The organism is Azospirillum sp. TSO5, assembly GCF_003116065.1.
Taxonomy (GTDB): Bacteria; Pseudomonadota; Alphaproteobacteria; order Azospirillales; family Azospirillaceae; genus Azospirillum.
In genome coordinates this window covers 1-43,097 of record NZ_LGQY01000091.1, presented here as the reverse complement: position 1 = coordinate 43,097, position 43,097 = coordinate 1, and the positions used below count along the sequence as shown (strand labels likewise).

The following is a 43,097-nucleotide window of genomic DNA, read 5'->3' as shown; positions in this document are numbered from 1 at the left end:
CGGTTCGGCGGCGCCGGCGTCGTTCGCGTCGGGAGGCGCTTTATAGGCGAGCCCTCCCGAACCGCGCAAGAGCTTTTTTCGCCCCTCATGACGTTTTTTTGCCAGATGGCTTCCGACAGGGCGGCCTCAGAAGGCAGCCGACGGGATTTCGTCGTCGTGCCAGGTACGGCCGTCACGCTCGATCAGAGCGATGGATTGCGAGGGCCCCCAGGTGCCGGCAATGTAGGGCTTCGGCATCTCATGCCGGGCCGTCCAGCCGTCGATGATCGGCTCCGCCCACTGCCAGGCCGCTTCGACCTCGTCGCGGCGCATGAACAGGGTGGAGTTGCCGCGCACCACGTCCATCAGCAGGCGCTCGTAAGCATCCGGGAATCGCCCACCAAAGGTCTGGGCGAAGCTGAGATTCAGGGCCGCCGGGCGCAGGCGCATTCCGCCCGGTCCCGGCTCCTTGGTCATCAGGTGCAGGCGGATGCTCTCGTCGGGCTGGAGCCGGACGATCAGGCGATTGGCCTGCAACTCGCCGGCCGCCTGGGGGAAGATCGAATGGCGGATCGGCCGGAACTGGATGACAATCTCCGACATCTTGGCCGGCAACCGCTTGCCGCTGCGCAGGTAGAAGGGCACGCCGGCCCAGCGCCAATTGTCGATCTCCAGCTTCAGCGCGACGAAGGTCTCGGTGCCGCTGCCGGCCGGAATGCCGGGTTCGTCGAGATAGCCAGGCACCGCACCGCCGGCCACCGCGCCGGCGCGATACTGGCCGCGAACGGTGCAGCCGCCGATCTCGTCCGGCCCGATTGGCTTCAGCGAGCGCAGGACCTTCAGTTTCTCGTCGCGCACCGATTCCTGGGCGAGCGAGATTGGGCATTCCATGCCGACCAGACAGACGAGCTGGAGCAAATGGTTCTGCACCATGTCCCGCAACGCGCCGGACTGATCGTAATAGCCGCCGCGTTCCTCCACCCCGACCGTTTCGGCGACGGTGATCTGGACATGGTCGATGTGGTCGGCGTTCCACAGCGGCTCGAACAGGGAGTTGCCGAAGCGCAGGGCCAGCAGGTTCTGCACCGTCTCCTTACCGAGGTAATGGTCGATGCGGTAGATCTGCGGCTCGGTGAAGACGGCGCCGACGCGGTCGTTGATGTCCTGCGCCGAGGCGAGGTCGCGGCCGATCGGCTTTTCCAGCACAACGCGTGAATCCGGGGTGGCGAGACCGAAGGCGCGCAGCTGGTCGCTGACCGGGCCGAACAGACTGGGAGAGGTGGCGAGATAGAAGATGCGGACCGCATCGTTGCTGCGCGGCGGCGGATTGGTCAGCCGGTCCGCCAGCTCGACCCAGCCATCGTCGGAGGTAACGTCGACCGGCACATAATCCAGCCGCTCAAGAAAACGGGCGATGACCGCCGTGTCGCGTTCGTCCGCCGGCACATGCTCGCGGATCGCCTCCTCCGCCTTGGTGCGGTAGTCCGACGGGGCGAGCGGGCTGCGTGAGACGCCGATGATGCGGCTGCCGTCGGCCACCTGCCCCGCCTTGTCGCGCAGATAGAGCGCCGGCAGCAGCTTGCGCAGAGCCAGATCGCCGGTGCCGCCGAACACCGTATAGTCGAAGGGAGGCAGTACGGGAGCTGCGACGGTGGAGCGCGGGGGCATCTTCGGACCTCTCGACGTCGATGGCACGGTGCGTTGGATCAGCCCGTGCGTCATGGTGCCACAGGGATGGGCCGGTCACAATGCGGGCCGGCATGGCCCGATCCCGGCCCAAGGTTCCAGGGTTTTCCTCTGCCGGATCAGCCCGGCAGGTTTCAGCCCAGCAGGTTGAGGACGGACGCGCCGCTCTCCGCCGGGCCGGCGTTGTTGCGGAACAGGGAGAACAGGTCCCGTCCGCAGCCGTGGGAGGCATCCTCGCTCGGCGGCGGGGGAGCGCCGCGGCTCTCCCACTCGGCAGCATCGACCAGGGCGTTCAAGGTCCCGGCCTCCGCATCCAGCCGCAGGATGTCGCCGTCGCGCACACGGCCGAGCGGACCGCCGCCCTTCACCTCCGGCGTGACGTGGATCGCGGCCGGCACCTTGCCCGATGCGCCGGACATGCGGCCGTCGGTCACCAGCGCGACCTTGAAGCCCTTGTCCTGCAATACGCCCAGCGGCGGGGTCAGCTTGTGCAGTTCCGGCATGCCGTTGGCGCCGGGCCCCTGGTAGCGGACGACGACGATCACGTCGCGGTCGAGTTCGCCGGCGCGGAAGGCGGCCTGAACGGCCTCCTGGTTGTCGAAGACGCGGGCCGGGGCCTCCACCAAGCGATGCTCCGGCTTGACCGCCGAGATCTTGATGACGCCGCGGCCGAGATTGCCGGTCAGCACGCGCAGGCCGCCTTCGGCCGCGAAGGGGGCCGCGGTGGTGGCGACGACCGCCGGGTCGCCGCTCTGGTCGGCGGCCGAACGGGTCCAGGTCAGGGCGCCGCCTTCGTCCAGTTCCGGCATGCTGCGATAGGGCTCCAGACCGCCCTCGCCATAGATGGTCGAGATGTCGGTGTGGACGAGCCCGGCATCGATCAGCTGGCCGATGATGAAGGGCATGCCGCCGGCCTGATGGAAGCGGTTCACGTCGGCGGTGCCGTTGGGATAGACACGGGCCAGCAGCGGGACGACCGCAGACAGTTCCGCGAAATCCTCCCAGTTCAACTCGATGCCGGCGGCGGCGGCGATGGCCGGGATGTGCAGGGTGTGGTTGGTCGAGCCGCCGGTGGCGAGCAGCCCGACGATGCCGTTGACCAGCGCGCGCTCATCGACGATGCGGCCGATGGGGGTGCCGGCGCCGGGCGTGGTCATCTCCACCACACGGCGGGCCGCCGCATCGGTCAGCAAGTCGCGCAACTGCGTGTTGGGATTGACGAAGCTGGCGCCCGGCAAATGCAGGCCCATGATCTCCATCAGCATCTGGTTGGTGTTGGCGGTGCCGTAGAAGGTGCAGGTGCCGGGCGCGTGGTAGGACTTGGACTCGGCCTCCAGCAATTCCTCGCGGCCGACCTTGCCCTGGGCGTAGAGCTGGCGCGCCTTGGCCTTGTCGGCGTTCGACAGGCCGGACGGCATCGGGCCGGCGGGCACGAAGATCGTCGGCAGATGACCGAAGGCGAGCGAGCCGATCATCAGGCCGGGGACGATCTTATCGCAGATGCCCAGGCACAGCACGCCGTCGAAGGTGGCATGGGACAGCGCGACGCCGGTCGCCAGCGCGATGACGTCGCGGCTGAACAGCGACAGTTCCATCCCCTCATAGCCCTGGGTGACGCCGTCGCACATGGCGGGCACGCCGCCGGCGACCTGCGCCACGCCGCCGGCCGCGCGCACCGACTCGCGGATCATGGCGGGATAGCGCTCGTAGGGCTGATGGGCCGAGAGCATGTCGTTGTAGGCGGTGACGATGCCGATCGACGGCTGGGTCTCGCCGCGCAGCGCCGCCTTGTCGTTCGCCCCGCAGGCGGCGAAGGCGTGGGCGAGGTTGGCGCAGCCAAGGCGGTGGCGGCGCGGCTTCCCGCCGGCGCTCTCCAGCCGCGCCAGATAGGCGGCACGGCGGTCGCGGCTGCGCTCGGCGATACGCTCCGTCACGCGGGCGACGACAGAATTCAGGGGGGCGGGCTTGCTCATGATCGCGTCTCGACCGTTTGTGGGAGGCGATGATTTCCGGAACGGACCATACGCCTGAGGGGACGGGCTGTGAAGAAAATTTTTTTCATATATGGAGTGGTGCAGCGGGTTTTCTCGCCATGCACGGCAAAATTCTTCATACTGACAAGAGCGCCCCTTGCAGCACCGCGCCTGTCCGGCCACCAGCAGGTCCGCCCTATCCAGGGAGTTAACTTTACGTCATGGCACCCCCGGTCAACAGCGCAGCCGCCAATCCTGCACCAATGGACATATTGGAAGAGGTTCGCCGGCTGCGGGGCGACCTGAAGCGGTCGGAAGGGCAGATCGCCGATCTGGTTCTCAGCGACCCGCGGCGGGTGCTCGACCTCAATGTCACCTCGCTAGCTCAGGCGGCCGAGGTCAGCGAGGCGACGGTCGTCCGCTTCTGCCGCAGCGTCGGTTGCGGCGGCTTCCCGGACTTCAAGCTGCGGCTGGCCGAATCGCAGGCGCGCGATGCATTGCGCGACGAGGTGCGCGGCGGCACCCCCTATGTCAGCCAGCATGTGGCGCCGGACGATGATGTCGGCACTCTGGCGCGAAAAATTTTTTCATCGAGTGCCGCCGCCCTGACCGCCGCGTCCGCCGCGCTCGACAACGGGGCGCTGGAGCGGGCCATCGCGCTGCTGGCGGATGCGCCACGCGTGCTGTGCGTCGGCACCGGCGGATCGAGCGCGCTGGCCCAGGACGCGGCGCACAAGCTGCTGCGCTTCGGCGCCGACGCCCAACCCTGTGCCGATCCGGTGCTGGCACGCATGCTGCTGGTCAATATGGCGGCCGGCGGTGTGCTGCTGGCGCTGTCCAACACCGGGCGCAGCGGGACGATCAACGAGCTGGCGGCGGCGGCGCGGGCGCAGGGCACTGCCGTGGTGGCGATCACAGCACCGCGTTCTCCGCTGGCGGCGATGGCGAGCGTGGTCATCGCCAGCCAGCCGGTGGAGGACACCGAGATGTATACGCCTATGGCCTCGCGGCTGGTGCATCTGACGTTGATCGACGTGCTGTCGACCGGCGTGGCTCTGCGGCTGGGCGACCCGGCGGTGCGACAGCTGGCCAAGGTGAAGGCGGCGATCAATGCCGGACGATTGCCTCCCTTAATCTGACGACACTGTCCCTGATGACCGCCGGCCGGCGGCATGCCGCATGCGTCATCCGACCATCGACCAAGACGGGCTGGCGTGAGCGTGGCCGCGCGGGTCGCTCTTGTACCATCGTCGAATAATTACGCGAACGAACGATTGCTATCCTCGGCCGCAATCAGAATCGGCAACCGTCCTGCGCACCCGCGAAGCCGGGATCGGCGGCAGGACGGCAAGCGGGATCCCGAAAGACGGATGCAGGAAGAGGACGCACAGATGACGCACAGGTCCGCCACGCCGCCCAATCGCCTCCGCCGTCTGGCGCCTTTCGCTCTCGCCGGGTTGATGGCGGCGGGCCTCGCCGGTCCGGTCTTCGCCCATGGCGATGTCACCCCGCAGCCGGTCGACACCACCGGGCTGGAGAAGCTGGGCGAGACCTGGCGGGACAGCAATCCCTATCGCGGCAACGAGCGCGCCATCGAGATCGGCGCATCGGCCTTCAACCAGAATTGCGCGCGCTGCCATGGGCTGGGCGCCGTGTCCGGCGGCATCGCTCCCGACCTGCGCTATCTCGAAAAGGGCGACGCCGGCGACGAGTGGTTCAAGGAGCGCGTCACCAACGGCTCGATCCGCAACGGCGTGACCTATATGCCGAAGTTCGGCGAGGCGCTGGGGCAGGAGGCTCTGTGGGCAATCCGCTCCTGGCTGGAGACCGTCCACGAGGAATGACGGCAGGGTCCAGCTGAAGGAGGTCCATGCGATGGCACTGCGGCATGATCGCACACAAAACAATTGATGCCATTCGCGGTATTGCACCTCCCCATTTCGGTCTGACACAATGGATGCGGGAAGTTGTCCCGCAGTTCGTTCCATCTTCCGCTGCGCAGGGAACCGCAGGCCATGACCCGGATCCTGATTGCCGACGATCACCCGATGGTGCGCGATGCGTTGCGCAGCGCGGTGCTCTATTCCTGCCAAGCCACCGACGTGATGGAGGCGGACCGGCTCGACAGCGTCATGCAGGCGCTGGAGGAGCGGGGCGACCTCGACCTCGTTCTGCTGGACGTCAACATGCCGGGCATGAACGGTCTGGGCGGGCTGCGTACCTTGCGCCAGCGTTTTCCGGCCACCCCGGTCGTCGTCGTTTCCGCCCATGAGGAGCGCCGCTGGGTGCGCGAGGCGATGGAGAGCGGGGCCGCCGGCTTCATCCCCAAATCGACCCCGCGCGACGCCATCGCCGCGGCGCTGCGGCAGGTGCTGAACGGCGAACTCTATGTTCCGCCCTCCGCCACCGACGAGGACGGCGCCGAGGATCCGGAAGATGCGGAGACCGCGGAGATCGCGCGCCGCATCGCCACGCTGACGGCGCAGCAGTTGCGGGTGCTGGAATTGCTGGGCACCGGCAAGTTGAACAAGGAGATCGCCTTCGACCTCAGCATCACCGAGACGACGGTGAAGGCCCATGTCTCCGCGATCCTGCAGAAGCTGAAGGTCTACAGCCGCACCCAGGCGGTGGTGATCGCCAACCGCGTGCTGGCCGACCGGCGATGAGGGGCTTGTGCTACTGACAGTCTGGATTGGGTCAGTGCTGCCCCCTCCCCGACCCTCCCCCGCTTTGCGGGAGAGGGAGTTAGGTGGCAAAGCTGCGGAGTTCCCTCTCCCGCGTAGCGGGGGAGGGTCGGGGAGGGGGCCAAGCCGGAGGGGGCGAAACCTCCCAAAAATCGCCACTCTCCTCCTCGCCCTCACGCTCCTCACAACCCCTGCCCTCGCCGCCGGTGTGCCGCAGCCCGACGGCTATCGCCTGTCCGACTATCGCTCCCCCACGCCGGACGGCGTCGCCGGAGCCGAAACGGTCGATACCCCCGCCGTCCAGTCCCTGCTGTCACGAGGCCACGTCGTCCCGATCTTCGTCCAGCGGCTGGAGCGCAGCACGCTGCCCGGCGGTCCCTGGCTGCAATCGAAGCCCTACCGGCAGATCCCCGGCAGCGTCTGGCTGCCCAATGTCGGCGTCGGCACACCGGACGCGGCGACGCTCGGCTGGTTCGAATCCCATCTGAACCGCCTGACCGGCGGCGACCGGGCGCGTGATCTATTGTTCTACTGCCTGTCCGATTGCTGGCTGTCGTGGAACGCGGCCAAGCGGGCGGTGTTGCTTGGATATGCCCGGGTCCATTGGTACCCGACGGGCATCGACGGCTGGATGGAGGCCGGTCTTCCAACGGAGGAGGCGCATCCGCTGCCGCCGCCGGCTACCGGCGCGCCCTGACGGCCGGAAGAGGTCCGGCGCCGAAAGAGGTGGCGGATTACACCATGGTAGCATGGCGGTCGGCCGCCCCGGACCGCTACTCTTCATCTTGCCAACCATCATGGTCAGCAACAGTCAGCAAGCAGGAGTATCACGCGATGAAGACCTGGCGCAAACCCAAGACCACCGAGATCGCCGTCGGCACCGAGATCAACGCCTACGCCTGCGCCGGCCTGTAAGCCGGACGATATGGGACCGGGGAAGCCACGGCGTGACATCCTCTTCCCCGGCCCTTCTCTTTCAAGACCGTGCATAAGACGGTGGCCATGAAGATTCTCGTACTCGGTTCGGCGGCCGGCGGGGGCTTCCCGCAATGGAACTGCGCCTGCGAGGGATGCCGCCGTGCCCGTTCCGGCGACCCGGCGGCCAAGCCGCGCACCCAATCGTCGCTCGCGGTCACCGCCGACGGCGAACGCTGGCTGCTGCTGAACGCCTCGCCCGACCTCGGCGCGCAGTTGCTCGCCAGCCCGCAGCTTCATCCCCAAGGGGCCTTGCGCGGCAATCCGATCAGCGCGGCCCTGCTGACCAACGCCGACATCGACCATGTCGCCGGGCTGCTGACCCTGCGAGAATCCCACCCCTTCGCCGTCTATGCCACGCCGCGCGTCCATGGCGTGCTGGCCGCCAACAGCGTCTTCAACGTGCTGAACCCGGAACTGGTCGCCCGCCGGCCGATGGCACTGGGTCAGCCCTTCCAGCCCGCCGGCGCCGACGGCCGCCCGCTGGGGCTGGAGGTCGAGGCGTTCGCGGTGCCGGGCAAGGTGGCGCTCTATCTGGAGGATGCATCGGCCGGCCCCGGCTTCGGTTCCGTCGCCGAGGACACGGTGGCGCTGCGCATCCGTCCGACCGACGGTTCCAGCGACGGCTTCTTCTACATCCCCGGCTGCGCCGGGATGCCGGACTGGCTGGCCGACCGGCTGTTCGGTGCGCCGCTGGTGCTGTTCGACGGCACCACCTGGACCGACGACGAGATGATCCGCAGCGGCACCGGCATCAAGACGGCGGCGCGGATGGGCCATATGCCGATGTCGGGGCATGCTGGCAGCATGGCCGCCTTCGCGCCGCTGAACGTCGGCCGCAAGATTTACATCCACATCAACAACACGAACCCCGCCCTGCTGGAGGATTCGCCCGAACGGGCGGAGGCCGAGGCGGCCGGCTGGCGCATCGCCCATGATGGGCTGGAGCTGACCCTATGACTGAAGTGATGTCCCGCGAGGAGTTCCGCGCCGCCCTCTATGCCATCGGCGAGCGGCAGTATCACGACCTTCACCCGTTCCATCAGCTGCTCCACGGCGGCAAGCTGCAGAAGGGGCAGATCCAGGCCTGGGCGCTGAACCGCTTCTATTACCAAGTGTCGATCCCGCGCAAGGATCTGACCATCATGTCGCGGATGGACGACCCGGCGCTGCGCCGCGCCTGGATGCAGCGCGTGCTGGATCATGACGGGCTGACCCAGACCGGCGAACTGGACGAGACCAAGGTCGGCGGCATCGAACGCTGGCTGCGGCTGACCGACGGGCTGGGGCTGGATCGCGACTATGTGAAGTCGCTGGAAGGCATCCTGCCCGCCACCCGCTTCGCGGTGGACGCCTATGTCAATTTCGTCCGGGACCATTCGCTGCTGGAGGCGGTGGCGTCCTCGCTGACCGAGCTGTTCGCGCCGTCGATCCACCGCGAGCGCATCGCCGGCTTCGAGCAGAACTATGCCTTCGCCAACGACAGCACGCTGTCCTACTTCCGCAAGCGTCTGGACGAGGCGCCGCGCGACGTGGAGTTCGGGCTGGACTATGTGCTGACCAATGCCCATACAGCAGAACAGCAGCGGCAGTGCCTGCGCGCCCTGCGCTTCAAGACGGAGCTGCTGTGGGCGCAGCTGGACGCCCTGCACCATGCCTATGTCACCCCCAACCTGATCCCGCCCGGCGCCTTCGTGCCGGCGGACATGGAACCGACGCGGTACAGCCGGTGAACGCGATCGCCCCCCACGTTGCCGAGACCGACCGGCTGCGGCTGGCCCCCGGCGTCATGCTGCGCAACGACCGCCGCCGCGACCAGTGGATGCTGATGGGGCCGGAGCGGCTTCTGGTGCTGGACGAAATGGCGCTGGCGATTGTCCGCGCCTGCGTCGGGCCGGAGATCGCCGACGTGGCGGCCGGCATCGACCAGCTGACCGTGGAATATGATGCCCCGCGCACCGAGGTCGCCGCAGACGTGCTGGAGATGCTGACCGACCTGCGCAACAAGGGCTATGTCGTCGCATGAGAGGCGTCCCCAGGAGGACCGTTCAATGAGCTGCGCCCTGCCCGCCTTCGCCACCGCGTCCAATGCCGAACCGGCCCCGCCCTTCGCCGTGCTGATGGAGCTGACGCACCGCTGCCCGCTGCGCTGCCCCTACTGCTCCAACCCGGTGGCGCTCGACCCCGCCAGCGCCGAGCTGGACACCGCCACCTGGAAGCGCGTGCTGGACGAGGCGGCCGACGTCGGCGCGCTGCAGGTCCATTTCTCCGGCGGAGAACCCTGCGTCCGCAAGGATCTGGAGGAGCTGGTCGCCCACGCGACGGAGATCGGGCTCTACAGCAATCTCATCACCTCGGCCGTGCTGCTCGACCAACCGCGGCTGGAGCGGTTGCAGCAGGCCGGGCTTCAGCATGTGCAGATCAGCCTGCAGGACTCCGAAGCCATCGGGGCCGACCGCGTCGGCGGCTTCAAGGGCGGCCATGCGAAGAAGCTGGAGGTCGCACGGGCGGTTGTCCGCCAGGGTCTGGCGCTGACCATCAATGCGGTGCTGCATCGCCACAACATCGACCGGGTGAACGATGTCATCGATCTGGCGATGGACCTCGGCGCCGGGCGGATCGAGATCGCCAACGTGCAGTATTACGGCTGGGCGCTCGCCAACCGCGCAGCGCTGATGCCGTCGCGCGAGCAACTGCTGGCGATGGACGCCGCGGTGCGTGCCCGGCTGCCTGAACTGGCCGGCCGGATCGTGGTCGATTACGTCGTGCCCGACTATTACGCCCGCCGGCCGAAAAGCTGCATGGGTGGCTGGGCGCGCCGCTTCATGAACGTGAACCCGCGCGGCCGGGTCCTGCCCTGCCATGCGGCGGAAACGATTCCGGGGATGGAGTTCGAGACGGTGCACGACCGCAGCCTGTCCGAGATCTGGCGCGACGGCCCGGCCTTCACCCGCTACCGCGGCACCGACTGGATGCCGGAGCCCTGCCAATCCTGCGACCACAAGGAAGAGGATTGGGGCGGTTGCCGTTGTCAGGCACTGGCGCTTGCCGGTAGCGCCGATGCGACCGACCCGGTGTGCGAGCTGTCACCGGCCCATGCCGACGTGGCGGTGCTGCGCGACCGCGATGCCGCCGCTCTGGACAGCGATTGGACCTATCGCGGCGCCTGACCTCCCGTCTCTATAGGAACCGTTCGAGCACCATCTGCGTCGTCACGTCGGCCACGCCGGGCAGCCCGGCGATGGCGGCGCGGATCGCCTCGATTCCGCGAATGTCGGGCGCTTCCGCCCGGATGACCAGATCGATGGCCCCGGCCACCGCATCCATCGCGACGATGCCGGGGATCCGCCGCAGCTTGGGAACCAGCTGGGCACAGCTCCGCCCGGCCTCGTGGCGCAGCAGGAAATAGGCAGCGACACCGTCGGCGGCCGGGCCGTCCTCTACGGTCGTGAAGCCCCGGATGACGCCCGACTTCAGCAGCCGGTCCAGACGTTCCTGGGTGGCGCTGCGCGACAGCCCGACATCGCGGGCCAGCGCCACCAGCGTGCGGCGGGCGTCCCTGCGCAAGGCCGTCAGCAGAAGCCTGTCCTTCTCGTCCATCCCCGACCCCACACCCCCACACCCGCGCCCGGCGGCGAAATGCCGGTCGGCCGGCATCTTGCCGGGCTGCAACCGGCAGCCTTTCGGCGGAACTTAGCGGACAGGGACCATGGACGATTTGCACGGAGTATCCAATGACCTTGCTACCGGACGCCTCGCTTCTGCTGCTGGTGGATATGCAGCGCGCCTTTGACGAGCCCTCCTGGCCGCGGCGCTGGAACCGCGCGGCCGATCACAACGGCCTGCGCCTTCTTCAAGCCTGGCGGCGCAGTGGCCGACCGGTCATCCATGTGCGTCACGATTCGGCGGAGCCGGCCTCCACCCTTCGCGTTGGCCAGCCCGGCAACCGCTTCCGCGAGGGATTCGAGCCGCTGGGCACTGAGGCGGTGGTCAGCAAGAGCGTCAATTCGGCCTTCATCGGCACCGATCTGGATTTGCGGCTGCGCCGGCTCGGCATCGAACGGCTGGTGGTGCTCGGCATCTCGACCGACATGTGCGTTTCGACCACGATCCGCACCGGCGCCAACATGGGCTGGCCGATCACGCTGGTCAGCGACGCCTGCGACTGTTTCGAACTGCCGGACGGCCAGGGCGGGACGATCCCGGCGGAGCAGGTCCACGCCGTCCATGTCGCCACGCTGCGCTATGAATTCTGCGAGGTGACCACCACCGCCGCAATCATCGAAAGCCTGTAGCTTAGGGCGTGTCGGGCGACGACCGTTCAGGCCTTGTCGCCCGATCCCCCTTTCTTGCCGCCGCCGTCCTGCTTGTTGACGGTCGCCCAGGCCCGCCGTTCGGCCTCGTCGTGGGAGACACCGCGCTTTTCGTAACCTTCCTCGATATGCTCGGCCTTGCGCTTCTGCTTGTCGGTGTATTTGTCCTTGTCGCCTTGGGACATCGGGTCCTCCTGTCGCAGTTTCCCGCTCAACAGTCCCCGGCAATGGGAAGTTCCTCCGGGGAATAGGCTGAATCGCATATCCGGGATCGGACAGACGAAAAGCGCGGCTTGCCGTAAGCGGCGCCGTCACCCATCCTTTCCCCAATACTTTCAGGGGGAGGTTCAGGGGTGTTCACGATCTTCAACAAGGGCCGCGCCATCATGGGGGCGGCGGTGCTGGCATTCGGGCTGGTCGCCGGTACGGCGCAGGCGGCGGACGCCGTTCGCGTCGGGTCGAAGCTGGACGCGGAAAGCGGACTGCTCGGCACCATGATCCTCCAGGTGCTGCAGGCCAACGGCATCCCGACGGAGAACAAGATCCAGCTGGGTCCGACCAAGATCGTACGCGGCGCGTTGCTGTCCGGTGAGATCGACATCTATCCCGAATACACCGGCAACGGCGCCTTCTTCTTCAACATCGACAGCGATCCGGTCTGGAAAAAGGCCGGCGCCGGCTATGACAAGGTCCGCCAGCTCGACAAGGAGAAGAACGACATCGTCTGGCTGAAGCCGGCCCCCGCCAACAACACCTGGGCGCTGGCCGTCCGCCATGACGTGGCCGACGCCAACAAGCTGAAGACGATGGAGGATTTCGCAAAATGGGTCGGCGGCGGCGGCAAGGCGAAGGTCGCCGCATCGGCCGAGTTCGTGGAAAGCCCGGCCGCCCTGCCCTCTTTCCAGCAGACCTACGGCTTCACGCTGAAGCCCGACCAGATGCTCGTGCTGGCCGGCGGCGACACCGCCGCGACCATCCGTGCGGCGGCGGAACAGACCTCCGGCGTCAACACCGCCATGGTCTACGGCACCGACGGCGCCATCGCGGCCCTCGACCTCGTCGTGCTAGCCGACACCAAGGGCGCGCAGATGGTGTATGAGCCGGCGCCGACCGTCCGTGCCTCGGTGCTGACCGCCAACCCGAAGATCGCCGACCTGCTGAACCCGGTCTTCGCCAGCCTGGATGCCGAGACGCTGCGCGGTCTGAACGCCAAGATTTCGGTGGACGGGCAGGACCAGAAGCAGGTCGCCACCGACTATCTGAAGTCCAAGGGCTTCCTGAAGTAAGCCGACGACGTGACCAGCCGCCTGCGCCTGCACAACCGCGTCGCCTTGCTAATGGCTCTGGCCGCTCTGGTCGGCGCCGTCACCTTGCCGTTCCTCGGCTTCGCGCCCAACCGGCTGTTGTCCGGCCGGCCGGTTCCGCTGTGGAATGCGGTGCAGGGACTTGGCGGAATGGCGGCCCTGCTGCCGGGGCTGGTCCTGCTGGCAACGCCCTTCCTGCGGCCCAGCCGCTTCGGCCTCGGGCTGACCGTCGCGGCCGGCGGGCTGTTCACGGCCGGACTGGTCTGGCTGGCGGGCGCCCAGGCGGCGGCGCTGGCGCAGGGGGCATCGGCGGCGGCGCGAACCTCCTTCGCGTCTGGCTTCTGGGTGATGGCGGCAGCGGGTCTGCTGGCGGCGGTCGATGCCGCGCGTCGGATGGGGTTGGGTGCCGTCGGCCGGATGGCGGTGGGCGCGGCGATCGCGGGGCTGGTGGCGCTGCAACTGGTCTCCGGCCATCTCGATGCGCTGTCGATCCTCAAGGAATACGCCAACCGGCGTGAGGTGTTCGCCGACGCCGTGCTGCGCCATGCCATGCTGGTAGTGGCGGCGCTGGTCCCGACGCTGCTGATCGGCATACCGCTGGGCGTCGCCGCGCACCGGGTGCAGGCGGTCGGGCGTGCGGTGTTCCCGATCCTGAATGTGGTGCAGACGGTGCCGTCCATCGCCCTGTTCGGGCTGCTGATGGCGCCGCTGGCCGCGCTCGGCACTATGCTGCCGGGTTCGGGGATCAGCGGGGTCGGTCCGCTGCCGGCGGTGATCGCGCTGACGCTCTATTCACTGCTGCCGATCGTGCGCAACACCGCGGTCGGGCTCGACGGCGTACCCGCCCCGGTGCGGGAGGCCGCGAGAGGCATGGGGTTGACGCCGCGCCAGATCTTCCTGCGCGTCGACCTGCCGCTGGCTCTGCCGGTCTTCCTGTCGGGATTGCGCATCACTGTGGTCCAGGCGGTCGGGCTGGCGGCGGTGGCGGCGCTGATCGGCGCCGGCGGGCTGGGTGCCATCATGTTCCAGGGGCTTTTCGCCAACGCGCTGGACCTCGTGCTGCTGGGGGCCGTTCCCGTCATTCTGCTGGCGGTGGCTGCCGACGCCCTGTTGTCTATCGGCATCGCCGCCGCCACCCACCGTATCGGCGTTCTGCCGGGAAGGAGTGCGCCATGATCGACTTCGAGCGCGTGACCAAGCGCTTCGGCTCCTGGACGGCAGTGGATGCCGTATCCTTCACCGTGGCGGAGGGGGAGTTCCGCGTGCTGATCGGGCCGTCCGGCTCCGGCAAATCGACGGTGCTGCGGATGATCAACCGGCTGATCCCGGCCGACGAGGGCGCCATCCGCATCGACGGTGAGGACATCGCCTCCCTGAAGCCGGAGGAGCTTCGCCGGCGCATGGGCTACGTCATCCAGTCGGTCGGGCTGTTCCCGCACTGGACGGTGGAGCGCAACATCGCCACCGTCCCCGGACTGCTCGGCTGGCCCAAGGCGCGCATCCGCGACCGCGTGACCGAGCTGCTGGAACTGCTGAACCTCGACCCCCGGCGTTACCGCGGCGCCTATCCACACCAGCTCTCCGGCGGGCAGCAGCAGCGCGTCGGCGTCGCCCGCGCGCTGGCGGCGGAACCGCGCATCCTGCTGATGGACGAGCCGTTCAGCGCGCTCGACCCCATCACCCGCGCCAGCCTGCAGACGGAGCTGTCGGCCATCCATCGCCGCACCGGCACCACCGTGGTCTTCGTCACCCACGACATGGACGAGGCCTTGCGGCTGGGCGACAGCATCGCAGTGATGGACCACGGCCGGCTGATCCAATGCGCCACACCGCTCGACATCCTGACCCGCCCGGCCAGCCCGCTGGTGCGCGACCTCGTCGGGCGCGAGGAATGGGGCTTGAAGCGGCTGGCGGTGGAGACGGTCGGCGACCGCGCCCGCCGGCAGGAAAGCGCGGCCGGCGAACCGCTGGCTGCCGAGACCCCGCTGCACCGCGCCCTGTCGGAGATGGTCGCCCGCGGCACCGAACGGCTGCCGGTGGTGGATGGCGACGGCCGGCCGGCCGGCGTGCTGCACCTGTCCGACCTCGTGCGTCCCGACGCGGGTGGAACGGCATGACCGTCGCCGGCATGGCCCCGCGCGAGCTTCTGACCGACCGCCTGATGCTGGCTCTGGTGGCGCTGGTGGCGCTGGTGCTGGGCATGCCCTCGCTGAAGCCGCTGTTCGCCACGCTCTATCCCGGCTTGGACCGCCCGCTGTACGAGGCGGAGAGCTTCGTCCGCCTGACGCTCGACCACATGGCGCTGGTCGGCATCTCCAGCCTCGCCGCGATCCTGCTCGGCGGCGGGGCCGGCATCGCTGTCACCCGCCCGTGGGGGCGGGAGTTCCGCGGCCTGCTGGAAACCGTCGCCACCATGGGCCAGACCTTTCCGCCGGTGGCGGTGCTGGCGCTGGCCGTGCCGGTGATGGGCTTCGGGGCGGAGCCGGCGCTGATCGCGCTGACGCTCTACGCCCTGCTGCCGGTGGTGGAGAACACGGTGGCCGGGCTGGACGGCGTTCCGGCCGCGGTGCTGGACTCCGCCCGCGGCCTTGGCATGGGACCGGCGGAGGTGCTGTTCAGGGTGGAGTTGCCGCTGGCCGCCCCGGTGATCCTGGCCGGCGTGCGCACCGCCGTCATCATCAATGTCGGCACCGCCGCCATCGCGTCGACCGTCGGCGCCAAGACCCTCGGCCTGCCCATCATCGTCGGATTGAACGGATCCAATCAGGCCTACGTCATCCAGGGCGCCCTGATCGTTGCCGCGCTTGCCGTGGTGATCGATGCCGGATTCGACCGTCTGGCCGGATGGCTGGCACGCTGGTCGCAACGCTGAAAAAGCCGCGATATTTCAGATAGTTATCTTGCGTGAGACACTTAATATTCTTTTAGCATTCCGGTAAGAAACAGTTAGTACCCGAAAGCCGATTAGCGCGCTTATGGTCGCTTCCGAACACAGGCCGTTCGGAATGCAACATCGCCGCTTCCCCCCTCCCTAACCCTCCCCCGCTTTGCGGGAGAGGGAACTCCGCCGCTCTTGGACTTAACTCCCTCTCCCGCGAAGCGGGGGAGGGTTGGGGAGGGGGCACCGGGATAAGGCAAATTGGCAAGCACGCATCCGGACGGCCCCCAATTCAGGGAGACCGCCACCATGACCATTCGTCCACTGGACCCCGTCCAGGCCTTGGAACGCATGATGCTGATCCGGGCCTATGAAGAAACGCTGATCGACCTGCACGGCCGCGGGCGCGCCGCCGGGACCTGCACTTCGGTCGGGCAGGAGGCGCCGGCCGTCGGCGTCGTCTCGGCCCTGACCGCCGACGACCTGATCCTGACCAACCACCGCAGCGCCGGCCATCTGCTGGCCCGCGGCGCCGATCCCGGCCGCATGCTGGCCGAGGTGATGGGCAAGCAGGACGGTTATTGCGGCGGCAAGAGCGGGTCGCTGCACATCTCCGCCAAGGAACTGGGCGTCGTGCTGACCTCCACCATCGTCGGCGGCGAATTGGCGCTGGCGACCGGCGTCGGGCTGTCGCGGACGATGTTGAGCAAGCCGGGCATCGTCGCCTGCTTCTTCGGCGACGGGGCCGCCACCGAAGGGCGCTTCCAGGAATCGCTGAACCTCGCCGCGGTGTGGAAGCTGCCGATCCTCTATGTCTGCGAGAACAACCAGTGGCAGGCCTTCGTCCACCGCAAGGAGACGATGCTGGCCGACGGCATCGCCGGTCAGGCGGCGGCGCTGGGGGTGGAGAGCGCGGTGGTCGACGGCAACGACCCGCTGGGGGTGTTCGATGCCGCCAGCACCGCCATCAACACCATCCGCCGCACCGGCAAGCCCTTCCTGCTGGAGGCGATGACCTACCGCCTGCGCGGCCATTTCGAGCCGGACGACCAGGGCTATGTCGACAAGGCCGAGCTGGCCCACTGGCGCGACCGTGACCCGATCCTGTGCCTGCGCGCCCGGCTGGAACGCGAAGGCCGCCTGACCGCCGACGGTGTCGCCGCCATCGAAGCCCGCGTCCGCGCAGCGATGGAGGCCGCGACCGCCTTCGCCGACGCCAGCCCCTATCCGGGCCTCGATGCCCTGACCACCGACGTCTACGCCTGAGCGGAGGCCCACCATCATGACCACCATGACCGTCAACGACGCGATCTCCGCCGCCCTGGCCGAAGAGATGCAGCTCGATCCCACCGTGATGATCTTCGGCGAGGGCGTCGCCACCAAGCGCCACGACCTGCTGGCGGAATTCGGCGCCGCCCGCGTCCGCAACACCCCGCTGGCGGAGGGCATCATCGCCGGCACCGCCGCCGGGGCCGCCGCCACCGGCCTGCGCCCGGTGGTGGACCTGCTGTTCGCCCCCTTCCTCTGCTATGCGATGGACGAGATCGTCAACAGCGCCGGCAAGCTTCGCTACATCTCCGGCGGACAGTTCAAGTTTCCGATGGTGGTGCTGGCGATGACCGGCGCCGGATGGGGTGTCGGCGCCCAGCACAACCACAATGTCGAAAGCTGGTTCGTCCACAGCCCCGGCCTGAAGATCGTCATGCCCTCCACCCCCGCCGACTTCAAGGGACTGATGAAATCGGCGATCCGCGACGACAACCCGGTTCTGGTCTTCGCCGATATTGCGCTCGGCTACAGCGCCGGCGAGGTGCCGGAGGATGCCGACGCCATCCCGCTGGGCAAGGCGGCGGTACGGCGCGAGGGCCGCGACGTGACGCTGGTCTCCTACGCCAAGACGGTCGGCACCTGCATGGCCGCCGCCGACACGCTGGCCGCCGCCGGCGTCAATGCGGAGGTGATCGACCTTCGCAGCCTGAAGCCGCTGGATGAGGACGCCATCCTGCGCTCCGTCGCCAAGACCGGCCGCTTGGTGGTGGTGCATGAGGCGAGCCGCCTGTGCGGCGTCGGTGCGGAAATCGCCGCCCTGGTGGCGGAAAAGGCGTTCGCCAGCCTGCGGGCACCGGTCCTGCGCCTGACCGGCCCGGACGCGCCGGCCCCGGCCAGCTTCCCGCTGGAGCAGGCCTTCGTGCCGCAGGCCGATGCGGTGGTCGCCGCGGTCCGCTCGCTGATGGCCGAACCGGCGACCGCCTGATTGCGCGGACCGGGTGCGGGATGTGGCGCCGGCCGTAAGGTCAGCGCCGCACCCCGGCGGCGATGCGGTCGGCCAGCGTGCCCACGGCCTGGCTCATCGCCCGGACCTGGGCATCGGGTCCGGTACCGGCGGACGGCACCTCAACGGTCTCGCGCGTCGGGCCGCTCCTGCGTCCGCCGGAACCGCTGCCCGGCGACAGGCTCCATTGCGCATCCAGAACCACCCGGCCGGTGGCGTCGGCGTCGAAGCGCAGCACGGTGACGGCGAGCACCGCCGTGCCCTCCGCCACACTGCTTCCGGCCATAGGCAGCACCGTCGTGCCCGGCAGACGCGCCGACAGGTCGCCGGCCAGCGTGGAGCGCAGCCCATCGGCCAGCGGTTCGGCCCAGCGGTCGAACTCCAGCGCCTCCACCCGGTTGCCGTCGATCCGGCGGACGATCTGCGGCCGGTCGATCAGCATCGGCAGATCCAGCGACCCCAACGCCAGGATTTGCGGCGCGGACCGGGCGGGCTGCGCCGTGCCGGCGGGCGGCACCACCGCCAGCGTGTAGAGCCGGCTCTCCGGCGTCGACTGGCAGGCCGCCAGCACGAGAAGCGGCATCGCCAGCGCGGCGTTCCGCAATCCGCGCACCCAATCCATCACCCCTTCCTCCCCATTCCGTTACCTCTTGCCCCGAAGCAGCGCCTCCGGGTGGCGTTCCAGATAGTCGGCCAGCACGCGGAAGGACCGCGCGGCGTCGTTCAGCTGCCGCATCACGCCGGCCAGATCGGCCTGCCCGCCCCCGCCGCCCAGCAGCCCGTTGGCGCTGTTCAACGTGCCCTGGGCCGCGGTCGCCACGCCGCGCAGACTCTTCACCAACTGCGGCAGTTGCCGGTCGGCGTCGCGCATCAACGCATCGGCGCTGCCCAGCGCCTTGGCGAGTGCCGCCAGCGAGCGCGCGAGGTCCGGCGAGCCGGCGACACCGCTGATCGACTGCAAGGTGCCGCGCAGATCGGCCAGCAGCGCGTCGAGCGGCAGCGCCGCCACCTTGTCCATCACCTGCCCGGCCGACCGGGTCAGGGAGTCGATGTCGCTGGAGGCGACGGTGGGCAGGTCCGACCGCTCGGTCCCCGGCGCCGTCGGCGGGTTGCCGGGCTCGTAGTCGAAGGACACCAGCTTCTGCCCGGTCAGCAAATTGCCGGACGCCAGCCGGCCACGCAGCCCCTTGGTCACCTGGGTGGCGACCAGCTTGCGCACCGCCGCCTCGTCCATCGGCTTGCCGTCGATCACGGCATAGGTCCGGGCGACCAGATCGGGTTCGATGTCGATGTCGACGGGAATGTGCAGTTCCTGCTTTTTCTCGTCATACTCCAGCCGAACGGCGGCGACGTGACCGACGGTCAGGCCGCGCATCAGCACCGGCGCGCCGGCCTGCAGCCCCTGCACCGAGCCCGCGAATTCCAGCCGGTAGCGCACGCGCAGCCGATCGCGCGCAGCCGCAGCCGACGCCTGATCCTCGTAGAGCGTGAAGGTGTCCCAGTCCTTGGCCTGCTCCCCGGCCTCCGGATCGGGCGGGGTTTCCAGAACGACGCCGCCCAGCGCCAGCGACTTCAGCGATTCGGTCTGGAACTTGATGCCGTCGGCCCCAGCGGAGAACTGGATCCCCGACGATCGCCAGAAGCGGCTTCCCTCATGCACCAGCTCCTCGTAAGGCGCGCGGACGAAGACCGACACCGACACCGTGCGGTCCTGCGGCGACAGGTTGTAGCCCATCACCTCGCCGATCTGGACGCCGCGGAAATAGACGGGGGAGCCCTGGGCCAGCGACCCCAGCTGTTCTGTCTTCAGGTTGAAGCTGCGCCCCGGCACGTCGGCGCGGATGACCGGCGGCTCGTCCAGCGCGTCGAACTCCCGCCGATCGTCGCCGCCGCCCGGTTCCATCTCCACATAGGTGCCGGACACCACGGTGCTGAGCCCCGACACCCCGCCCAGGCTGAGGCGCGGCGCCACCATCCAGAATCGGGTGCCCTCCTTGAGGTGGCGGGTGGCGGTGCGGTCCATGCGGGCGGTGGCGATCACCTGCGACAGGTCGTCGGACAGCCGCACCGATTCGATCACGCCCAGATCGACGTTCTTGTGCTTGATGCGGGTGCGTCCGGCCTCAAGCCCGTCGCCGGACTGGAAGGTGATGACGATCTGCGGCCCGCGCTCCTCGTACCAGCGCCAGCCGAGCCAGCCGGCGATCAGCACCGCCACCAGCGGCAGGATCCATAAGGGCGACAGCCGCCGACGCGTCGGCGTCGCGACCTCTGGCGGATGGCCGCCCGGAGTCTCGTCAGCCATGCCGCGCCACCCCCGCCCGTTCGTCGGGAGCCGGATCGGGTGCGCCCTCCTCCGCCCGGTCCCACATCACGCGCGGGTCGAAGACATGGCTCGCCAGCATGGTCAGCACGACCACGGAGGCGAAGGCGACAGCACCGGGGTCGGCGCGGACGGAGGCGACGGCGCCGAACTGCACCAGGGCCGTGAGGATGGCGATCATGAACACATCGATGTTGGACCAGCGCCCGATGGCGTCGATGATACGGTACAGCCGCGTCCGCGCATGCAGCCTCGCGGCCGAACGCCGCCACGCGGCCAGAAGGAACCAGCCGAGCCCCGCCAGCTTCAACACCGGCACGGCGACGCTGGCGACGAAGACCAGAATGGCCAGCGGCCACAACCCGGCTTCCGCCAACTCGTGCACGCCGCTGAGGATGGTGCTGGGGGCGCCCTGGCCGAAATTGATGACGGTCATCACCGGCAGCAGGTTGGCCGGGATGTAAAGGACCGCGCCGGCCGTCACCAGGGCGGCGGTGCGCTCCAGGCTGTTCGGCTCGCGCGGATGCAGGCGGCTGTGGCAACGGGTGCAGCGCTCCGGCGCCGGACCATGGTCGCAGCCATGGATCCGCTGGCAGACGGTGCAGGCGACCCAGCGCGCCGGCGCCGGAGCGCCGGACGGCGGCACATGGTCGATGGCCTGCCAGATCCGGCGGCTGTCGAGCGACAGGTCCATCAGCGTGCGGACCAGCACGAAGCCGCCCAGCGCCAGCCCGCCGGACAGGAATTCGGCATTGGCGAAGCCCTTCAGCCGCGAATAGCCGACCAGGAGCCCCAGCAGGAACACGTCCAGCATCGCCCAGGGCCGCAGCCGCTCGGCCCAGGCGAACAGGCGCGCCGTCTCCCGCACATGGGTGGGCGGGCGCCCTTCGTGCAGGCGCTGCAGAACGGCGATCACCGCCATGTTGCGGGCGAAGGGGGCGGCCAGCACCAATGCACCGACCAGCAGCGCCAGCGGCCACATGCCCTGGTCCGCCAGCGTTTCGACCCCGGTGACGACCAGGCTGGTCCGGTCGTTGCCCTGGATGTTCACGCCCATCAGCGGGTTGGCGACGATCAGCAGCAGCAGCAGGGCGCCGGCGACCGCCACCGGCAGAGCATGGTGCAGCCCGCCCCTGGTGTGCCGGAACAGCACCGCCCCGCAGCGGGTGCATTCGGCCCGGCGGCCCGGTGCCGGCAGGCGGATGCGGTGCAGGCGTCCGCAGTCGTGGCAGGCGACGAGATCGTCACGCACCTCCGCCACCGGCCCCCTCAACCCTTCCTTGCCCAATCCGACCGACATGCACGCACTCGAACCTTCAACACAGCGAAACCCGCTCTCCAATTGGCTTTTTTGAGCGGATGCGCAAGCCCTTGCGAAGCGGATAAGCAGAAATCCGCCGCATCGCAGCATGGTGGACAACAGGCCAGGACCAAGTCCGGGAATTCGCGATTGACCGAAAGATTATGTACATACATTATCGCCGAAACGTCACATCGCAACGCGGCGCGGAGAGCGGGGTGCAGGGGTTGGTACGGCAAGGCCTGACCGGACAGGACCGCGGTGACGGACCGGCTTCCCAGCCGGGCGATCCGGTGCAGGACGGCCTGACCCTGGACAGCAGCCCCGGCGGCTCGCTGGATGGTGCCCTGGACGGCCGCGGCCCCCTGTTCGACCAGATCAAGCGCGCCGTCGCCGGCCAGATCCTGCGCGGACGCTGGCAGGCCGGCCAGCGGCTTCCCAACGAGGCGGAACTGTCGAGCCTCTATGGCGTCTCCCGCCAGACCGTGCACAAGGCCATTGCCCTGCTGGCGCGGGAGGGATTCCTGGTCCGCCGCCGCCGCGCCGGCACCTTCGTCGCCACCAGCCGCCGCGACCGCTTCGCCCTGCCCATCGAGGACATCGGCGATGTGGTTGCGCGGGAGGGGCGTGTCTACGAATTCCGCATCCGCGACCGCAGGAGCCTTCGCAACGGCGAAGGCATCCGCTGGCCGGACCTGCCCGACGGAACGCCGATCCTGACGCTTGAATGCCTGCATTTCAGCGATGGGACGCCGATCCAGCACGAACGCCGCCTCGTCAACCTCGACGTCGTGCCGGAGGTGATTGACGAACCGTTCGACGTCGTGGCACCCAGCCGTTGGCTGGTCGACCGGGTTCCCTGGTCGTCGGCCGACCATACCGTGCGGGCGGTCAACGCCACGGCGGAGATGGCGGCACTGCTGGGGGTGGAGGCCGGCACGGCCTGCCTGTCGATCAGGCGGCAGACCATGCATCTCAGCCGGCCGGTGACGCTGGTGCATTTCCTGTCGGTGGGCGACCGGTTCAGCCTCAGCGGGTCGTCGATCACGGACAGCGCGACAGAGTTGAATTTGTAAACACAAAAGGACCGGCGACAGCCGCCGGCCGCAACAGGGGGTCTGTTCATGATGGAGAGCAAGGCTATGGTTCGGACGATGGTCAAGGCGGCGCTGCTGGGCGCCACGATGCTGGTCGCCGGTGCCGCCGCCGGCACGGCGATGGCCGACACGCTGGCCGACGTGAAGAAGGCGGGCGTCCTGACCGTCGCCACCGAGATGCAGTTCCCGCCCTTCGATTTCCTCGAGAACAACGAATACAAGGGCGTCGACCGCGACCTGATCGACGAGGTGGCGAAGGAGCTGGGCGTCAAGGCCAAGTACATGGACCTGCCCTGGACCAGCGTGCTGCCCGGCCTGGAAGCCAAGAAGTTCGATCTGGTCATCGCCCCGGTCACCATCACGAAGGAGCGCATGAAGCGTTATGCCTTTACCGTTCCGATTTCGGAAGCGACCGCCGCCCTGATGAAGCGCGCCGATGACAAGACCATTAACAAGCCGGAGGACATCGCCGGCAAGAAGGTCGGCGGCGGCAAGGGCACCTCGCAGCTGGCCCAGTTGAAGGAATACGGCCAGACCCTGCCGACCCCGCCGGACGTGCGTGAGTATGTCGACAGCAACCAGTCCTACGCCGATCTGGCCGCCGGCCGCGTCGACGCCTCGGTCAACTCGCTGCCGAACCTGAACTTCGCAGCATCCAAGCGCAAGGACACCTTCGCGGTCGTCCTGCCGCCCTTCGGCAAGCCCTCTTACTTCTCCTGGGTCGGCCGCCTGGACGAGAACGACAAGAGCCTGATTGAGGCGGTCAACGCCGCGCTCGTGAAGATCCAGAAGGACGGCCGCATGGCGACCATCCAGAAGAAGTGGTTCGCCGTCTCGCAGGAACTGCCGACCACCGTTCCGGAACCGCAGCTGTAAGACAGGATGCGGAATACCCCCTCTCCCCCCCGGGGAGAGGGGATAGGTCGCGGCTCCGCCGTAATCAAAGGCCCACTCGATGAAGTTCAGCGTCATCATCGACGCCCTTCCCTATCTGCTGGGGGCGGCCGTCACGACCATCTGGGTCTCGCTGCTCGGCGTGCTGCTGGGGCAGGTGATCGGTGTCGTCGTCTGCGTCGCGCGCCAGTCCGGCGGCCGGGCGGCCGACATGGCCGGCGGCGTCTATGTCAGCTTTTTCCGCGGCGTGCCGCTGCTGATCCAACTGCTGCTGATCTACTACATGCTGCCGCTGATCGGCATCGACGTGCCGCCGCTGGTCGCCTCCGTCGCCGCGCTCGGTCTCGCGTCCGGCGCCTATGTGTCGGAGATCTACCGCGGCGCCCTGAACGCCGTCCCGCACGGCCAATCGGAAGCGGCGCTGGCGCTGGGTTTCCCCGCCCAGTCGATCTGGACGCGCATCCTGTTGCCGCAGGCCTTCCGCATCTCGGTTCCCGCCCTGGTCAACGAGTTGATCCTGCTGCTGAAGGCGTCCTCGCTGATCTCTGTCGTCGGGGTGGCGGAGTTGACGCGGACCAGCCAGACCATTTCGGCCAGCAACTACCGCCCGCTGGAGATCTATCTGGCGGCCGGCCTCATCTATCTGGCGATCAACGGCGCGCTGGCCCTGTTCGGCACGCTGGTCGAACGCCGCCTGCAACAGGCCTGACCCGATGTTGGACCTTTCCCTTCTCGTCCAGTACGGCCCGGCGCTGCTGCGCGGCTTCGGCGTCACCATCCTGTGCTGGGGCGCCGGCTGCCTCATCGGCATGGTGCTGGGCTTCGTGCTGATGCTGCTGCGGCAAGTGCCGGTGAAGCCGCTACGCTGGGTCATCCGCGCCTATATCGAGGTGATCCGCGGCACGCCCTTCCTGATCCAGCTGTTCCTGCTCTACAGCGGCGGCCCGTCCATCGGCCTGCGGCTGGAGGCGACGACCGCCGGCATCCTCGGCCTCGGCATCTACGGCAGCGCCTACTTCGCCGAGATCTTCCGCGCCGGCTATCAGGCGGTGCCGAAAGGACAGGTGGAGGCGGCGCTCAGCCTCGGCATGTCCTACGGCTCCATCCTGCGCCGGGTGATCGTACCGGCGATGCTGGTTTCGACCATCCCGGCCATCGTCAACATGATGGCGATCCTGACCAAGGAGACGGTGGTGCTGTCGATCATCACCGTTCCGGAACTGATGTACGAGATGCAGACGATGGCGGCGGAGACCTTCGCCACCTTCGAGACCATCGTTGGGATGGCGCTGTTCTACTGGCTGCTGGTGGAGGTGGTGTCGCGCCTGGGCCGCCGGCTGGAGGCGCGCGTCACCCGTTTCCTGACCCATGCCTCGCCGCAGGGGTCGTCGACCGAGACCGCAACCGCGAGGGCGTGATGACCGCCGTTTCCCAAACCGCCACCCCGTCGCGCACCCCGACCGCCGGCGATGCCGTGCCGATGGTCTCGATCCGCGGCGTCGGCAAGAGCTTCGGCACCAACGAGGTGCTGCGCGACATCGACTTGACGGTCAACAAGTCGGAGGTCGTCTGCCTGATCGGCCCCAGCGGATCGGGCAAGAGCACGCTTCTGCGCTGCGTCAACTTCCTGGAGGTCTACGACCGCGGCGAGATCCGCATCGAAGGCACGCTGGTCGGTTATACCGAGGACACGCCGCGCCGCCGCCAGTCAAACCGTGACCTGCGCAGCCTGCGCCGCAACGTCGGCATGGTGTTCCAGCAGTTCAACCTGTGGCCCCACATGACCGCCTTGGAGAATGTGGCGGAGGCGCTGGTGCAGGTCCGCGGCATGGACAAGGCGTCGGCTGCGGCGCATGCCGGCAGGATGCTGGACCGCGTGGGTCTGGCCGCCAAGGCCGACAGCTACCCTGCCCGCCTGTCCGGCGGCCAGCAGCAGCGCGTCGCCATCGCCCGCGTCATCGCGATGGAACCCCACCTGATGCTGTTCGACGAGCCAACCTCGGCGCTCGACCCCGAACTGGTGGGCGAGGTGCTGCAGGTGATGCGCGATCTGGCGGCCGACGGCATGACCATGGTGGTGGTGACCCACGAAATGGGATTCGCCGCCAACGTCGCCGACAAGGTCGCCTTCCTCGACCGTGGCCGCATCGCCGCCTTCGGCACCCCGCGCGAGGTCTTCCACGAATCCACGGAACCGCGGGTGCAGCAGTTTTTGCAGACCTACCACGAGCGGAACAGCTTCTGATCCCCGCTCGCCGATGAAGAAAGGCCGCCCACAGGGGGCGGCCTTCATGGCGGCTCAATAATGATACCGGCAGGCGAGGATTTCGAGTGCCTGGGTGTCGCCGCTTCCGGTCACCCGATAGACCAGCCGATGTTCGCCCGTGATGCGGCGCGACCACCAGCCGGAAAGCCCCTCCTTCAATGGTTCAGGCTTGCCCAACCCTGAAAAAGGGTTTCGTTCCGTGTCGCGGATCAGGTCGTTGACCTTCTTCAACACGGCCCGGTCGTTTTTCTGCCAGTATAAGTAATCCTCCCAAGCGCCGTCAGTCCAAACCTTCTTCATTCAGAATGTCTCGCTCGATACCTTTGCCAGCATCAAGTTGGGCGATGCCCTTGAGCAGCCGTTCCGCGTTCTTGGGGCTTTTCAGGAGATGAAGCGTCTCCATCAACCCTTCGAACTCTTCCTCGGAAATCATCACCACCGACCGTCCCTTCTGACGGGTGACGGTCAACGGTGCGCGGCTGTCACAGACCTCGTCCATCACACTGGCAAGATTGTTTCTGAGGTCGGTGTAGCTGATGTGTCCCATATCGAAGTACTTGGCCGTATGCGGGTGGGGTATCACACTATGTACAGAAATATGGACAGACGTCAAGTCGGAGCTGCCGTAGCACGCTCCCCTATGGCACCCCGCCCGCAAACCCGCTAAGAACCTTTCGCACGCGCAACAGAACTGCAACGCGAAAGCTCGCCCCCCCGTCGATGATCGAACTCCGGTCCGTCACTCACGCCTATGGCGACCGTCCCGTCCTGCACGACCTGTCGTTGCGGCTGGGGGAGCGGCGCATCGCCATCCTCGGCGGCAACGGCTCGGGCAAGAGCACGCTGGCCCGCCTGCTGAACGGCCTGATCCTGCCGACTGACGGCACCGTCGCCGTCGACGGTCTCGACACCCGCAGCGACGGGCGCGCCGTGCGCCAGCGGGTCGGCTTCGTCTTCCAGAATCCCGACACCCAGATCGTCTATCCGACAGTCGAAGAGGACATCGCTTTCGGGCTGAAGGCGCGCAAGCTGCCGAAGGACGAGATCGCCCGCCGTGTCGCCGGGGCGCTGGAACGTTACGGCCTCGACCGCTACCGCCACCAGCCGGCCCACCAGATGAGCGGCGGCGAGAAGCAACTGCTCGCCATCGCCGGTGTGCTGGTGCTGGAACCGGCCTATGTGATCTTCGACGAGCCGACCACCCTGCTCGACCTGCGCAACCGCCGCAAGGTGATCGAGTTGCTGCGCGGGCTGCCGCAGACGGTGATCGTCGTCACCCACGACCTCGACATGGTCAGGGATTTCGACCGGGCGCTGGTGCTGGAGGATGGCCGCATCGTCGCCGACGGCCTCCCGGCGGTCACCGTGCCGGCCTATATCGAGCGGCTCGGCTGATGCTGGGACTCTACCTGCATCGGGAGTCGGTCATCCACCGCCTGCCGGCGGGAGCGAAGCTGGGCGGGCTGCTGCTGGTGACGGTGGCGGTGCTGGCTCTGCCCGGTGCCTGGGGAGCAGTCGCCGCCGGACTGATCGGCACCGCCGTGCTTGTCGCGGCGAAGCTGCCCGCCGGCCGGGTGCTGGCGGAGCTGCGGGCGCCGGTCGTCATGCTGACCCTGCTGTTCGGCTTCCAAGCCCTGCTGGCCGGCGGCGGCTGGGAGGAAACGGCCGTCGCCGTCGCTCGCTTCGCCGCCCTGATCCTGCTGGCGACGCTGGTCACGCTGACCACCCGAGTCATGGACATGGTCGATTTGTTCGAGCGGCTGTTCGGCCTGCTGCGCCCGGTCGGGGTCAATCCGGCGAAGATGGCGCTGATGCTGGCCCTGACCATCCGCTTCATCCCGCTGCTGGGCGAGCAGGTGCGCGAGGTGCGGATGGCCCAGCGCGCCCGCGGCGTGGAACGCAACATAGCCGCCTTGTTCGTTCCGCTGCTGGTCAAGATCCTCACCATGGCCGATGATCTGACCGCCGCACTGGAAGCGCGCGGCTACGACCCGGCCGATGCTGGGACCGAAGTTGCCGAGACCAAAAACAGCACTCAACGATAAAGACACCAGCCGAAGGAAGCGTCCGCCATGTTGTCCACCCGCGACCTCGTCCTCTGCGCCCTGTTCGCCGCCCTGCTGGGCGGGCTTGGCATGGCGCCGCCGATTCCGCTCGGCTTCCTGCCGGTTCCGATCACCGCGCAGACGCTGGGTATCATGCTGGCCGGCACCATTCTGGGCGCCAAGCGCGGCGGCATCGCCGCCCTGCTGTTCGTGCTGCTGGTCGCGGCCGGACTGCCCCTGCTGGCCGGCGGGCGCGGCGGCATCGGCGTGCTGATGGGGCCGACCGGCGGTTTCGTTCTGGCCTTCCCGGTGGCCGCCTTCGTCACCGGCTGGCTGGCGGAGCGTTTCGCCACCAATGCCAACCCGATCCGCCTGTTCGCGGTCAGCGTGCTCGGCGGCATCCTGGTCGTCTATGCCGGCGGCATTCCCTGGCTGTGGCTGGTTGCCGGCCTGCCAATCGAGAAGGCGCTGTTCGGCTCGCTGGCCTTCGTGCCGGGCGACCTGATCAAGGCCGGTGTCGCCGCCGTCGCCGCCTCGGGCGTCCGCCGCGCCGGCATCCTGCCGATCCATGCCTGAGAGTGTGGCGTCTGACCGATCGTCCGTAACCAGCGGCTATCTGAAGGCGGACAACCTCGTCCGCCCCTTCGCACTGGCCGCCGACCGGGCGCCCAGCCATCCCGCGTTGGTCTTCGGTGACGAGGTGGTGTCCTACGGCATCCTGCTCGACCAAGTGCGGCGGGTGGGGGCCGGGGTTTCGGCCCTGAGCCGGGACGGTGGGCCGCCACGTGTGGCGCTCAGCCTCGGCAACCGGGCGGAGTTGCCGGCGCTGTTCTTCGGCATCGTTGCGGCCGGCGGAATCGTCGGACTGCTCGACCCGAAATGGAGCGCCGCGCAGACCGCCGCAGCCCTGGACACCTTCCGCCCCGACCTGCACCTGACGACGGACACCGTTTCCGACTGGATCGCCGCGCAGCCGGCGGGCTGGAGCATCCCCGCGATCAACCCGAAAACGCCCTTTCTGGTCGGCTTCACCTCCGGCACCACCGGGCGGCCGAAGGCCTTCATCCGCAACCAGGGCTCCTGGCTGGCGACGCTGGAGGTGAGCCGGGTCGAGTTCGGCATTGGACCCGATGATGTCGTCCTGGTGCCGGGGCCGCTGGTCCATGGCCTCGGCCTCTATGGCGCGGTGGAGGGTCTGTCGGCCGGCGCCACGGTGCGGGTGCAGCCGAAGTTCGACGCCAGCGATGCGGCAATGCAGTTGGCAACCTGCGGCGTCACCACGCTGGTGCTGGTGCCGACGATGCTGGTCGGCATCCTCGACGCCGCGGAACGCGACGGCCGGCGCTTCCCCGCCCTGCGCCGGGTGGTCTGTTCCGGCGCCAAGCTCGCCCCCGCGGTGCATGACCGGCTGTCCGCGCTCTGCCCGGATGCCGCTGTGCTGGAATATTACGGCGCGTCGGAGTTGAGCTTCGTCAGCCTGCGCTCGTCACGCGAGGGTGCCCCCGCCGACAGCGTCGGCCGCCCCTTCCACGGAGTGGAGCTGAGCCTGCGCGACGATGACGACAATCCGGTTGAGCGCGGCCAGCCCGGCACCGTTTGGGTGCGCAGCGGCATGTTGAGCGACGGCTATCTCGGCACCACCGACGGCGCCGGCTATCGCGAGCAGGACGGCTGGGGCACGGTGGGCGATTACGGCTGGATCGACGGCGACGGCTGGCTGCGTCTGGTCGGCCGGGCCGGCGACATGGTCATCACCGGCGGCCTGAACGTCTACCCGGCGGAGGTCGAAGCGGCCCTGCGCGCCCACCCCGCGGTGGCGGAGGCGGTGGTGTTCGGCCTGCCCGACCCCTATTGGGGCGACGCACTGTCCGCCGTCGTCTGGTGGCGCGGGAGCGGACGCGCCTCGCTGACCGAGTTGCGCGGCTGGTGTCAGGAGCGGCTTGAGGCCTACAAGGCGCCACGACGGGTCTTCGCGGCGGCCGACATGCCCCTGACCGGCAGCGGCAAGATCGCACGCGCCGATGTTCGTGAGCGGGCAAGAGCCGGCGGGCTGGAGGTGGTTGAATGAGCAGCCGACCCATCATCGTCGCTGCCCGGCGCACGCCCGTCGGCCGGATCGGCGGCAGCTTGCGCGAGCTTCCCGTCGAGGACCTCGCCGCCCCGGTCATTCATGCCGTGCTTGCTGACGCCGGCATCGACCCGGCGGAGGTGGACGAGGTGCTGCTGGGCAACGCGGTCGGTCCCGGCGGCAATGTCGCGCGGCTGTCGGCGCTGGCCGCCGGCCTGCCGGTGTCGGTGCCCGGCGTCACGGTGGACCGTCAATGCGGATCGGGGTTGGAGGCGGTCAACCTCGCCGCCCGGCTGGTGCAGTCCGGCGCCTGCGACGTCGTCCTCGCCGGTGGGGTGGAGAGCACCAGCACCGCCCCGTGGCGCGTCGCCAAGCCGTCCAGCCTTTACCGCAGCCCGACCTTCTACGACCGCGCCCGCTTCGCCCCCGACAAGATCGGCGACCCGTCGATGATCGAAGCGGCGGAGAACGTCGCCGCCGCCCACGGCATCGACCGCGCCCGCCAAGACCGCTACGCTCTGGACAGCCACCGCAAGGCCGTGGCCGCGCAAGCCGCCGGACGGTTCGACCGCGAGATCGTTCCCCTTACCCTGCGCGATGGCCGGATCGTCGACCGCGACGAATGCCCGCGCGCCGACACCAGCCTCGACCGACTGGCGGCGTTGCGTCCCATCCTGCGGTCCAACGGCACGGTGACAGCCGGCAACGCATGCCCGATGAATGACGGCGCCGCCGTGGTGGCCATGGTGTCGGAGCGGAAGTTCCGCGAACTCGGCCTGACCCACGGACTGGCGGTGGTCGACAGCACCGCGGCAGGGGTGGACCCGAAGCTTCTCGGCACCGGCCCGATCCCGGCAGTGGCGAAGCTTCTGGCCCGCAACCCCGGACTGTCCGTCACCGACATCGACCTCGTCGAGTTCAACGAGGCCTTCGCCGCCCAGGTGCTGGCCAGCCTCGACGCCCTCGGCATTGACCCGGCGCGCGTGTCGGTCGGCGGCGGGGCGCTGGCGCTCGGCCATCCCTATGGCGCGTCGGGAGCCATCCTGGTGACGCGCCTGTTCACCGAGCTGCTGTTCCCGGCGGCGGGCACCACGCCCCGCCGGGGCCTCGCCACGCTCGGCATCGGCGGCGGGCTGGGGCTCGCCACACTTCTGGAGCCAGTTTGAATGACCAGCGCCGCCACGACCGGGGATAGTTTCCGGTCGGCTTTCCGTCACCGCGCTTTCGCCCTGTTCTGGAGCGCGCGGGTCTGTTCGATGCTGGCGATCCAGATGCAGGTGGTGGCGGTCGGCTGGCAGGTCTATGCCATGACCGGCGACCCGCTTGACCTCGGTCTGGTCGGGCTGTTCCAGTTCCTGCCCACCCTGGCGCTGGTTTTGGTGGCCGGCCATGTGGTCGACAACAACGACCGCAAGACGGTGCTGTTCGGCGCCCTGTCGATCGAGATGATCGCCGTGGCCGCCCTGTTTCTGTTGACCATGGCCGGCGGCCTGTCGCCCCACGCGATCTTCGCCGTGGTGGCGCTGATCGGCCTCGCCAAATCCTTCGAGGGGCCGGCCAACCAGGCGATCCTGTCGGCGACGGTGCCGGTGGAGGACCTTCCCAACGCCGTCGCGTGGCAGTCGTCGGGGGTGCAGGTGGCGCAGATCTCCGGCCCGGCGCTGGGCGGGCTGCTCTACATCGCCGGGCCGGCGGCGGTCTACGGCGTCAGCACGGCGATGCTGGTGCTGTCGGTCCTGCTGATCGCCGCCTGCCGTCCGCGCTCCGTCACCATGACCAAGCGCGCCATGAGCCTGACCAGCATGCTGGCCGGTGCCGCCTTCATCCGCAGTCGGCCGGAGATCCTGGGCGCCATCTCGCTCGACCTGTTCGCGGTTCTGTTGGGCGGCGCGACGGCGCTGCTGCCGATCTATGCGCGCGATGTGCTGTTTGTCGGGCCGTGGGGCCTCGGCCTGCTGCGCTCCGCCCCGGCGCTGGGGGCGCTCGCCATGGCGATGGTCATCACCCGCTGGGGCGTGAAGCGCCATGCCGGGCGCTGGATGCTGGTGGCGGTGGCCGGGTTCGGCGTCGCCACCATCGCCTTCGGCCTGTCGGCCGATCCGGTGCTGTCCTTCATCGCCCTGCTGGCGGTCGGTGCCACCGATCAGGTCAGCATGTTCGTCCGCCAAACGCTGATCCAGCTCTCCACCCCCGACGACATGCGCGGCCGGGTCGGCGCCGTCACCTCGCTGTTCATCGGCGCCTCCAACCAGTTGGGCGAGTTCGAGTCCGGAAGCGTGGCCGCACTGGTCGGCGCGGTTCCGGCGGTGGTGCTGGGCGGCGTCGGCGCGGTCGGTCTGGCCGGGCTGTGGGCGGTGATGTTCCCTGCCCTGCGGCGGGTGGACCGGCTGCTGGGGCGGTAGACGCATCCACACGCCGTAAGCGAAATCCACTCGTACACTCTCGACATTCTAAGATTGCGCATTTACCCTTTTGAGCATGCCCTAACGGTCACCGCTTCAAACCGGTGGCATGAAGGCGACCGTAGAAAGGGATAGGCGATGGTGACGCAGGGCACGGCGACGCCGCGCCTGAGATCAGCTGCTGCAAAACATCCCCCTAGCCATACTTCCATCGGATTTCTCGAGGCCCCGGAATGACCACTGTCGTCGCGAATGTTTCGATCAATTTATCGGGGTCTGGAGATACCGCTGGTATCGTTTATGACAATTACTCCCTTCTTACGCAAAACTCTTCGCAGATTGCGTTCCGTTATACGCTGAACGGGGCGCCGGTGATGGACGTTACCGTCACAGGGTCGTTCAACATCACCGATTACAATGCGTCCGGAAGGATAACTTCCGTGTCGGCGACCCTGCCCGGCGGGGCTCCACTGCTGTCGTTCAACAATGCCAACATCAGCTTTTACAGCATTTACAGCCTTGCCTACACGCTGACCACCCAGAACATCCTGTCCGGCAGCGACCAAATCTTTGGATCGTCCTATCCCGACACGCTCTATGGATACAACGGAAACGATTATATCAGCGGCGGCGGCGGCGATGATCTCATCAGCGGCGGGTATGGAGTCGATACCATCGACGGAGGTGACGGCTTCGATACGGTCATCTCCAGCCAGAACTATGCGCCCAACAAACTGATGAGCTACGGCGGCTAGTCCGCAATCATCGATCGCCTCAACGGTTCCGATCTGATTCGGAATGTCGAATATATCCGGTTTTCCGACCGTACGGTCTCAGCCTCCAGCGCGACCGCCTTCGACGCGATGAGCTATCTCGCAGCCAACCGCGACTTGGCCGCCGCCTTCGGGACCAACGGTACGGCTGCCTTCTATCATTACGTACAGACCGGGCACCTCGAAAACCGGTCGACGACATTTGATGCCGCCAGCTATCTGGCCGCGAACCGCGATCTTGCTGCTGCATTCGGCACGAACACCGCGGCTGCGACGGAGCATTATATTGTTCTCGGCCGCTCGGAAGGGCGCAGCACGACGTTCAACGCCATGAGCTATATCGCAGCGAACCCGGATCTGATCCGGGCGTTCGGCACCGACACGACTGCCGCGGCGTTGCACTATGCCAGCACCGGACGGCTGGAAGGGCGGACGACCACGTTCAACGCGGCGGCCTATCTGGCGCGCAATCCCGATGTGCAGCGTGCCTTGGGCAGCACCGAGGCGGCTGCGGCCACCCACTACGTCACGTTTGGCTATCGCGAAGGGCGCTCCACCGCTCCGCTGACCACCACGGGACGGGCGGCCCCGATGCTTGAGGCGGACACCATGCCCGGAACGCTGGCAGCAATCTCGTAAGCGGACGCCCGGCGGGCGGCGGGCACCAACATTGCCCGCCGCATCGCCTGAGGATTCACAGATACCGGATCGTCACCTTGTCCGCGGCCTGCTTGGCCCGCGCCCTTGCATCGTCGGTGTCGGTGCCGGTGGCGAGCGCCACGCCCATGCGGCGATTCTTGCGGGTGGTCGGCTTGCCGAACAGCCGGACGTCGACCTCCTGCTCCGCCGAACCCAGGCTGAGCGCCTCGGCCAGCCCCTCGATGCGGAAATTCTCTGCCTCGCGGTCGGCCAGGATGACGGCCGATGCCGACGGGGCACGGCAGACGATGTTGGGAATCGGCAGGCCCAGGATGGCGCGGGCGTGCAGTTCGAATTCCGACAGGTTCTGTGACAGCAGGGTGACCATGCCGGTGTCGTGCGGGCGCGGCGACAGTTCGGAGAAGATCACCTCGTCGGCCGTCACGAAAAACTCGACGCCGAAGATGCCGTAGCCGCCGAGATTGTCGACGACACGCGCCGCCATCGCCTTGGCATCGTCCAGCATCGCCTGCGGCATGACGACCGGCTGCCAGGATTCCTGGTAGTCGCCGCGCTCCTGCCGATGGCCGATCGGCTCGCAATAGAGGATGCCGTCGCGGGTGCGGACGGTCAGCAGCGTGATTTCGTACTCGAAGGGGACGAACTCCTCGACGATCACCTTGCGGCGGTCGCCGCGCATATTCGCCACCGCGTAGTCCCAGGCGGCCTCCAGCCCGGCAGCATCCTGGACCGTGCTCTGCCCCTTGCCGGACGACGACATCACCGGCTTGACCACGCAAGGGAAACCGGTGTGCTCCGCCCCGGCGCGCACCTCCTCCAGGCTCTCGGCATAGCGGTAGCGCGAGGTGCGCAGGCCCAGTTCGGCCGCGGCGACCTCGCGGATGCGGTCGCGGTTCATCGTCATGGTGGCGGCGCGGGCCGACGGGACGACGGTGGTGCCGGCATCTTCGAACTCGTGAAGCACCTCGGTGCGGATCGCCTCCACCTCCGGCACGATATAGTCGGGGCGGTGCTTGGCGATGGCCGCGCGCAGGGCGTCGGCGTCCAGCATGGAGAACACCTCCGCCGCATCGGCGACCTGCATCGCCGGGGCGTTGGCATAGCTGTCGCAGGCGATGACCTCGCAGCCCAGCCGCTTGGCCGCGATGACGAATTCCTTGCCCAACTCCCCGGAGCCGAGCAGAAGGATCCTGGCGGTGAACATCCACGCACTCCCCATATTGGCCACAGCAGCCCGACCATAGGGCTTCCCGCGGGCCGGGCCAAGCCCCGCCGCAATCCTTCCGTATGCACCCGCGGGGCGAAAGCAGAGCGGGATAAATATTTCGAAAATGAAATTATAATGGCATCGAATGAAAACCGCTGATCATGTGTTCATGCGTAAATGAAGCCCTATTCCGGGAGGCGGCGATGGAAACGGTGGCACGGCGCGGAGTTTTCGGTGGCAGGACCGTGATGGCCGCTTGCTTGGCGGCGTCGCTGGCCTTGCCCGGCTGTGCCGGCAACGGCAACGACGACATGGCGGGCGCCCTGCTGATCGGCGCCGCTGTGGTCGGGCTGGGCGTGCTGGCCGCCACCGCCGGCGATGACGAGGATGGCGATTACAACCGCGGCCGGCATCATCACCGTCGCGGCGGCTACGACAATGGCGGCTATTACGGCAACGGCTACGACACCGGGTACCGAAGCCGGGGCCACGGCGGCTACAGCCGCTATGCCGGCAATGGCCGGTGCGACGATGCGCGCTACCGCACCTCCAACGGCGGGCGGGCGGAGGCCGGCAGCGACGAATGGGACTGCCGCCGTTTCGGCGACGGCCGCAAATGACCGGTCAGCGCCGCCGTCCCTCCAGATTCTTGCGGGCGATGCCGGCGATGATCAGCAGGAAGGCCAGCAGGCGCAACACATAGACCCAGCTCTGCTCCTCCCGCTCCAGCCCGCCCAGCGCCAGCACCACCTGATTGATCGCCAGCAGCGCAAAAGCCAATGCGAAGCTGGCGAACAGCGCATCGCGCGTCCGCCTCCAGAAGCTGAGGAAGAACATTCCCGCGACCGCATACAGCGCCGCCAGCGCCCCGGTGAAGAAACTGTAAGTCGTGGGCAACATCACTCGGCATCCCAGATGAAGCCGTACAGCAGGATCCCGACCCCGGCCAGCGCGGAGAGATGGCGGAACGGCAGCAGGTCGACCTCCGTCGGCAGAACGACGACATCGATGAACAGCAGCAGGTTGTTGATCGCCAACCCGACGAAGCACAGCGTGCTCCACAGCAGCAGGCGGCTGTGCGACCGCAGGTAACTGCGCAGCAGCAGCACCATGCACAGCAGGCTGGCGGCGAAACACAGCAGATAGACCGCAGACTTCAGGACATCCATGTCAGCGCCCTTCTTTCCCTCTCCCCGGCGGGGAGGGGAGCCGATGCGGGCCGGGTATATCCATAGCGAGTTCAGCCATTGTCGAAACAGCCATCGTCTCTGTCCAATAAATCTCAGTCATTGAGGCGGAACCTGAAGGAGTCGGCGAAAACCTGCACCTTGTTGCCGGGTGCCGCGAAGATCTCGCGGATGATGGCGGACGGACGGGTGGCATAGGCCTGCGCGATCTCCTCCACCCATTTGTCGAGGATCGGGGCGGCGGGCTGGTAGCGGTGACTGCCGTCCGCCAACGCCACCAGAAGCCCGGCCCCGAGAAAGCCGCCCAGCGCCTCCTGAACCACGACGTCGCTGCCGCGCAACTCCCTCACGAGGTCGCCATTCGACCAGTCGCGATCGGGATGTCGGCGCAACAGCAAAAGCAGTTCCAACGCCCAGACGGATCGAATGGAGCTTCTGAGCAGGGTAAGCGCGTCGTCGGACAAAACCATGAACCGGAACCTGACCTGATATGCACAACCGGCGGCGTGGGACGGCGCCGCCCTCGATCCCCCTCATCATCCCCGGACGGCCTCCGCCGGGGCGAGAGGGGCCTGCAAATCCAGCGCGCGCCGCAGGGCACGGGCCAGAACGCCGTCGCGGTAAGGCTTCGGCAGCGTTTCCGCCCGGCTCAGCACGGCCCCCAGCACGGCGCCGGGATCGGCGGCGCTGCCGGTGTCGGCGGACGCGCCGGCCTCCGGTTCCGGCGCACTGGTTCCGTTGGCATAGCCCGACGCGAACAGCACCCGCAGCGAGGGATGGCGGCGCAAACCCTCCAGCGCCAGTTCGCGCCCGTTCAGCCCGCCGGGCATCACGATGTCGGTGAACAGAAGGTCGACCGGCTGCCGGTCCAGCAGGGTCAGCGCCGCTTCCGCCCCGTCGGCTTCCAGCACGCGGTATCCCAGCGCCGTCACCGCCTGGACGGCGACCGCCCGCACGTCGGCGTCGTCATCCACCACCAGCACCGTCTCGCCGCGGCCGGCGAAGGCCTCGTCGGCGCCGTCCTCGTCCGGAGTTGGGCTTTGCAGGGCGTCCATCGTCGCCCGCGGCAGATAGAGCCGGAAGGTGGTGCCGGCGCCGGGGGTGCTGTCGATGCCGATCAGCCCGCCCGACTGCTTGACGAAGCCATGGATCATGGCAAGGCCGAGGCCGGTGCCCTTCCCCGTTTCCTTGGTGGTGAAGAAGGGTTCGAAGGCGCGTTCCAGCACGTCCGGCGGCATGCCGCATCCGCTGTCCGACACCGACAGCAGGATATAGTCGCCGGCCGGCACCGACATGCCGTGCGCCGTCTGCGGCTCCTCGAAGCGGGTGTTCGCGGTGCGGATCCGAAGGGTGCCGCCGCCGGGCATGGCGTCGCGGGCGTTGATGACGAGGTTCAGCAGAGCCGATTCCGCCTGCGAGCGATCGACCGAGGCGATCCACAGCGGTTCGGCATCGGCCGGCGGCGCCTCGATGGCGATGGCGACGGCCCCACCCAGCGTGCGCTCCATCAGCTCGCCCATGCCGGCGACCAGCGCGCCGAGATCCACCGGCTCCGGGTGAAGCTGCTGGCGCCGGGCGAAGGTCAGCAGCCGCCGCGTCATGTCGGAACAGCGCAGCGCCGCCTGCAGCGCCATCTCCGCCCGCCGCGCCGCCTTGGGGTCGTCGGCGAGGCCGGGGACCAGACGCTCCAGGCTGCCGATCACCACCATCAGCATGTTGTTGAAGTCATGGGCGATGCCGCCGGTCAGCCGGCCGACCATCTCCATCTTCTGCGCGTGGGCGAGCTGCTGCTGGGCCTGGCGCGTCTCGGTCACGTCCATGATCGTGCCGAACAGCTCGGTCGGCACGCCGTCCTCGTCGCGCACGACGACCGCCTGATCCAGCAGATGACGTTCGCCGCCGTCCGGGCCGCGCCAGCGGTATTCCACCATGGTCAGCCCGGTCTCGTGGACCGATTCCAGCTGGCGCAGCACGCGGTTGCGGTCGTCCGGATGCAGCCCGCATTCCCAGAATTGCGGATCCTCGATGAAGCGGGAGGCGGGGCAGCCCAGCACCGTTTCCGTGGTGTCCGACAGGTAGCGGAACGGAATGCCCGGCGTCAGGTCGGCGGTGTAGAGCACGATGGGAAGCTGGCCCAGAATCAGCGCCTGCCGCTCCTCCGACCGGCGCAACGCCTGTTCGGCCTGCCGCATCTCGCGCCGCACCCGTTCATTCTCGTCCAGCAGGCGCTGCTTGGCCTCGACCTCGCGCTTCACCTCCTCGGTCTTGCGGTAGAGATCGACGAAGACCGCCACCTTGCATTTCAGGATCAGCGGGTCGACGGGCTTGAACATGTAATCCACGGCGCCGGTGGTATAGCCGCGGAAGATGTGCGTCTCGTCCTTGTTGATGGCGGTCAGGAAGATGATCGGGATGTGGCGGGACTTCTCGCGCAGGCGGATCAACTCCGCCGTCTCGTAGCCGTCCATGCCTGGCATGTGGACGTCCAGCAGGATCAGCGCGAAGTCCTGCCGCAGCAGATGCTTCAGCGCCTCCTCCCCCGACCGGGCGAGCACCAGTTGCGCTCCCAGATCCTCCAGCGTCTCGCGCACGGCGAACAGGTTCCGCGGGTCGTCGTCGACGATCAGGATCGCGACGTCCGCCTTGTCGGGCTGGGGATTCGAATCGCTGGTCATGGTTCCGCTTTCCCATCCCGCGGGGACGGCAGCCGGGCCGGAGGACGGTGGCACCGGCGTCACGTCGGGTGCAGGGGCCGCCGGCAGAAGCGTCTGGCGAACAGCGCCCTCGCCGGGCATCGGGACGCTGGTGGTGCCGAGCAGGGTGGACCGGCGAACCGGAGGCACCGGACTGGCGGGCGGCGGGACGAAGGGCGCACGCCGCCCCCTCCGCGCCGTCTGGAGCTTGCGCCGGGTCATGGCTGCACCCCGCCGCGGGGCTGCGGCCGATTGCCCTTGGCGGTCCAGATCCGCAGCAGCGACAGCAGATGGTCGATGTCCACCGGTTTGGCGATGTAATCGGTGGCGCCGGCTTCGATGCATTTGTCGCGGTCGCCCTTCATCGCCTTGGCGGTGACGGCGATCATCGGCAGGCCGCGGAACTCCTCGATGCTGCGGATGGTGCGCATTGTCTCATAGCCGTCCATCTCCGGCATCATGATGTCGACCAGCACGACGTCCACCTCCGGATCGGCACGCAGCCGCTCGATCCCCTCGCGCCCGCTTTCGGCATGCAGGACCTCGATCTTGTGGGCCTCCATGACGCTGGCGAGCGAGAAGATGTTGCGGATGTCGTCGTCGATCACCAGCACCCGCTTGCCGGCCAGCGCCGGGTCATGCTGGCGCAAATCCAGGATGCTGCGCCGCTTCTCGTCGGGCAGCCGGTCGACGGCGCGGTGGAGGAACAGTGCTGTCTCGTCCAGCAGCCCGGCCGGCGAGCGTGCGCTCTTCAATACCACCGTCTCGGCCAGCCGGCGCAGCCGCGCCTCGTCCTCCGGCGCGATGTCGGCGGCGACATAGACCACCACCGGCATCCAGGCGAGCGTGTCGCGGGTGCGCAGCCATTCGATCAGCTCGAAATCGACCGTGACCGGTCCGGGCAGGGTCGGGCTGGACAGGTCCAGCACCATGCAATCGAAGCGGTCGGCCGTCAGCGCCGCCATCGCCGCCTCGATCGAGGTGACGGTGTGGGTCTCGACGTCGCCGTTGCCGATCAGGGCGGCGACGCCGCCCGGCTGCGGGCTGTCCTTCTCCACCACCAGCAGCTTGCGGTGGTCGCGCTCCTTGAAGCTCTTCACCCGGTTCAGGGCGTCGAAGATCGCCTCGCGCTCCACCGGCTTTTCCGAATAGTCGAAGGCGCCCATCGACAGGCCGCGTCGGCGCTCGTCCTTGGCGGAGATGACGTGGACCGGGATGTGGCGGGTCTGCGGATCGCGCTTCAGCAGGTCGAGCAGCGCCCAGCCGTCCATGTCCGGCAGCCCGATGTCGAGCAGCACGGCGTCCGGCCGGTATTTGCGCGCCAGCGGCAGCGCCGCCGACCCGCCGCTGGACAGGATGGTGCGGAAGCCCTTCTCCCGCGCCAGATCGAGCAGGATGGAGGCGAAGGTGCTGTCATCCTCCACGATCAGCACCACCGGTTCGCCGGGGCGCAGCTTTTCGCGGTCGTCACCGCCCGGCGGCATGTCCAGCAGAGCCAACCCCTCCTGCGGGCCGGACGCCACCACCGGCCGGGTCGCCGTGTCCGTCCGCTTGGGCAGAAGCCCGGCCGGCGCCGGGGAGGTGCCGATCGCGGGGGTGCCGAGCGGAGCGGCGGGTTCCGCGATGGTGTCGAAGCTGCGCGGAACGTACAGGGTGAAGGAACTGCCCTTGCCGGGCGTGCTGGAAACGCGGATTTCGCCGCCCAGCAGCCGGGCGATCTCGCGGCTGATCGACAGCCCCAGTCCGGTGCCGCCGTATTTGCGGCTGGTGGTGCCGTCGGCCTGCTGGAACGCCTCGAAGATGATGCGCTGCTTGTCCTCGGGGATGCCGATGCCGGTGTCGGTGACGGTGAAGGCCAGCACCGACGATGCCGCATCCAGCGTCGGGTGCGCCGCGCTCCAGCCCTCGGTCGCCGGGGCGACGCGGAAGGTGATGCCGCCGCTCTCGGTGAACTTGAAGGCGTTGGACAGCAGGTTGTTCAGCACCTGGGCCAGCCGCTTCTCGTCGGTCTGGACGCTGGCGGGCAGCGCCTCGTCCATTTCGATGGTGAAGTCCAGCTTTTTCTCCTGCGCCAACTGCGCGAAGGTGCGCTCTACATGGTTGCGCAGGTCGCCCAGCACGACCTCGCCGATTTCCAGCGTCACCGTGCCGGATTCGATCTTCGACAGATCGAGGATGTCGTTGATGAGCCCCAGGAGGTCGGATCCGGCGGAATGGATGGTGCGGGCGAACTCCACCTGACGGTCGGACAGGTTGGTGTCGGGGTTGTCGGCCAGCAGCTTCGACAGGATCAGCAGGCTGTTCAGCGGCGTGCGCAACTCGTGGCTCATGTTCGCCAGGAACTGCGACTTGTATTTGGAGGTCAGGGCAAGCTGTTCCGCCTTCTCCTCCAGCGCCGCCTTGGCGAGCACGACCTCGCGGTTCTTGCGCTCGACCTCGATGTTCTGCTTCTCCAGCTGTTCGGCCTTTTCCTCCAGCGCCTCGTTGGTGGTGGTCAGCTTTTCCTGCTGGGCCTTCAGCAGCTCTTCCGACTTGCGCAGCGAGGCGGCCTGCTGTTCCAGCCGCTCGTTGGTGGTCTTCAGCTCCTCCTGCTGGCTCTGCAGTTCGGTGGTCAGGCGCTGCGACTGCTTCAGCAGACCTTCGGTGCGCATGTTGGCGGCGATGGTGTTCAGCACGATGCCGATGCTCTCGGTCAGCTGCTCCAGGAAGCTCTGGTGCGTTTCGCTGAAGCGGCCGAAGCTCGCCAGCTCGATCACCGCCTTCACGTCGTCCTCGAACAGCACCGGCAGCACGATGATGTTCAGCGGCGGCGCCTCGCCCAGGCCGGAGCTGATCGACACATAATCGCGCGGCACATTGGTCAGCAGGATGCGCTTCTTCTCATAGGCGCACTGCCCGACCAGACCTTCCTTCAGGTGGAAGCGGTTGGACAGGTTCTTGCGCTCCTTCAGCGCGTAGGAGGCGACCAGTTCCAGCAGCGGCTCGTCGCGGTCGCGGGTGGCGACGTAGAAGACGCCGTGCTGGGCGTTCACCAGCGGCGCGATCTCCGACAGGATCATGTTGGAGACGGTGACCAGATCGCGTTCGCCCTGCAGCATGCGGGTGAATTTGGCGAGGTTGGTCTTCAGCCAATCCTGTTCCGCATTCTTCAGCGTCGTGTCGCGAAGATTGCGGATCATCTCGTTGATGTTGTCCTTCAGCGCCGCGACCTCGCCCATCGCCTCGACGGTGATGGAGCGGGTCAGGTCGCCCTTGGTCACCGCGGTGGCGACCTCGGCGATGGCGCGCACCTGGGTGGTCAGGTTGGCGGCCAGCTGGTTCACGTTCTCGGTCAGGTCCTTCCACAGGCCGGCAGCGCCCGGCACGCGGGCCTGACCGCCCAGCTTGCCTTCGATGCCCACCTCGCGCGCCACGTTGGTGACCTGATCGGCGAAGGTCGCCAGCGTGTCGATCATGCCGTTGATGGTGTTGGCCAGCGCCGCGATCTCGCCCTTGGCGTCCACCGCCAGCTTGCGCTTCAGGTCGCCGTCGGCGACCGCGGTGACGACGCTGGCGATGCCGCGCACCTGACCGGTCAGGTTCGCCGCCATCATGTTCACGTTGTCGGTCAGGTCCTTCCAGGTGCCGCCGACGCCCTCCACCTTCGCCTGACCACCCAGCTTGCCTTCGGAGCCCACTTCGCGCGCCACGCGCGTCACTTCCGAGGCGAAGCTGTTCAGCTGATCCACCATCGTGTTGATGGTGGATTTCAGTTCGAAGATCTCGCCCTTCACATCGACGGTGATCTTCTTCGACAAATCACCCTTGGCGACCGCGGTGGTGACTTCGGCGATGTTGCGCACCTGACCGGTCAGGTTCGCCGCCATCATGTTCACGTTGTCGGTCAGATCCTTCCAGGTGCCGGCAACCCCCTTCACCTGGGCCTGACCGCCCAGCTTGCCCTCGATGCCCACCTCGCGCGCCACGCGGGCGACTTCGGAGGCGAAGCTGTTCAGCTGGTCCACCATGGTGTTGATGGTGGATTTCAGCTCAAGGATTTCGCCCTTCACGTCGACGGTGATCTTCTTCGACAAGTCGCCGTTGGCGACCGCCGTCGTCACTTCCGCGATGTTGCGCAC

At 68.0% G+C, this 43,097-nt stretch carries 45 protein-coding genes; 30 read left to right on the top strand and 15 right to left on the bottom strand.

Translation table 11 applies throughout. The features are described from left to right. Window positions 1-126: 126 nt before the first annotated feature. Window positions 127-1,647 (bottom strand): glucose-6-phosphate dehydrogenase, encoded by a 1,521-nt coding sequence (gene zwf / locus TSO5_RS22210; RefSeq protein ID WP_109153673.1) that lies wholly within the window; start codon window positions 1,645-1,647, stop codon window positions 127-129. A gap of 152 nt (window positions 1,648-1,799) precedes the next feature. Then, window positions 1,800-3,638 (bottom strand): phosphogluconate dehydratase, encoded by a 1,839-nt coding sequence (gene edd / locus TSO5_RS22205; RefSeq protein WP_109153672.1) that lies wholly within the window; start codon window positions 3,636-3,638, stop codon window positions 1,800-1,802. A 221-nt stretch (window positions 3,639-3,859) separates the two neighbouring features. Here edd and TSO5_RS22200 point away from each other — a divergent pair, with 221 nt between their 5' ends. The 9 genes from TSO5_RS22200 to pqqE all read left to right on the top strand — a co-directional run bounded on the left by TSO5_RS22200 (window position 3,860) and on the right by pqqE (window position 10,467). Further along, window positions 3,860-4,777: an SIS domain-containing protein gene (locus TSO5_RS22200; protein ID WP_109153671.1), complete on the top strand. Its 918-nt coding sequence runs from the start codon at window positions 3,860-3,862 to the stop codon at window positions 4,775-4,777. Between the two features lie 252 nt (window positions 4,778-5,029). Beyond that, a complete protein-coding gene (gene pedF / locus TSO5_RS22195; RefSeq protein ID WP_109153677.1) occupies window positions 5,030-5,482 on the top strand; it encodes a cytochrome c-550 PedF in 453 nt (150 codons plus the stop codon). Window positions 5,483-5,653: 171 nt separating this feature from the next. Further along, the gene (locus TSO5_RS22190) at window positions 5,654-6,304 is read left to right on the top strand and encodes a response regulator transcription factor (protein WP_109153670.1); all 651 of its coding nucleotides are present in this window, start codon (window positions 5,654-5,656) and stop codon (window positions 6,302-6,304) included. Between the two features lie 169 nt (window positions 6,305-6,473). Then, on the top strand, window positions 6,474-7,019 hold the full coding sequence (locus tag TSO5_RS22185; RefSeq protein WP_282183525.1) for a rhodanese-like domain-containing protein: 546 nt from the start codon (window positions 6,474-6,476) through the stop codon (window positions 7,017-7,019). Between the two features lie 44 nt (window positions 7,020-7,063). Beyond that, window positions 7,064-7,237 (top strand): pyrroloquinoline quinone precursor peptide PqqA, encoded by a 174-nt coding sequence (gene pqqA, locus TSO5_RS33400; protein WP_247870891.1) that lies wholly within the window; start codon window positions 7,064-7,066, stop codon window positions 7,235-7,237. Between the two features lie 87 nt (window positions 7,238-7,324). Next, the gene (gene pqqB / locus TSO5_RS22175) at window positions 7,325-8,257 is read left to right on the top strand and encodes a pyrroloquinoline quinone biosynthesis protein PqqB (protein WP_109153668.1); all 933 of its coding nucleotides are present in this window, start codon (window positions 7,325-7,327) and stop codon (window positions 8,255-8,257) included. Then, window positions 8,254-9,030 carry a pyrroloquinoline-quinone synthase PqqC gene (gene pqqC, locus TSO5_RS22170; protein WP_109153667.1) on the top strand — a complete coding sequence of 259 codons (777 nt, stop codon included), beginning with the start codon at window positions 8,254-8,256 and terminating at the stop codon, window positions 9,028-9,030. Before pqqB ends, pqqC begins: the two co-directional genes overlap by 4 nt. Then, a complete protein-coding gene (gene pqqD / locus TSO5_RS22165; RefSeq protein ID WP_109153666.1) occupies window positions 9,027-9,323 on the top strand; it encodes a pyrroloquinoline quinone biosynthesis peptide chaperone PqqD in 297 nt (98 codons plus the stop codon). The genes pqqC and pqqD overlap by 4 nt, the downstream gene beginning before the upstream one ends. Before the next feature lie 25 nt (window positions 9,324-9,348). Next, complete coding sequence (gene pqqE, locus TSO5_RS22160; protein WP_109153664.1) at window positions 9,349-10,467, top strand: pyrroloquinoline quinone biosynthesis protein PqqE; 1,119 nt, start codon at window positions 9,349-9,351, stop codon at window positions 10,465-10,467. Between the two features lie 10 nt (window positions 10,468-10,477). Here the strand turns inward: pqqE and TSO5_RS22155 are convergent, their stop codons facing one another. Then, window positions 10,478-10,897 (bottom strand): Lrp/AsnC family transcriptional regulator, encoded by a 420-nt coding sequence (locus TSO5_RS22155; RefSeq protein WP_109153676.1) that lies wholly within the window; start codon window positions 10,895-10,897, stop codon window positions 10,478-10,480. Window positions 10,898-11,031: 134 nt separating this feature from the next. Between TSO5_RS22155 and TSO5_RS22150 the strand changes: the two genes are divergently transcribed. Continuing rightward, window positions 11,032-11,592: a cysteine hydrolase family protein gene (locus tag TSO5_RS22150; RefSeq protein WP_109153662.1), complete on the top strand. Its 561-nt coding sequence runs from the start codon at window positions 11,032-11,034 to the stop codon at window positions 11,590-11,592. 26 nt (window positions 11,593-11,618) lie between these two features. Here TSO5_RS22150 and TSO5_RS33000 read toward each other — a convergent pair whose 3' ends face one another. Next, a complete protein-coding gene (locus TSO5_RS33000) occupies window positions 11,619-11,795 on the bottom strand; it encodes a hypothetical protein (RefSeq protein WP_169054941.1) in 177 nt (58 codons plus the stop codon). Window positions 11,796-11,963: 168 nt separating this feature from the next. Here TSO5_RS33000 and TSO5_RS22145 point away from each other — a divergent pair, with 168 nt between their 5' ends. The 6 genes from TSO5_RS22145 (at window position 11,964) to TSO5_RS22120 (ending at window position 18,046) form a co-directional block, all read left to right on the top strand. Beyond that, window positions 11,964-12,896 (top strand): ABC transporter substrate-binding protein, encoded by a 933-nt coding sequence (locus tag TSO5_RS22145; RefSeq protein ID WP_109153660.1) that lies wholly within the window; start codon window positions 11,964-11,966, stop codon window positions 12,894-12,896. 9 nt (window positions 12,897-12,905) lie between these two features. Then, the gene (locus tag TSO5_RS22140; RefSeq protein WP_247870890.1) at window positions 12,906-14,090 is read left to right on the top strand and encodes an ABC transporter permease; all 1,185 of its coding nucleotides are present in this window, start codon (window positions 12,906-12,908) and stop codon (window positions 14,088-14,090) included. After that, window positions 14,087-15,031: an ABC transporter ATP-binding protein gene (locus TSO5_RS22135; protein WP_109153658.1), complete on the top strand. Its 945-nt coding sequence runs from the start codon at window positions 14,087-14,089 to the stop codon at window positions 15,029-15,031. The genes TSO5_RS22140 and TSO5_RS22135 overlap by 4 nt, the downstream gene beginning before the upstream one ends. Beyond that, entirely contained in the window at window positions 15,028-15,786 is a 759-nt protein-coding gene (locus tag TSO5_RS22130; RefSeq protein ID WP_282183524.1) for an ABC transporter permease, read from the top strand. Before TSO5_RS22135 ends, TSO5_RS22130 begins: the two co-directional genes overlap by 4 nt. A gap of 315 nt (window positions 15,787-16,101) precedes the next feature. Continuing rightward, complete coding sequence (locus tag TSO5_RS22125; protein ID WP_109153656.1) at window positions 16,102-17,058, top strand: thiamine pyrophosphate-dependent dehydrogenase E1 component subunit alpha; 957 nt, start codon at window positions 16,102-16,104, stop codon at window positions 17,056-17,058. 16 nt (window positions 17,059-17,074) lie between these two features. Then, entirely contained in the window at window positions 17,075-18,046 is a 972-nt protein-coding gene (locus tag TSO5_RS22120; protein WP_109153654.1) for a pyruvate dehydrogenase complex E1 component subunit beta, read from the top strand. A gap of 40 nt (window positions 18,047-18,086) precedes the next feature. On the opposite strand, the gene TSO5_RS22115 is transcribed toward TSO5_RS22120, so the two are convergent. The 3 genes from TSO5_RS22115 to TSO5_RS22105 are packed head-to-tail and all read right to left on the bottom strand — an operon-like array spanning window position 18,087 to window position 21,687. Further along, a complete protein-coding gene (locus TSO5_RS22115; protein ID WP_109153652.1) occupies window positions 18,087-18,686 on the bottom strand; it encodes a PqiC family protein in 600 nt (199 codons plus the stop codon). A 21-nt stretch (window positions 18,687-18,707) separates the two neighbouring features. After that, window positions 18,708-20,369 carry an MlaD family protein gene (locus TSO5_RS22110; protein ID WP_109153650.1) on the bottom strand — a complete coding sequence of 554 codons (1,662 nt, stop codon included), beginning with the start codon at window positions 20,367-20,369 and terminating at the stop codon, window positions 18,708-18,710. After that, window positions 20,362-21,687, bottom strand: a complete 1,326-nt coding sequence (locus TSO5_RS22105; RefSeq protein WP_109153648.1) for a paraquat-inducible protein A — start codon at window positions 21,685-21,687, stop codon at window positions 20,362-20,364. The genes TSO5_RS22110 and TSO5_RS22105 overlap by 8 nt, the downstream gene beginning before the upstream one ends. Window positions 21,688-21,905: 218 nt before the next feature. Here TSO5_RS22105 and TSO5_RS22100 point away from each other — a divergent pair, with 218 nt between their 5' ends. From TSO5_RS22100 to TSO5_RS22080, 5 genes are all read left to right on the top strand, one after another. Beyond that, on the top strand, window positions 21,906-22,763 hold the full coding sequence (locus TSO5_RS22100; RefSeq protein ID WP_247870889.1) for a GntR family transcriptional regulator: 858 nt from the start codon (window positions 21,906-21,908) through the stop codon (window positions 22,761-22,763). Between the two features lie 48 nt (window positions 22,764-22,811). Beyond that, window positions 22,812-23,660, top strand: a complete 849-nt coding sequence (locus TSO5_RS22095; RefSeq protein ID WP_109153644.1) for a transporter substrate-binding domain-containing protein — start codon at window positions 22,812-22,814, stop codon at window positions 23,658-23,660. Window positions 23,661-23,739: 79 nt separating this feature from the next. Beyond that, entirely contained in the window at window positions 23,740-24,387 is a 648-nt protein-coding gene (locus TSO5_RS22090) for an amino acid ABC transporter permease (RefSeq protein ID WP_109153642.1), read from the top strand. Window positions 24,388-24,391: 4 nt separating this feature from the next. Next, a complete protein-coding gene (locus TSO5_RS22085; protein WP_109153640.1) occupies window positions 24,392-25,096 on the top strand; it encodes an amino acid ABC transporter permease in 705 nt (234 codons plus the stop codon). Then, on the top strand, window positions 25,096-25,923 hold the full coding sequence (locus tag TSO5_RS22080; RefSeq protein ID WP_109153638.1) for an amino acid ABC transporter ATP-binding protein: 828 nt from the start codon (window positions 25,096-25,098) through the stop codon (window positions 25,921-25,923). The genes TSO5_RS22085 and TSO5_RS22080 overlap by 1 nt, the downstream gene beginning before the upstream one ends. A 54-nt stretch (window positions 25,924-25,977) precedes the next feature. Here the strand turns inward: TSO5_RS22080 and TSO5_RS22075 are convergent, their stop codons facing one another. Then, window positions 25,978-26,244, bottom strand: coding sequence for a Txe/YoeB family addiction module toxin (locus TSO5_RS22075; RefSeq protein ID WP_109153636.1), 267 nt, complete (start codon window positions 26,242-26,244; stop codon window positions 25,978-25,980). Then, window positions 26,225-26,491, bottom strand: coding sequence for a type II toxin-antitoxin system prevent-host-death family antitoxin (locus tag TSO5_RS22070; RefSeq protein ID WP_044552781.1), 267 nt, complete (start codon window positions 26,489-26,491; stop codon window positions 26,225-26,227). Before TSO5_RS22070 ends, TSO5_RS22075 begins: the two co-directional genes overlap by 20 nt. Window positions 26,492-26,664: 173 nt before the next feature. On the opposite strand from TSO5_RS22070, the gene TSO5_RS22065 reads away from it, so the two are divergent. The 8 genes from TSO5_RS22065 (at window position 26,665) to TSO5_RS22030 (ending at window position 33,871) form a co-directional block, all read left to right on the top strand. Then, complete coding sequence (locus TSO5_RS22065; protein ID WP_109153634.1) at window positions 26,665-27,339, top strand: ATP-binding cassette domain-containing protein; 675 nt, start codon at window positions 26,665-26,667, stop codon at window positions 27,337-27,339. Then, the gene (locus TSO5_RS22060; protein WP_109153632.1) at window positions 27,339-27,989 is read left to right on the top strand and encodes an energy-coupling factor transporter transmembrane protein EcfT; all 651 of its coding nucleotides are present in this window, start codon (window positions 27,339-27,341) and stop codon (window positions 27,987-27,989) included. The genes TSO5_RS22065 and TSO5_RS22060 overlap by 1 nt, the downstream gene beginning before the upstream one ends. Window positions 27,990-28,016: 27 nt before the next feature. Beyond that, window positions 28,017-28,565, top strand: a complete 549-nt coding sequence (locus TSO5_RS22055; protein ID WP_109153630.1) for a biotin transporter BioY — start codon at window positions 28,017-28,019, stop codon at window positions 28,563-28,565. 4 nt (window positions 28,566-28,569) lie between these two features. Next, window positions 28,570-30,057: an AMP-binding protein gene (locus TSO5_RS22050; protein ID WP_247870888.1), complete on the top strand. Its 1,488-nt coding sequence runs from the start codon at window positions 28,570-28,572 to the stop codon at window positions 30,055-30,057. Next, window positions 30,054-31,223 (top strand): thiolase family protein, encoded by a 1,170-nt coding sequence (locus TSO5_RS22045; protein WP_109153626.1) that lies wholly within the window; start codon window positions 30,054-30,056, stop codon window positions 31,221-31,223. The genes TSO5_RS22050 and TSO5_RS22045 overlap by 4 nt, the downstream gene beginning before the upstream one ends. Further along, the gene (locus TSO5_RS22040) at window positions 31,224-32,459 is read left to right on the top strand and encodes an MFS transporter (protein WP_109153624.1); all 1,236 of its coding nucleotides are present in this window, start codon (window positions 31,224-31,226) and stop codon (window positions 32,457-32,459) included. It abuts the gene before it with no gap. A gap of 233 nt (window positions 32,460-32,692) precedes the next feature. Further along, window positions 32,693-33,214 (top strand): hypothetical protein, encoded by a 522-nt coding sequence (locus tag TSO5_RS32330; protein WP_146203821.1) that lies wholly within the window; start codon window positions 32,693-32,695, stop codon window positions 33,212-33,214. Between the two features lie 108 nt (window positions 33,215-33,322). Then, on the top strand, window positions 33,323-33,871 hold the full coding sequence (locus tag TSO5_RS22030) for a hypothetical protein (RefSeq protein WP_109153620.1): 549 nt from the start codon (window positions 33,323-33,325) through the stop codon (window positions 33,869-33,871). A 55-nt stretch (window positions 33,872-33,926) separates the two neighbouring features. Here TSO5_RS22030 and purT read toward each other — a convergent pair whose 3' ends face one another. After that, window positions 33,927-35,096, bottom strand: a complete 1,170-nt coding sequence (gene purT / locus TSO5_RS22025; protein ID WP_109153618.1) for a formate-dependent phosphoribosylglycinamide formyltransferase — start codon at window positions 35,094-35,096, stop codon at window positions 33,927-33,929. A gap of 251 nt (window positions 35,097-35,347) precedes the next feature. Here purT and TSO5_RS22020 point away from each other — a divergent pair, with 251 nt between their 5' ends. Next, window positions 35,348-35,719 (top strand): hypothetical protein, encoded by a 372-nt coding sequence (locus TSO5_RS22020; protein ID WP_247870887.1) that lies wholly within the window; start codon window positions 35,348-35,350, stop codon window positions 35,717-35,719. A 4-nt stretch (window positions 35,720-35,723) separates the two neighbouring features. Here TSO5_RS22020 and TSO5_RS22015 read toward each other — a convergent pair whose 3' ends face one another. From TSO5_RS22015 to TSO5_RS21995, 5 genes are all read right to left on the bottom strand, one after another. Further along, window positions 35,724-35,999 carry a DUF5985 family protein gene (locus TSO5_RS22015; protein WP_109153614.1) on the bottom strand — a complete coding sequence of 92 codons (276 nt, stop codon included), beginning with the start codon at window positions 35,997-35,999 and terminating at the stop codon, window positions 35,724-35,726. Continuing rightward, complete coding sequence (locus TSO5_RS22010) at window positions 35,999-36,268, bottom strand: DUF5985 family protein (RefSeq protein WP_199230977.1); 270 nt, start codon at window positions 36,266-36,268, stop codon at window positions 35,999-36,001. Before TSO5_RS22010 ends, TSO5_RS22015 begins: the two co-directional genes overlap by 1 nt. 113 nt (window positions 36,269-36,381) lie before the next feature. Then, complete coding sequence (locus TSO5_RS22005) at window positions 36,382-36,756, bottom strand: hypothetical protein (protein ID WP_109153612.1); 375 nt, start codon at window positions 36,754-36,756, stop codon at window positions 36,382-36,384. A gap of 66 nt (window positions 36,757-36,822) precedes the next feature. Further along, window positions 36,823-39,201: a response regulator gene (locus TSO5_RS22000; RefSeq protein WP_247870886.1), complete on the bottom strand. Its 2,379-nt coding sequence runs from the start codon at window positions 39,199-39,201 to the stop codon at window positions 36,823-36,825. Further along, a partial coding sequence (locus TSO5_RS21995) for a response regulator (RefSeq protein ID WP_109153609.1) occupies window positions 39,198-43,097 on the bottom strand: 3,900 nt, incomplete at its 5' end. The genes TSO5_RS22000 and TSO5_RS21995, both read right to left, overlap by 4 nt.

Coding starts and splice junctions, on each gene's coding strand:
- zwf (WP_109153673.1), bottom strand. CDS start 1,647: ATGCCCCCGCGCTCCACCGTCGCAGCTCCCGTACTGCCTCCCTTCGAC.
- edd (WP_109153672.1), bottom strand. CDS start 3,638: ATGAGCAAGCCCGCCCCCCTGAATTCTGTCGTCGCCCGCGTGACGGAG.
- TSO5_RS22200 (WP_109153671.1), top strand. CDS start 3,860: ATGGCACCCCCGGTCAACAGCGCAGCCGCCAATCCTGCACCAATGGAC.
- pedF (WP_109153677.1), top strand. CDS start 5,030: ATGACGCACAGGTCCGCCACGCCGCCCAATCGCCTCCGCCGTCTGGCG.
- TSO5_RS22190 (WP_109153670.1), top strand. CDS start 5,654: ATGACCCGGATCCTGATTGCCGACGATCACCCGATGGTGCGCGATGCG.
- pqqA (WP_247870891.1), top strand. CDS start 7,064: ATGGTAGCATGGCGGTCGGCCGCCCCGGACCGCTACTCTTCATCTTGC.
- pqqB (WP_109153668.1), top strand. CDS start 7,325: ATGAAGATTCTCGTACTCGGTTCGGCGGCCGGCGGGGGCTTCCCGCAA.
- pqqC (WP_109153667.1), top strand. CDS start 8,254: ATGACTGAAGTGATGTCCCGCGAGGAGTTCCGCGCCGCCCTCTATGCC.
- pqqE (WP_109153664.1), top strand. CDS start 9,349: ATGAGCTGCGCCCTGCCCGCCTTCGCCACCGCGTCCAATGCCGAACCG.
- TSO5_RS22155 (WP_109153676.1), bottom strand. CDS start 10,897: ATGGACGAGAAGGACAGGCTTCTGCTGACGGCCTTGCGCAGGGACGCC.
- TSO5_RS22150 (WP_109153662.1), top strand. CDS start 11,032: ATGACCTTGCTACCGGACGCCTCGCTTCTGCTGCTGGTGGATATGCAG.
- TSO5_RS33000 (WP_169054941.1), bottom strand. CDS start 11,795: ATGTCCCAAGGCGACAAGGACAAATACACCGACAAGCAGAAGCGCAAG.
- TSO5_RS22135 (WP_109153658.1), top strand. CDS start 14,087: ATGATCGACTTCGAGCGCGTGACCAAGCGCTTCGGCTCCTGGACGGCA.
- TSO5_RS22130 (WP_282183524.1), top strand. CDS start 15,028: ATGACCGTCGCCGGCATGGCCCCGCGCGAGCTTCTGACCGACCGCCTG.
- TSO5_RS22125 (WP_109153656.1), top strand. CDS start 16,102: ATGACCATTCGTCCACTGGACCCCGTCCAGGCCTTGGAACGCATGATG.
- TSO5_RS22120 (WP_109153654.1), top strand. CDS start 17,075: ATGACCACCATGACCGTCAACGACGCGATCTCCGCCGCCCTGGCCGAA.
- TSO5_RS22115 (WP_109153652.1), bottom strand. CDS start 18,686: ATGGATTGGGTGCGCGGATTGCGGAACGCCGCGCTGGCGATGCCGCTT.
- TSO5_RS22110 (WP_109153650.1), bottom strand. CDS start 20,369: ATGGCTGACGAGACTCCGGGCGGCCATCCGCCAGAGGTCGCGACGCCG.
- TSO5_RS22105 (WP_109153648.1), bottom strand. CDS start 21,687: ATGTCGGTCGGATTGGGCAAGGAAGGGTTGAGGGGGCCGGTGGCGGAG.
- TSO5_RS22095 (WP_109153644.1), top strand. CDS start 22,812: ATGATGGAGAGCAAGGCTATGGTTCGGACGATGGTCAAGGCGGCGCTG.
- TSO5_RS22090 (WP_109153642.1), top strand. CDS start 23,740: ATGAAGTTCAGCGTCATCATCGACGCCCTTCCCTATCTGCTGGGGGCG.
- TSO5_RS22085 (WP_109153640.1), top strand. CDS start 24,392: ATGTTGGACCTTTCCCTTCTCGTCCAGTACGGCCCGGCGCTGCTGCGC.
- TSO5_RS22080 (WP_109153638.1), top strand. CDS start 25,096: ATGACCGCCGTTTCCCAAACCGCCACCCCGTCGCGCACCCCGACCGCC.
- TSO5_RS22075 (WP_109153636.1), bottom strand. CDS start 26,244: ATGAAGAAGGTTTGGACTGACGGCGCTTGGGAGGATTACTTATACTGG.
- TSO5_RS22070 (WP_044552781.1), bottom strand. CDS start 26,491: ATGGGACACATCAGCTACACCGACCTCAGAAACAATCTTGCCAGTGTG.
- TSO5_RS22065 (WP_109153634.1), top strand. CDS start 26,665: ATGATCGAACTCCGGTCCGTCACTCACGCCTATGGCGACCGTCCCGTC.
- TSO5_RS22060 (WP_109153632.1), top strand. CDS start 27,339: ATGCTGGGACTCTACCTGCATCGGGAGTCGGTCATCCACCGCCTGCCG.
- TSO5_RS22055 (WP_109153630.1), top strand. CDS start 28,017: ATGTTGTCCACCCGCGACCTCGTCCTCTGCGCCCTGTTCGCCGCCCTG.
- TSO5_RS22045 (WP_109153626.1), top strand. CDS start 30,054: ATGAGCAGCCGACCCATCATCGTCGCTGCCCGGCGCACGCCCGTCGGC.
- TSO5_RS22040 (WP_109153624.1), top strand. CDS start 31,224: ATGACCAGCGCCGCCACGACCGGGGATAGTTTCCGGTCGGCTTTCCGT.
- TSO5_RS32330 (WP_146203821.1), top strand. CDS start 32,693: ATGACCACTGTCGTCGCGAATGTTTCGATCAATTTATCGGGGTCTGGA.
- TSO5_RS22030 (WP_109153620.1), top strand. CDS start 33,323: ATGAGCTATCTCGCAGCCAACCGCGACTTGGCCGCCGCCTTCGGGACC.
- purT (WP_109153618.1), bottom strand. CDS start 35,096: ATGTTCACCGCCAGGATCCTTCTGCTCGGCTCCGGGGAGTTGGGCAAG.
- TSO5_RS22020 (WP_247870887.1), top strand. CDS start 35,348: ATGGCCGCTTGCTTGGCGGCGTCGCTGGCCTTGCCCGGCTGTGCCGGC.
- TSO5_RS22015 (WP_109153614.1), bottom strand. CDS start 35,999: ATGTTGCCCACGACTTACAGTTTCTTCACCGGGGCGCTGGCGGCGCTG.
- TSO5_RS22010 (WP_199230977.1), bottom strand. CDS start 36,268: ATGGATGTCCTGAAGTCTGCGGTCTATCTGCTGTGTTTCGCCGCCAGC.
- TSO5_RS22005 (WP_109153612.1), bottom strand. CDS start 36,756: ATGGTTTTGTCCGACGACGCGCTTACCCTGCTCAGAAGCTCCATTCGA.
- TSO5_RS22000 (WP_247870886.1), bottom strand. CDS start 39,201: ATGACCCGGCGCAAGCTCCAGACGGCGCGGAGGGGGCGGCGTGCGCCC.